Source organism: Paraburkholderia sp. Ac-20342 (assembly GCF_017104985.1).
In the GTDB taxonomy this organism is placed as follows: domain Bacteria; phylum Pseudomonadota; class Gammaproteobacteria; order Burkholderiales; family Burkholderiaceae; genus Paraburkholderia.
This window is the reverse complement of record NZ_JAAGPQ010000033.1, coordinates 1-57,671: the sequence shown is the minus strand read 5'-3', so window position 1 is coordinate 57,671 and position 57,671 is coordinate 1. Positions and strand designations below refer to the sequence as shown.

Sequence of the window (57,671 nt, the reverse complement as noted above, 5' to 3'; positions counted from 1 at the left end):
CGCGTCCGGCAGGCCGGTCGGGCTGCGTCAGCACGAGCGGCACCGGAAACCCGGCGCGATGGATCGCGGCCAGCGCGGCCGCGGCGAATTCCGGCGTACCGGCAAAGATGACGCGCAACGAATGGCTCATGAATGGACGTGGGCGAAGTGAAAGCGCGTTACATCGCGTGGGCGAGCTTCTTCATCTTGCTCTTGATGCGCGTCTGCTTCAGCGACGACAGGTATTCGACGAACACGCGGCCCATCAGGTGATCCATTTCGTGCTGGATGCAGACGGCCAGCAGCCCCTCGCAATCGAGCTCGAAGGTCTCGCCCTTCTCGTTCAGCGCGCGCACGCGCACTTTCTCGGCGCGCTCGACGTTGTCGTAAATGCCGGGCACGGACAGGCAGCCCTCTTCCGAGAGCTTCCGCTCGTCGCTCGACCAGACGATTTCCGGGTTGATGAACGCGAGCAGTTCGTCGTGCGTTTCCGAGACGTCGATCACGATCACGCGTTCGTGCACGTCCACCTGGGTGGCGGCGAGCCCGACGCCGGGTGCGGCATACATGGTTTCGGCCATGTCCGCGACGAGACGGCGAATGCGCTCGTTGACTTCCGCGACCGGCTTCGCAACCTTGTGCAGCCGTTTGTCCGGGTAATTGAGGATGTTCAGTAAAGCCATGATTTCGAGTGTGATTTCAGACGCCGCCAACCATTGGGACGCCCGCATTGGCCATTCGGCCAGGTTGTGAGCCCGTCGCAATACGCAGAGGATGATGGTGTCGAACCGGCTCGATTCAACACGCCCCGTGCGCCGGACGACGAACCCGCGCGGGTGGGCGCGGCGCCGCGATTATTCGCGGTTTATTTCGGATGATGAAAATTTTAGCATGGCGCCTGCCTACCCGCAGGCCCAGCGAAAGGAACGCCCCTGCATGCACACTTTGTCCGCCAGCCGTATGGAACTTGCCGCGTGGCTGCGGCTATCGCTCGCGCCGGGGTTGAAGCCCGACGCTTTGCGCCTCATGCTGGGCGCTTTCGGGCTGCCTGAAGCGATTTTCGCCCAGTCGCCGGAAGCGCTCGCCGAAGTCGCCGGTGAAGCCGCGGCGCGTGCCGTGCTGGCGCCGCCGGCACCGGCCTTCGAGGCGCAACTCGACGCACTGCTCGCATGGCGTGAGTCGCCCGGCAATCAGATCGTGACACTCGACGACCCCGCCTATCCGCCCGCGCTGCTGACGATGCCCGATCCGCCGCCGCTGCTATATATAAAGGGCCGGCTCGATCTGCTGCATACGAGAGCGGTGGCGCTGGTGGGTAGCCGCAGCGCGACGCCGCAGGGTGTCGAGGATGCGCAGCGGTTCGCGCGCGAACTCTCGGCGGCGGGCGTGACCGTCGTGTCGGGACTCGCGCTCGGCATCGATGGCGCCGCGCATCGGGGCGGCCTCGAAGGCATCGGCGGAACGGTCGCGGTGATCGGCACCGGAGCGGACCTCGTGTATCCGGCCGCACACCATGCGCTCGCGCGCCAGATTGCGGTGCAGGGCGTGATCGTTTCGGAATGGCCGCTCGGCACGCCGGCGCGCGCCGCTAACTTTCCGCAACGCAATCGCCTGATCGCGGGGCTCGTCAGCGGGGTCGTGATCGTCGAGGCGGCGATGCGCTCCGGTTCGTTGATCACCGCGCGGCTCGCCAATGAAATGGGACGCGACATCTTCGCGTTGCCCGGATCGATTCACGCGCCGCTGTCGCGCGGCTGTCACCGGATCATCAAGCAGGGCGCGAGGCTGGTCGAAACGCCGGACGAAGTGCTGGAGGAACTGGGGTTTGTCCGGCGCCCGGAAGTGCGGGCTGGCCGGCCAGCGAGGCAAACCGTTTCGCTCGACCGCGATGCCGGTTCGTGCGTTTCATCAGCGCCGGAGTCTGCTTACGCAGGCGAACGCGATAGTCGGCGCGCGCTCGCAACGACGCAAGGCCATGCGGCGGCGACGATATCCGCTGAGACAGCCTCTGCCGTCAAACTCCCGCTGGAATCCGTAACGGCCAAACCGGCGGGCACGACCGCATCCGCCACGGTCGCCTTTGCGAACCCGCCTGCGCCCGCTCCCTCGCCGAAGCCGCTCGCCCCCGAAGCCCAACGCCTGCTCGCCGCGCTCGGCCATGCGCCGACCACGCTTGAAATTCTTGCCGCCCGCACCGAGATGGGAGACGCCGCCTTGCAAACCACCCTGTTGCAACTCGAACTCGCCGGCGAGGTAACGCTGCTGCCCGGCGGCCGCTTCATGCGTGCCCATCGTGGCTGACCCGCAACAGGCCTTGCGCCGAGCGGCGCGGCCCACCCTTTGGGAGCGGCCATGCTACATTCGCGCCAAAGCACCCGATCTAACGCCAAGGAAACCACCTCATGCCCGCGCTGAACCTCGACACCGACCAGGACCGGATTGCCGAGCGCGTCAACGAACCCGACACGCTGTTCGTTGCCTGCCTCTGCGCGGAGTGGTGCGGAACGTGTCGCGAGTACCGGGACGCTTTCAACCAGTTGGCCGAGCGGCACCCGGAAGTCTGTTTCGCCTGGATCGACATCGAAACCCATGCGGATCGCTTCGACGATCTGGACGTCGAAAATTTTCCGACCATTCTGATCGAAGACTCGGTTACGACGCGCTTCTTCGGTACGGTTTTGCCACAGGTATCGATCGTCGAGCGGATGCTGTCGGACCTGACGGCGCTGCCCGGCGTGACCGGCGCCCCCAAGCTGCGGCCCGCGCTGGCAGTCGCCTGAGCAGTTTTGCGCCGCGCGACAGGGCGGCGCAAAGGCCGCCAAACCGATGGCGCGGGCGTTGCGCCGCGCCGCCGACGCGCCGCAGCCACAGTGAACACCCGGCGTTCGCCGCGGCTTGCCCAATCGCAAGGCGCGCAATTATGATGGCGCGCTTTCATGGCACTTGACACGCCGGGTTCGCGCCTTGTGCTATAAAGCGGTCGTTAATGGGTCGCAAAAGGGCACAGACGAGCGTCGCGCGCTAATTTGGCGCGCTCAAGGCCACCAACCCGGATCTACCAACCTCACATCGAGTCATGTCCAAAGCACTGATCATCGCCGAAAAACCTTCTGTCGCGAACGACATCGCGCGCGCTTTGGGCGGCTTTACCAAGCATGACGAGTACTACGAAAGCGACGACTACGTCCTTTCCTCGGCAGTGGGCCACCTGCTGGAAATCGCCGCGCCCGACGAATACGAGGTCAAGCGCGGCAAGTGGAGTTTCGCCAATCTGCCCGTCATTCCCCCGCATTTCGATCTGAATCCGATCGCAAAAAGCGAATCGCGCCTGAAGGTGCTGACCAAGCTGATGAAGCGCAAGGACGTCGACCGTCTGATCAACGCATGCGACGCGGGGCGCGAGGGCGAGCTGATTTTCCGCCTGATCGCGCAACACGCGAAAGCCAGGCAGCCGGTGCAACGGCTGTGGCTGCAATCGATGACGGCCGGCTCGATTCGCGACGGCTTCGCGCGTCTGCGCAGCGACGAAGAGATGCAGCCGCTCGCCGACGCCGCGCGTTGCCGCTCGGAGGCGGACTGGCTCGTCGGCATCAACGGCACGCGCGCGATGACCGCGTTCAACAGCAAGGGCGGCGGCTTCTTCCTGACCACGGTCGGGCGCGTGCAGACGCCGACGCTGTCGATCGTGGTCGAGCGCGAAGAGAAGATTCGCCGCTTCGTGCCACGCGATTACTGGGAAGTGAAGGCGGAGTTCGTCTGCGCGGCCGGCTTCTACGAAGGCCGCTGGTTCGATCCGAAATTCAAGCGCGACGAATTCGACCCCGAAAAGCGCGATTCGCGCCTCTGGGCGCTACCCGCGGCCGAGACGATCGTCGCAGCCTGCCGCGGCCAGCTCGGCACGGTGACCGAGGAGTCGAAGCCGTCCACCCAGCTCTCGCCCGCCCTCTTCGACCTGACCAGCCTGCAGCGCGAAGCCAACGGCCGCTTCGGCTTTTCGGCGAAGAACACGCTGGGTCTCGCTCAGGCGCTGTACGAAAAGCACAAGGTGCTGACCTATCCGCGAACCGACGCGCGCGCGCTGCCGGAAGACTATCTGGATACGGTCAAGCAGACGCTCGGCATGCTCAAGGAGAGCAACAACTACCTGCCGTTCGCAAAACAGGTGCTCGACAAGGGCTGGGTGAAGCCGAACAAGCGCATCTTCGACAACTCGAAGATCAGCGATCACTTCGCCATCATCCCGACGCTGCAGGCACCGAAGAACCTGTCCGAACCGGAGCAGAAGCTCTACGACCTCGTCGTGAAGCGCTTCCTCTCCGTGTTCTTCCCGGCCGCCGAGTATCGGGTCACGACGCGTATCACCGAAGTGGTCGGTCATCATTTCAAGACCGAAGGCAAGGTGCTCGTCGAGCCGGGCTGGCTGCAAATCTACGGCCGTGAAACCAGCGGCGACGACGCGAACCTCGTGCCGGTGCAAAAGGACGAGAAGGTCAAGACCGACAAGATCGCCGCGCAGCAACTGGTCACGAAGCCGCCCGCACGCTACAACGAAGCGACGCTGCTCTCGGCGATGGAAGGCGCGGGCAAGCTCGTCGAAGACGACGAACTGCGCGAAGCGATGGCGGCCAAGGGTCTCGGCACGCCGGCGACGCGCGCGGCGATCATCGAAGGTCTGCTGACCGAGAAATACCTGATCCGCGAAGGCCGCGATCTGATTCCGGCCGCCAAGGCCTTCCAGCTGATGACGCTGCTGCGTGGCCTCGGTGTGAAGGAACTGACCGCGCCGGAACTGACCGGCGAATGGGAATACAAGCTCTCGCAAATGGAGCGCGGCAACCTGCCGCGCGACGCGTTCATGCAGGAAATCGCGCGCATGACGCAAACTATCGTCAAGCGGGCGAAGGAATACGATTCCGACACGATCCCGGGTGATTACGCGACGTTGCAGACACCTTGCCCGAATTGCGGCGGCCTGGTGAAGGAAAACTACCGGCGTTTCGCGTGCTCGAAGTGCGAGTTCTCGATCTCGAAGATTCCGGGTGGGCGCCAGTTCGAAATCGCGGAAGTCGAGGAGTTGCTGCAGAACAAGACGATCGGGCCGCTGTCGGGTTTCCGCAGCAAGATGGGCCGGCCGTTCTCGGCAATCCTGAAACTGACGCTCGACGACGAGATCAAGAACTACAAGCTCGAGTTCGACTTCGGCCAAGATGCGGCCGGCGAAGACGGCGAACCGCCTGACTTCTCCGATCAGCAGCCGGTCGGCGCGTGTCCGAAGTGCAGCGGGCGCGTGTTCGAACACGGTATGAGCTACGTCTGCGAGAACTCGGTCGCCAATCCGAAAACGTGCGATTTCCGCTCCGGCAAGGTCATCCTGCAACAGGAAATTGCCCGCGAGCAGATGGCCAAGCTCCTCGAAGAAGGTCGCACGGACCTGCTGACGAACTTCAAGTCGTCGCGTACGGGCCGTAACTTCAAGGCGTTCCTCGTCAAGCAGAGCGACGGCAAGATCGGCTTCGAATTCGAGAAGAAGGAACCGGCTGCAGGGAAAACCGCGGCGGCCAAGACCACGGCGGCCAGGTCGGCGGCGAAAGCGGCACCGGAAGCGGACGAAGGCGATACGGCCGTGGTCGTGAAGGCAGAGCCGGCGGCGAAGAAGGTGGCGGCCAGAAAGACTCCGGCCACCAGGACCGCGGCGGCAAAGAAAGCGCCGGCAAAGAAGGCCGCAGCGCGGAAAACCGGCTCGTAAGGCAGGCCCAGCCTGGCTGGCAGGTGTCATTCGCAGCAGGATGGCGCATCGCTTGCCAGCATCGGCTTCATCCGCCGCCGTCGATAAAAAAAGGCGCAGTCACGTAAAGTGACTGCGCCTTTTTAATGCGCGGCCCGCGTTGCCGCTAACTTCTGCTTACAGCGGCGACAATGCCGTCGGCCGGGCTCGGCTGGTCGTCTTCGTCAGCGTTTTTGCCACCGGCGACAACTCGCTATCGAGCAGCCGCGAAAGCGGCTCGGCACCATCAAATGCTTCCGGTGCGCGAGGCTCGGTGGAATCGAACATTGCCGATGTCGCAGGCTGCTCCTGGCCATCCTTGATCCACTGCTCGCCGAGCACGCTATTCGGCGTCTGGCTGAAATGCTCGACCAGATGGTCGATGAACGTACGCACCTTGGCCGGCAAATGGCGGCGGCTCGGATACGCAATGTTGATTTCGACCTGCGGCAGGCGGTAGTCGCCGAGCAGACGCACGAGCCTGCCGCGCGTCATGTCGCGGCCGATCAGATAGCTCGGCAGAATCGCGATGCCCATGCCGAGCAGCGCAAACTGCCGCAGCATTTCCGTGTTGTTCGCGACGATCACGTTGGACGGGCGCACGCGGACCTCACCGTCCGGTCCGGTAAACACGCGTTCGTCGCCCCAATATTCGGACGGCAGGCTCAGGCACGGATGCTCGAGCAGATGCTCGGGCCGCGTCGGCATGCCGTGCTTCTCCAGATAGGCCGGCGTCGCGCAGACGGTCATGCAGCCCGTGGTGAGGCGCCGCGTGACGATGCTCGCGCTGCGCATCTGCCGCGCGATCACGACGCCGACGTCAAAGCCTTCTTCGACGAGATCGACCTGACGGTCGACCAGCGTGACATCGGGGATCACCTTCGGGTAGCGCTCCGCGTACGTTTGCAGCACGGGCGCGAGGTTATGCAGCCCGAACACGACCGGTGCGACGATGCGTAGCGTGCCGACGGGTTCGTGATTGCGCGCCACCACCATCTGTTCGACGTCTTCCAGTTCGTCGAGGATCTGACGGGCGCGCTCGAGATAGACCTGACCGGATTCGGTCAGCGACAAGCTGCGGGTTGTGCGATTGAGCAGCCGTGTACCGAGCCGGCCTTCGAGGTCGGCAACGTGACGGGTGGCGACCGCGTTGGAAATATCCATTGCGCTCGCAGCGCGGGCAAAACTGCCGAGATCCGCCACCTTGACGAAAACTCGCATCGACTGCAAATGGTCCATAAGACAACTCCTACCGTGTTACTGCTTCCTGACAATTAGTGAAAACCAGTGAAGCGAACTTGGAATTCTCCTACGACTCGCAAATTCGTGCAGAAGTTGCTGTCGGAACTCGAAATATTGTCAATTTTGGTACGACCATACCCTCTAAAGCAGGGCTCGGTCGCAAACTATTCTGAAAATTGAAACAATCTGCTGCGCCGCAGCTTGCACTGTCTTTTTTGTTCGAACAGACGCAAAGGTCATCCCGGCATTGCTGAATCCGAAAATATGGAGATAAGGGCACCCCAAAAAAGAAAAGCCGCCCGAAGGCGGCCTTCCATGCGAAGTGAACACTCACATGATCAGGTGGTGAGCTTTTCTTCGAGTGCGCGCTTGGCTTCCGCCAGAGCCGGCGGCAGACCTTGCTGCAGCGTGTCAAAGAGCTCGGCGTGCAGTGCGAGTTCGTCGCGCCAGGCTGCGTCGTCGACGGAAATCACCTGTTCGAACTGTTCGCGGCTGAAGTTCAGACCGCTCCAGTCGATGTCCTCGTAGTGCGGCGACACGCCGAACGCGTGCTCCTCACCCTGCGCCGTGCCTTCGATGCGGCCGACCATCCAGCTCAGCACGCGCATGTTCTCGCCGAAGCCCGGCCAGACGAACTTGCCGTCCGCACCTTTGCGGAACCAGTTCACGCAGAAGATTTTCGGCAGCTTCGCGCTCAACTGCTGCAAACGCTCGCCGGTCTTCAGCCAGTGACCGAAATAGTCGCTCATGTTGTAGCCGCAGAACGGCAGCATCGCGAACGGATCGCGCCGCACCACGCCCTGCTGGCCGGCCGCGGCGGCGGTCGTTTCGGAGCCCATCGTCGCCGCCATGTAGACGCCCTCGACCCAGTTGCGCGCTTCGGTGACGAGCGGCACGGTGGTCGAACGGCGGCCGCCGAAGATGAACGCGTCGATCGCGACGCCGGCCGGGTTTTCCCAATCGGCATCGATCGACGGACACTGCGACGCCGGCGCCGTGAAGCGCGCGTTCGGATGCGCGGCCTTGCGGCCGGTTTCCTTCGCCTCGGCCGGCGTCCAGTCCTTGCCCTGCCAGTCGATCAGATGCGCGGGCGGCTCGTCGGTCATGCCTTCCCACCAGACGTCGCCGTCGTCGGTCAGTGCGACGTTCGTGAAGATCACGTTTTCCTTCAGCGTGGCGAGCGCGTTGTAGTTGGTCTTCTCGCTCGTGCCCGGCGCCACGCCGAAGTAGCCGGCTTCCGGGTTGATCGCGTAGAGACGGCCGTCCTTACCCGGCTTGATCCAGGCAATATCGTCGCCGATCGTGGAGATTTTCCAGCCGTTCAGGCCAGCCGGCGGAATCAGCATCGCAAAGTTGGTCTTGCCGCACGCCGACGGGAACGCCGCCGCGACGTGATGCTTGCGCCCTTCCGGCGACGTCACGCCGAGAATCAGCATGTGTTCCGCGAGCCAGCCCTCGTCGCGGCCCATCGTCGACGCGATGCGCAGCGCGAAGCACTTCTTGCCGAGCAGCGCGTTGCCGCCGTAGCCCGAACCGAAACTCCAGATTTCGCGCGATTCGGGGAAATGCACGATGTACTTGGTCTTGTTGCACGGCCACGGCACGTCCTGCCCGCTCGTCGCGAGCGGCGCGCCGACCGAATGCACGCACGGCACGAACTCGCCGTCCTCGCCGAGCACGTCGTACACCTTGCGGCCCATGCGCGTCATGATGCGCATGTTGGTCACGACATATGGGCTGTCGCTCAGTTCGACGCCGATGTGCGCGATCGGCGAGCCGAGCGGGCCCATCGAGAACGGCACCACGTACATCGTACGGCCGCGCATCGAGCCGTCGAACAGGCCGTCGAGCGTCGAGCGCATCTCGGCCGGGGCAATCCAGTTGTTGGTGGGGCCGGCGTCTTCGGCGCGCTGCGAGCAGATGAAGGTGCGATCCTCGACGCGCGCGACGTCGGACGGATCGGAACACGCCAGATAGGAATTGGGACGTTTGGCGGGATTGAGCTTCCTGAGGGTGCCGGCTTCGACCATCTGCGCGCACAGCCGGTCATATTCTTCCTGCGAGCCGTCGCACCAGACGATCTTCTCGGGTTTGGTCAGCGCGGCGATCCGCTGAACCCAGTCGATCAGCTTGCGGTGCTTGACCCATGTGGGTGCCTCGATAGTGGGCAGCCCTTCGAACGAGGGATGATTCATCGACCTGTCTCCGTTTTGAAAGCAATAGAAAAACGGTACAAGCCCGGCGACGCTGCATGCGAGAGGCATTTAACTCATCGCGCCGGTGTGTATCGATTGCACTCCCGGCGCAAGATTGCGCAGATCGTCCTGGGCCACACAGCTTGCCAGGCGGAGACACCTTGCCGACAAGGCTTCTGCAACCTTGTGTAAAGCGGCTTGCCTCAACACGCAACAAACTGTAAAAACGTTCTCAATTCGCCTTCGCGTAGCGTAGCCGTTCTTTTCGCGGCGATTTCTACGGTAAGGCATCCAGCCAGACCGGCATGTGACCTAACTCACACGCCGGGGCAGTCAGCATAACACTCCATTCGCACCAACGAGGTGCGCAGCAAATTACATACCATGAAGATTGCCATCCTCGACGATTATCAGGACGCCGTCCGCAAGCTCGACTGCTTTCAATTGTTGGCCGATCACGAAGTCAAAGTTTTCAACAACACGGTACGCGGTCTCGGTCAGCTGGCGAGCCGGCTAACCGAAGTCGACGCGCTCGTCCTGATTCGCGAACGCACCCGCATCACCTCGCAACTGCTCGACAAATTGCCGCGTTTGCGCATGATCAGCCAAACCGGCAAGGTAGCGGGCCACATCGACCTCGCGGCCTGTACCGAGCGCGGCATCGCCGTGCTCGAGGGCAGCGGCTCGCCGTACGCGCCGGCCGAACTGACGTGGGCACTCATCATGGCCGCCCAGCGCCGTATTCCGCAATACGTAGCAAACCTTAAGCAGGGCGCCTGGCAGCAGTCGGGGCTGAAGACGTCCGCGCTGCCGCCGAACTTCGGTCTCGGCCAGGTGCTGCGCGGGCAGACACTCGGCATCTGGGGCTACGGCAAGATCGGCCGGCTGGTCGCCGGCTACGGCAAGGCATTCGGCATGAACGTGCTGGTCTGGGGCCGCGAGCACTCGCGCGAAGCCGCGCGCGCCGACGGCTATGGCGTCGCCGAAAGCCGCGAGGCGCTGTTCGAGAATAGCGACGTGCTGTCGCTGCATCTGCGCCTGCACGACGACACGCGCGGCATCGTCAAGCAGGACGACCTGATGCGCATGAAGCCGACCGCGCTGCTCGTCAACACGAGCCGGGCCGAACTGCTCGAGGAAAACGCGCTCCTGAGCGCGCTGTCGCACAACCGTCCGGGCATGGTCGCGATCGACGTGTACGAAAGCGAGCCGATCCTGCAGGGCTACAGCCTGCTGCGCATGGAGAACGTGATCTGCACGCCGCACATCGGGTATGTGGAGCGCGAGAGCTACGAGCTGTATTTCGGCGCCGCGTTCAAGAACATTCTCGCGTTCGATTCCGGCGATACCGCGAACGTGGCGAATCCTGAAGCGCTGCAGGGCGGGCGTCGACGGTAAGCGAGGCAGGTAGCCGTATAAGTGCGGATGCCGGGCCACGGCTCGGCGTCCGGCTCATGCGCCGCGCGCGGCCGGAAGCGCGCGACTTGCGGGCGCGGCGCCCGCCTCGCTCAGCGCACTTCGTGCGCCCCCGCTTCCATCAAGGCAGGCATGCGTTCGAGGAAGACCTCGCCATCGGCGCGCCCGAGGTTGTACGCGTGGACCATCTGCGAAGGACTCGTGTAATCCCAGCTCGAAATCGGCACCTTGCGCGACGGCTGCACATAGAGCCGCTGCTGCACGCCATGCGGCACGACGAACATCTGCGGCCGCGGATAAAGACGCGTGACCATCACGAGCACGTTGCCCGGCACATCGGCGTCGAGCGCGCCGACCGGCACGTTGTCGACCATGCCGCCGTCCAGCACCGGCCGGCCGTTGCGGCGCAGAACCGGCGTGAACGGCGGCGTACTCGATGATTGCAGGATCAGATCCGCGAGATCCTCGACGCTCGCGCAATCCTGCGCGCGCACGAATTCCGGATGAAAGCCGAGCGTCTGTCCCAACGTGGGATGCAAGGTCTTGCGCACGTATTTCTCGATGTTGTACGCGATCAGCCCCGCGGCGACCGCGCTCCTCGCGCCGAGCCAGCGCGGCAGATGCGACACGCCGATGCGAATCTCCGGCGCATGCGCGAGCTTCGAAAATTTTTCGCCGCAGATATCGAGCAGCGCCTGACGGTAGATGCGGTAATGCGGAAACACCGACTCGCCGCGCAGCAGATTGCCCCAGTGCGCATTGCGCGTGTTGTGGCGCAGCGCGTCTTCGTAATAGCGCATGACCCACTCGGAATCGTCGCGCGTGTAAAGCATGCAGGCGGTGGCGGCGCCGGCCGAAATGCCGGCGATCACGCGCGGACGAATGTCGAACTGCGGCTGCACGACATCCCAGAAACCCGCCTGCCACCAGCAGCGGTTGCCGCCGCCGGCGAATACGACCTGATCGAACATCCTGCTTTTCCTTGCTGTTTCTGCTATTTCTGCTGCCCGTTTATGTATGGCGAGGAGTGACGCGCTTCGTCCGGGCTTTCAGTCGAGCAACGCGTAAGTCGTGGTCGCGTGGACGGCCATATTGCCGCTTTCGTCGAACAGCTCGACTTCGCCGAACACGAGATTGCGGCCCATGCGGAGCACGCGCGCCTCGATCAGCACGTCGCCTTTGCGAACCGCGCGCATGAAGCTGATGTTCAGCGACACCGTGGTCATCGGCCTGAAGCCGCCGAGCGCGGCGGTAATCGCGACGATCATCGCGGTATCGGCGGCTGCCATGAACACCTGGCCGCTGATAATGCCGCCCGAGTGACGCCATTCACCGGAAAACGGCAGACGCAGCGTCGCACTTTCCTCGTCGGCCTTGACTGGCGTCAGCGTCAGCGCGCGGACCCAAGGCGCGAGGACCCGGTCGAGCAGCTCGGCAATCTCTTTCTCATTCATGGCAATCCCCGGTCGAAAGCCGCACGACGCATCGCGCGGCGAGGTGTCCGCGACATGATACCGGGACGCCCCGACGCCACGATGTTTTCAAGGCAGCGGCTTTGTCGAGGGAAGACTCCAGCCCACGCGATGTGATTTCTTAATAAATTTGCGAAAAGGGCTTGGCAATCTCAAAAAGTTACTGCATAATCTCGCTTCTGTTTGGGGCGTTAGCTCAGTTGGTAGAGCAGCGGACTCTTAATCCGTAGGTCGAGTGTTCGAGTCACTCACGCCCCACCAAGAATTACGAAGCCCGGTCAGCGAAAGCTGACCGGGCTTTTTCATTTCTTCATGGGTATTTACCGCGAGATATTGAGGATTGTTGCAGACAGAATTTCGCCATCCGTCAGGCGTCCATCGCCCGCTCTCGCGCCACCCTCTCCTCTATCTCCCCACCACCGCCCGCGCATGAACGCGACCTGCCAGGTCACGCGAAACGCGCCTTCACCGAATCGACCGGCTCACGCGATGCGCCCGTCGGACGAACAGGCATCTCAGACTCAAACACTATCGAGATACAACACCCAGGGCCGCCCTCGCGAACGCTGACGTGCGCGTTATGCAGCCGCGCAATCGCCGCAACGAGGCTCAGTCCGATCCCACTGCCGGCGGTTGTCGTACCGGTCTGGTGCTCAGCGCGATAGAACGGCTGGAACACCAGGTCTCGTTCGGCAACCGGAATGCCGGGGCCCGTATCCCTGACTTCGATGGTTACCTTGCCATCTCGCTGATGCAGCGCCACGGTGATGGCTCCGCCCGGCGGCGTGAATTTCAGCGCGTTCTCGACCAGGTTGCCGAATGCGCTAAACAGCAGGTCTGCCTCTCCGTTGACGATCACCGGCACGCACGGCAACAGCTCAAGCGTAATTGAAAGGTCCTCGGCGGGAGCTTCGTAGAAGTCGATGACATCATTCAGGACATCTTGCAAGTTCAGCGGGCCCTTCCTGGCGAGGCCCGCGGCTTCGCCTATCTGCGCCATTCGCAGGAGAGCGGAGAAGCGCGTCATGACAATGTCGGACTGCTGGAGTGCGGTGTCGATCACCTGCTCGTATTCGGTGACGCTCATGATGCGCCGGCGCGTGCTTTCGAGAGTGCCTCGCATGCGCGTCATCGGCGTGCGCACTTCGTGTGCGATACCGGCGCAGATGCCTTGTATGTCTCTAATCAGACGTTCGACTTCGTCGAGCATCGAATTCACCACGGCCGTAATCTTGTCGATGTCGTCCCCACTGCCCGACAGCGGCAGGCGATGATCGAGCCGGCCCGACGCGATCCGCTGGGTCGCCCGGCGTACATCGCGCAAGCGGCGGGCTGCCACGGCGTTCAGAAGCGTACCGCTGACCATGCCGATGACGAGTGTAAAGACAAGACTGCCCCCCGCGATCAGCAGCAACACCTTGTCGAAGTGCCTCTCTCCATCAGTCGATCGTGCGGTGACAAAAATGCCGCCGGACGGCAAACGCACCACGACGCCGCGATAGTGGCGTTGCACCGCGCCGGCATGGTGCCCGAGGGTCGCAATGTAATCGAACGGCTTGCCGTCGACCTCGCCCGGCAACGTCTCGAAGGCGCCGACGAGATGCTCGCCGTGTGGGCCGAAATAGCCGAATGGCCGTCTGTTCTCCGGGTCTTCCGACGTGTACATCGCAATACGCGCCGGGATCTCGTTCGTCGGCAAATGCTGGATTTGCTCCACTTTCAGAAAGAGATGCTCATCGATCTCGCCAATCGAATGCCGAATGGTGACCCAGCACAGGAGCGAAAAGAGGCCGATCGCAATCACGACCTGCAGGCAGAACAACAGCCAGGGCGAAGGCTGGCGAAACAGCAAACGCAGCTTATACATGCAGAACCCACCCGGCGCCGTGCACGTTGTGAATCAGCTGCGGCAACTTTCCGTCGAGGCTGATCTTGCGACGCAAGCGCGTCAGATGGATGGCGATCACGTCGCTCTGTACATCCGCGTGATAATTCCAGCCCGCCTCGAACAGCATGTTGCGCGTGACGACGTTTCCTGCATTCCGGATCAGAAAGGCGAGCAGCTTGCTTTCACGCGGCTTGAGGTTGATGACGGTGCCGCGCCGCGTTGCGTGGCCCGTCAACGTGTCGAGCGTCAGGTCGCCGAACGTCAGGGTCGAGTCGTCGCGCCCGCCCGCCTGGCCGCGTAGCAGCACGTTGAGACGCGCCGTCAGTTCGTCGAAATAAAATGGCTTCACGAGATAATCGTCCGCGCCGGCATGCAGACCCTTCACGCGTGTGTCGACCGCGTCGAGTGCGCTCAACAGCAGGATCGGGACACGTTGGCCGAGGTTGCGCAAGGTCGACAACACGGAAAAACCATCGACTTCCGGCAGCATGATGTCGAGCACGATGGCATCGAAGCGCCGCGCGAGCGCCCGCGACAGACCTTGCCAGCCGGTCAGTGCCTGTTCGACCGAGAAGCCGTAGTCTTCGAGCGCGCGCGTAATCTGGTCGGAAGTCGGCTTGTCGTCTTCGATAACAAGTATGTGCGACGCGTGCACATGGGGGCCAGATAGGTTATTGGCAGCAGGATTCATGAAAGGCGTACCGTCGCGGATGCCCGCTTTCGTCACAATCGTGGGCAAATGTCCGGGTGATTCTAACGACCGAACAAGTCAATTTCACTGCGCGTCGTCCAGAGCGAACGTCACCCACAGTTGCTTCGACAGTGTCTTGCCGGCGAGCTCAGGTGCGGGTTTGGGGTACGCGGCGTCGTGTACCGCCGCGAGCGCGGCGCGGTCGAGCTGGCCGACGCCGCTCGATACGACGACCCGCACATCCGACACCGCTCCATCGCGATAGGTAAAAGCCACGCGCGTGCGTCCGCTCACGCCGGCCATGCGAGCAGACTCCGGGTAGCGCAACGCGGATTGGACCGCAGCCCGCAACGCGGCATCGAAGCTCGGATTCACCGCGCCCGCGGACGGTGCGGGCGGTGGCGGCGGCGGCGCTGGAGGTGCCGGATCGGTAGCCGGTTCGCTGGGCTGAGCAGTCGGCGGCGGGGCCGGCGGGGTAGCCGGAGTCGCCGGCTGCAACGGGGCAGCGTGATGCACGGGCACGGGCGAGTGCCGTGGAGGCGCAATCGGCTTCGCGACAGGCACGGGCTCGGGCGGCTTGGGTGCCGGCGCGGGCGGCGCCACCGGTGCCGCTACCGGCGCGAGCGCCAGCAACGTGACGGCGGGCGGCGGCGGCGGTGGTGGAGCCTTTTTCGCAAGCAGTCCGAATGCGCCTGCCAGCACTAACGCCTCGACGAGGAGCGCGAGGGGGACGGCGCGATGGAGGTCGAGGTGCGCACGAGGCGCCTTGCTCGACGTTACGCTCAGTTCGGGTACGGTCGCCATATCACTTCGACGCGGGTTGCGTGGCCATGGAAATCTGCGAGATGCCGGCCGCGCGGCAGGCATCCATCAACGAAACGAGCTGCTGAATCCGGGCACCCTTCGCACCGACGATCGTCACGGCCGTGTGCGCTGCATCGGGGCGTGCCTGCAGCATGGCGGTCAGTTCGCCCAGCGCCATCGTGCGGCCATCGACCGATAGCGTGCCGTCTTCGGCCAACGTCACCGTCACTTTCGCCGGCGGCAGTTCCTGCGTGCTCGAACTTGCGGGTAACTGCGTGCGCAGCCCTGCGTTCGGAATCATGTGCAGCGTAATCATGATGAAGAACACCAGTAGAAAGAACATGATGTCGATCATCGGGATGATCTCGATGCGCGCCTTGCGGGCTTCGAAGTACTTCATCATCACGTCCTTTGGGGTGCGAGTTTAACGACACCGGCATCCGGCACTTCGCGCACTTCCTTCTGCACCTCGCGCGGCACGCCTGTAAGCCGGTTAACCAGCGCGGCCTTCAGCGTTTCGAGTTGATGCATCAGCGTGCGCACGCGTTTCTCCAGACCATTGAAGAACACCAGGCCGATCATCGCCACGAACAGGCCCGAAGCCGTCGCCACCAACGCCTCGGCGACGCCGCCCGTGACCTGGGTCGGCGCATTGCCCGGGTTCGACAGCACCTGGAACGCGTTGAACATGCCGACGATGGTGCCGAACAGGCCGAGCAGCGGCGCCAGCGTGACGACGGTGTCGAGCACCCACAGGAAGCGGTCGACGCGCGGTGCTTCGCGCATGATCGTCTCTTCGAGTGACGCGTCGAGGTCTTCGCGCGACGCACGGTTCGCGAGGTGGGCCGCAGTGGTCAGCACGCGTTCGACCGGCAGACCGGAGAATTGCGCCGCGCAAGTCGTGAGCTTCGACGTATCGAGCGCGCCCAGGGTGTCGATGCGCTCGAGCGCCGCCCGGGTGCTGCCCATCGCGCGGTGCAGGAACGACAGCCGCTCGATGATGACGGTCAGTGCAACGAACAACATGAAGACGATGACGTAAAGTACGCCGCCCGAATCGTTCGCGAAGTGAGTGAATTGAGTGATGTTCATGGATATGTTCGCCTGAAATTAGAAATCGACCTGAACCGTGCCGAACACCGAGCGTCCGGCCTGCGTCCAGTAGAGCGGGGTCTTGGCAGCGTCTGCGCCGAAACCGAAGAACCCGTTGATACCCGTGCGGTTAAAGAGGTTGTCGAGTTGCAGGCCGACGCGCACGTCGTGGACCATCGATGTGGCGGGCTTGAACGTGTAGCCCACGGAGAGATCGGTCTGCGCAAAGCCGCCGATCGGGATCTGGTTGCCCGTGGTGCCGTACTGCCGGCCGATGAACTTCGTGATCAACGAGCCGGTCAGCGGTCCGCGTTCATAGAGCAGGCCTGCTGCCGCTGTCTTGTTCGGCGTGAACGGCATCCAGGAGTTGTCGCTGTGCTGCTTCGCCGAGTTGAACGTCAGGTTTCCGTACAGGCTGAAGCCGAGCCCCGCGTAGTACGTCGCTTCCGTTTCGATGCCCTTGTAGGTCGCCGCGCCGGCATTCGAGTAGAACGTGTTGCCGCCGATGTTCACGCTCGTGATTTCATTGGCGAACTTGATGTAGTACAGGTCGACGGAAGCCGTCAGGCGGTCGGTCTTATAGGTGGTGCCGATCTGATAGTTGTCCGTTCGCTGGGGGTCAGGCTGGCTGTTGGCCGTCAGGTTAGGAATGTTGAACGTATTCAGATTGGGCGCGAGAAAGCCTTGTGCATACTGGGCGTAGGCGCTCCAGTTCGAATTGATCTTCTCGTGGATCTGCAGCGAGGGCAGCACCTTCGTCCAGGTCTGGCCGTAGTCGGCCGGCAGGCCCGAGCCCTGGTTCATGGCCGAATAGAGGTCGCGGCGGAACAGCGCGTATTTCACGCCGGGGGTGACCGTGAAGCCGTACGGCAGCTTCCAGGCGTACTGGATGTACGGCTGGAAAGTGGTCAGCGTGTTGGTCATCGAAAACATCGGCGCCACGAACGCGAAGTTCTGGGTGGCGTTGGCTTCGACCCGGTCGCGGAAGTTGGTCTGGTAAGCGAACCAGGCGCCGAACTCGAGCGAACCGGGGCCGATGTCTCTTTGCGCGCGCACCACGTCGCCCCAGGCCCGGTAGTCGCTTTCCTGCTCCTGGCCGGCAACGTTGCCGGCGGGGAGGTACGGGCCCTTCGTCGAAAATGCGTTGTACGGCAAGCTGCTGTTCGGCGACACACCCTGGAAGCCGGTGTGGTAGTACCCGTAGGTATAAAGCTTGTTGTCGATCGCCCACTGCGCGACCTTCGTCTGGACGCCGATGTACTCGAAGTCCGTATTGACCAGGTCGTAGTTATAGCCCGAATACGCCTGGCTCAGCGGGTTGCTGGAGAGGCCATAGTTAGGGCCGAACTCCGCAATCTGGGCCTCGGAGGAGCCATATGGCGTGTTCTGATGAATCTTGTTATAGGTGCCGAACAGGGTGAGCACCGTCGAGTCGCCAAGCGGCTTCTCGAATTTGAAGTAGGCGTTCTCGCGACGCTGGGAGGCGCCGGTCAGATAACCGTCGCTGCTGCTTTGCGTGTAGCCGAACGTCGCGCGCGCGTCGCCCAGCTGCTGCAGATCGCCCGTGTTGAGCTCGGCGCCGGCGAGCCAGGTGTTGTAGCTGCCATACGTGCCGAGCAGAGCGGCCGACGGGGTCATCGACGGGATCAACGACTCCATCGCGATCGTGCCGCCGAACGTGGCGAAGCCGATTTGCGAAGCGTCGCCCGGGCCACGATCGACGGTGAGGCGGTTAATCGCCTGCGACGAGAAAAACGACGTCGAGTGATGCGTGAAGTTGTTCGCATCGCCAAACGGTATCCCGTCGAACGTCACGTTGTACTGCCCGTCCTGAAAACCGCGGATAGACATGGTGGGCGACTCCATCAAGCCGGGACCGTTCGGCGAGATGCTCGAGACGCTCGGCGCGATGTTCATGATGTCGCTGTAGTTCTCGGTCGGCGCGGTGCTGTTCTGGATGTAGTGATGGCTGATCGTCGACTGCGGCTCGGTGGCCGTGAGCGAGCCTTGCGTCGGCGCTTGCGCGGGCGCGGTCTGCACGTTTTTCGAGCCGGTCGGCGCATTGGCCGGCGACGACGATGTGGCGGTGCTCTGCACGGAGCCGAGATCGCCCGCCTCCTGCGCATGAGCGAACTGGATACCGGACATGCACAGTGCGGCCAGAACGCACTGCGTCAACGGTTTCATGCGGAACGGCGAAAGTAGCTGTTGCATCTTGTTATGCCCTTGCTTTCCAGTACTGAATCGGGGTCCGAAATTGATTGAGGGTGCCATGTTAAAAACCACGCATTATTCGCAGGTGACAGGTATTCGTATGAATTTAGCTATCCTGATCGGCGGGAGGAACTTCCCCCCGCCTTCTGCCTCTTTGATGCACTGAGGCGTTACGGGAGATCAACCCTTGACTTTGTATATCTCGAGACCGGCCTCGGGAGCCGAGGTCCGGGTATGCGGAACATAAAGCTGATCCAGGCTCGGGACGAGAACCGAGGTCTTGCCTCCGTGCGTATCGATCCGCGCAATTTCGTGGTAGTGGTCGGCGTCGTCCTGCTGATAGGCCGTCAGGCCTTGGGCCGCGCTCACATAGATGCGCTTCGTCCGTGCGTCGTACGTCATGTCGTCGCCCCCTTCCGCGCAGCCGTAGGTCGCGATCGTCGCGCCGGTGTCGGAGTTGAGAACGAACAGCTTGCCCGGCTTCTTGTCGGCCACGAACAACCGGTGGTTTTTGGCGTCGAATGCCATCGGCGTGTTCAGCGTGAGGCCCGGTACCGACCAGGTTTGCACGAGGGCATTCCTGTTCATATCGATGATGCCGATCGTGGACTTGTCGCGGATATTCACGAACATGCGGCGGGTGGCCTGGTCGATCGTCAGCGAATGAAGACTGCCCGACTCGATGGGGATCTCACCCTTGGTCTTGAGGTCTTCGGTCGAGATAATGTGAATCGTCGAATGAGTAGGGTGCTCGCCCGGCTCGCTGGCAACGAGATAGAAATCCCGGGTCTTCGGGTCATAGCCGGCGGAATCCGGTGTGCCGTCGATATCGATCCGCTTGATCAGGTGCAGATCCGACCCGTCGAGAACCTTGACCGCCTTGTCACCGCCGTCGGCCACGAACAGCTCGTTTTTCTCGACGTTAAGAGCGAGCGAATGAGGCGTGGTGACCGGGCCGCCGCTCATCAGATGCTCACCGGTCTTGAGGTTGAACACGTCGATCGAATGGTGGTTTTCCACCGAGACGTAGAGGCGGTTGCGCTTGAGGTCGACGGCAAAATGGTCGAAATCGCCGTCGTTGATGTCGGGCAGCGGAATAGTCTTGATCAGCTTGACCGGCTCGTCGGGCGTCGCGGCATGGACTGCCGGTCCCAACAAGAAGGTAAGCGCGACTGCTGTGCCACTGAGAGCCTGATTGAGTTTCAATTTACTAATCTCGCAACGTATCTGTCTGCCGCACAACGGGCGACAGAATCGTCGACTGCCGCGGCGCAATGTTTTACGGATCCCGACGTGGCATGCCCTGTCGCGGTATCCGCATCCCGATTGAAAATGTGCCCGTCGTAAAGTGCTCTGGATCGGCCTCAAGTACCGATGAGGCGTTCGGCAGCGCAACGCAATCGCCAGGAGCCGACTTCCGTCCGTTCACATAACCGTGGCAGATCATGAGCTTTGCATGTGAATCTGTCGGGACTCGAAAATTACAAGTTCGACGGAACTCTTTTGCAAAGACCGGGGCAAGGGTGCCGTGCCCCGACGCCGGATGACGGCGGCCGCCGGTCATCGCGCCACACTTCAGGCGCGGTGGCTCGCATGGGGATCCGGAACCAAAAAGAGGAAATTTCAGGCTAACTAATTAATCAGAAGCCCTATGTGGTTAAGATCAGACACATCGCTTTCTTCAGCGCTTTCTTCAGCGCTTTCCTCAGTGCTTTCTTCATACTAACCAGATCGTTCACTGCTCCCCTGTTCCAGAAGAACGGCTCTGTCAATCTTGTAATTTTCGAGTCCCGACAGATTCACATCCCAGGCTCACTATCTGTTGCCGCTCACATGAGCGAACGAAAGCTCGCCCCTGCCATTCGAGTTGAGCCTTGATCGCAGCGTAGTCAATCCACTGCGTGCTCATATTCGCCATCACATCGCTGGCGCCGCGGCTATTTTTATCATTGCGCAAAAGACCAGCCAGAACCGGCTCACTCCGCGCGCGACATTCAGTTAGCAGAAGACGCATCGATATGTCCGAGCAACACCCCGTTGTGCCCATTGGTGGTACCCATCGCCGCTCCCTTCCGGGATGGATTCGTGCGTCTTCCGCCTATGCCTTGGCGCCGCTGTTGCTGGGTTTGCTGACGGCTTGCACGCTCGTGCCGACCTATCGGCGTCCCGACACGCCGATGGCGCAAAGCTGGGACGGCGCGGCCCGGTCATCGCTTGCCGATGCGGTCACGGTCAGGAGCGCATGGTGGCGAAACTATCAGGACCCGCAACTCAACGAGTTGGTCGAACGCAGCCTGCAGAACAATTTTTCGCTCGCCTCGGCCGTGGCGAGCGTGAACCTGGCCCGCGCCAACGCCGAGAGGGCCGGTGCGCCGCTCTACCCGACCCTCTCGGCAGGCGGCACGTTCGCTCGTACTCACCAGCGCACCAACGCCTCCGGCCCCACCAGTCCGAATTCGTCGAACAATGGCCAGAGCCTGTTTGCCGAAGCCAGCTACGAGATCGACTTCTGGGGACTCAATTCGGCCAATGCCGACGCCGCACGGCTGCTCGCGCGGGCCTCCGAATTTGATCGCGACACCGTGGCATTGACGTTGACCGCGTCGGTTACCGATACCTATTTCCAGATCCAGAGCTTGCGGCAGCGGCTGAGCCTGGCGCATGCCATCGAGAGTAATGCCAGGCATATTCTCGACTTGCTGCTGGCCCAACAGCAGGCCGGCGTCGCAACGCAACTTCAGGTCGAGCAGCAGCGCAATGCGCTGGCGACGTTCCAGGCCGCGATACCCGCGCTGCTGCAGCAACTCGAGCAAAGCATGCATCTGCTTGCCACGCTGGAAGGCGTGGCACCCGAGCAGTTCATGCTCGGCGCGGCACAGATCGACGATATTCCGATTCCGCAGCCGCTCCCGAATTTGCCGGCGACCTTGCTCGAAACGCGCCCGGATATCCGCTCGAAGGAAGCCCAGTTGCAGTCGCAAAACTACAGCGTGGGCGCGGCGCGCGCGGCCTTCCTGCCGAATCTGGTGCTGACCGCGGACGGTGGCCTGAGCAGCAATACGCTCACGCGTTTTCTCTCGAGCCCGTTCAGCAGTCTCGCGGCAACGCTCGCTGCACCGCTTCTGGATGGCGGCGCATTGCGCGGGCAGTTGCACGCGAATCAGGCCGGGTTCGCGAAAGCGACCGCCGACTATCGTCAGACCGTCGTCTCCGCCTTGCAGGATGTCGAGGATTCTCTGACGGCGCAGCAGCAAGGCGCCTTGGCGGAAACGGCGGAACGCGCCGCTGCCGACGCGGCGACCCAAGCGGCGGCACTCGCCGAGGCGCAATTCCGGGGCGGCACGATCGACTTCCTGAGCGTGCTCGATGCACAACGGACCCGTTATCAAGCCCAGGACGCGCTCGCGCAGGCACTCCTGCAACGTTTGCAGGCATCGGTGAGCGTATTTCGGGCCTTCGGCGGCGGTGCCGGAATGACCACCGATACACCCACGCCTGTGGCTGCAATTTCATCCTCCATCTCTCATTGAATTTCGAACCCCTAATGAACCTCCGGGAAGATTTCTTGGCGTCGCCGCAGCGGCGCACGCGCCGCCCTTTGTTCGCCTGGACCGGTGGCGTCGCGCTGGCGCTGGTACTGGCCTGGTGGGTGTGGCCGAAACACGCGGCCAGTGCCGCGGCTGCGGCGGTGCCCGTCGATGCCGGCCATGCGGTGCTGATGGATTTCCCGATCAGGGTCGCATCGGTCGGTACGGTCGAGGCGCTCAACACGGTCGATGTCAAGGTCCGTGTCGACGGGCAGGTGCAGCGCATTGCCTTTAACGAAGGCCAGGACGTCCGCGCCGGCCAGCTTCTCGCACAACTCGACCAAGGGCCGCTGACGGCGCAACTCCACCAGGCCGAAGCGGCGCAGCGCAAAGACCAGGCGAGCCTGAACAATGCGCGGCTCGACCTCGAACGCTACAGCAAGCTTGTCGGCATGGGTGCGGCGACCTCGCAAGGCGTCGATACCGCGCGTGCCCAGGTCGAATCGCTCGCCGCGACGGTCGCGGCCGACGCGGCGCTGGTGCAAAGCGACCAGCTGCAGCTCGGTTTCACGACGCTGCGCGCACCGTTCGCGGGGCGTGTCGGTGTGCGCGAAGCCGACATCGGCCAGGTGGTCCATCCGACCGATGCCAACGGCATTGCGACGGTCACCCAGATGGAACCGATCACGGTGGTGTTCTCGGTCCCGCAGGACGTGCTTCCCGAGCTGCTCGCGAAACAGGCCGGCAGCGCGTTGCCGGTCAACGTCACGCCGCGTACCGGCGACGCCGTTCTGGCGCAAGGCTCGCTGGTCTTCATCGACAGCCACGTCGATCCGACGACGGGCCAGATCAGGCTGAAGGCATCGTTCACCAACCAGGACCGCAAGCTGTGGCCCGGCGAACTGGTGAATGCACAGATCCTGTTGCACACCGACCGCCAGCGTGTTGCGGTACCGGACCGCGCGATCGTCAACAGTCAGTCCGGCACGCAGCTTTATGTCCTCGATAAGAACGGCCGGGCGCAACTGAGACCGGTGAAAACCGGCAACAGCGTCGACGGCATGACCGAGATCGACGCCGGTATCGACACCGCCGATCTGATCGTGTTCGACGGACAAAGCCGGCTCGATCCCGGCACGCAGGCGGCTGCCAACATCGTCGCGACGACTGCGCAGCCCGCAGCCGTCCCCTCTGTCACCTCCATTCAATAAGACAGCGCCTCATGAGCCTGCTCGAATTTTTCATCCAACGGCGCATCGCCACCGGCTTCCTGGCGCTCGGCGTGCTGCTGGCGGGCGTCGTCGCCTATTGGCTGCTGCCTGTCGCGTCACTGCCCCAGATCGATTTTCCGACGATCCAGATTTCCGCCCAACTGCCCGGCGCGAGCGCGGAGACCATGGCGAGTTCGGTCGCCTCGCCGCTCGAATGGCAATTGTCGAATATTGCGGGCATCACCGAAATGACCTCGTCCAGTTCGCTCGGGACGACGTCGATCACGGTCCAGTTCGACCTGTCGCGCAATATCGACGGTGCCGCGCAGGACGTGCAAACCGCCATCAATGCAGCGGGCGGCGTACTGCCCAAGAACCTGCCCAACCCGCCGACTTACGAGAAGGTCAATCCCGCCAATTTCACGCTGCTCTCGCTGGCGGTGACCTCGCCGTCGCTCCCGCTCACCGAACTCGACCGCTACGCGGAAGACTTTCTTGCCCAGCAAATCTCGCAGATGCCGGGTGTCGGTCTCGTCGATTTCAACGGACAACAACGCCCCGCGGTGCGCATCCGTGTCGATCCCGACAAGCTCGCCGCACGCGGCCTGACGCTCGAGGACGTGCGCTCGATTGTCGGCGTGCAAACCGTCAACGCGCCCAAAGGCAGCCTGAACGGCCCGGACCGCTCGGTCGTGTTCAACGCCACCGATCAGCTCACGACGGCGGCCGAGTATCGCGGCCTCGTCGTCGCCTACAAGAACGGCGCGCCCGTGCGCCTCGAGGACCTCGGCACCGTGATCGACGCCTCCGAGGACACGCACCAGGCCGCGTGGTTGCAGCACGAGCGCGCCATCATCATCGATATCCATAAGCAGCCCGGCTACAACGTCGTCGACACCATCCGCAACATCGAGTCTCATTTGCCGGCGCTGGAAGCCTCGCTCCCCACGGCGGCCCATGTCCATGTCGTCGGGGACCGCACGCAGACGATCACGACCTCGCTGCACGACGTGCAATTCACGCTGATGTTGACGGTCGCCCTGGTCGTCATGGTGATTTTCGCGTTCGTGCGCAATCTGTGGGCGACCGTGATTCCGAGCCTGACGATTCCGCTGTCGCTGGTTGCCACCTTTGCCTTGATGTATCTGCTGGGCTTTAGCCTGAACAACCTGTCGCTGATGGGGCTCACGATTGCCGTGGGCTTTGTGGTCGACGATGCGATCGTGGTGATCGAGAACGTAATGCGGCATATCGAAGCCGGCGTGCCGCGCATGCGTGCCGCGCTGCTCGGGGTGCGCGAGGTGCGCTTTACCGTCATCTCGATGACCATTTCGCTGATTGCGGTATTCATCCCGATTCTGCTGATGGGCGGCATCGTCGGGCGTCTGTTCCGCGAATTCGCGATTACGGTCAGTGCCGCGGTCGTCATGTCGTGCTTCGTATCGCTCACCGTCACCCCCATGTTGTGCGGCTGGCTGATTCGCAAGCCCAACGGCGATCGGCTTCGCGAGAGCCGGCTCGTGCGGGGGCTGGAAATCGCCTTCGTCGCGATGGAGCGGCGCTATGAGCGCGGACTCGACTGGGTCTTGCGGCACCAGAAAACGATGCTCGGCGTGACGATTGCGACCGTGATCGCGACCGGGGCGTTGTTCGTGCTGATCCCGAAGGGGTTCTTTCCCGAGGAAGATTCGGGCCTGATCCAGGCGACACCGGAAGCCGCGACGGACATCTCGCCGCAGGCGATGGCCGTCAAGATCCAGCAACTCGGCCATATCATCGAAGCCGACCCGGCGGTCGATAACGTCTACTACTGGATCTCGGCGGATCCTACGGTGAGCGAAGGCCACATGATGATCAACCTGAAACCCGTCAATCAGCGCACGGTCACCGCCGCTCAGGTGCTACGCCGGCTCAAGCCCAAACTCGCGACGGTAATCGGTGTTTCGGTCACGATGCGGGTTCGGCAAGACATTCAGGTTGGCGCCCGCGCAAGCGCGGCACAATATCAGTACACCTTGCAATGTCCCGACGTCAATGAATTGAACCACTGGTCGCAGGTGCTGACCCAGCGCCTCTCCACCCTGCCGGAACTGGCCGACGTCACGTCCGATCAACAGGCTTCGGCCACCAGTGCCACGCTGGTCATCGATCGTGACACGGCCTCGCGCTTCGGCATTACCGCGCAGGCCATCGACGATACGCTGTACGACGCGTTTGGCCAGCGCCAGATTGCGACGCTCTATATGCAATCGGACCAGTATCACGTCATCGAGGAAGTCGACCCGAAATTCCAGTTGACGACGGAAGCGCTGGCCCACCTTTACGTGCGCTCGCCCCTGACCAGCCAACTGGTGCCGTTGAACACACTGGTGACGCTCGCCAACGGCGTATCGCCTGTTTCCGTAAACCATCAAGGCTTGTCCCCGGCAGTGACCATTTCGTTCAATCTGGCGCCCGGGCAGGCTCTGGGTGCCGCCATCACGGCCATCCGCCGCGCCGAGGTTGCCGTGCACAAGCCCGATGCCGTTATCGGAACCTTCCAGGGGACGGCCCAGGCTTTCCAGGCATCGCTGCATAGCGAGCCGTATCTGATCCTGGGGGCGCTGGTTGTCGTCTATCTGGTGCTGGGCATACTTTACGAAAGCGCGATCCACCCCTTGACCATCATCTCGACGCTACCGTCCGCCGGCGTGGGGGCGCTGTGTACGCTGATGTTGTGCGGCCAGGATCTCTCGATCATGGCGATGGTGGGCATCGTTTTGCTGATCGGCATCGTCAAGAAGAACGCGATCATGATGATCGACTTTGCACTGGTGGCCGAGCGGGAACAAGGCCTGCCGCCCACGGCCGCGATCCGCCAGGCCTGCGTGCAGCGCTTTCGCCCCATCATGATGACGACGCTGGCGGCCCTGTTCGGCGCCTTGCCGCTGGCGCTGGGACAGGGTGCGGGTGCCGAATTGCGCGTCCCCCTGGGGATTGCGATCGTCGGCGGCCTGGTATTCTCGCAAATGCTGACGCTCTTCACCACGCCGGTCGTCCACCTCTGGTTCGACAGGCTGGCAAACTGGATCGACAGGAAACCGGGGGGCGCGAAATCAAAGGTGGTTGCGGAAAATCAGACGGTTGGGTAGGCGGATCGGTCGGGTGCGGAAAACGACGGCGGTTCGCACCCTTGACCGCCATCTCCGGCCTGCCATATCGTAGAGCCGAACGCGCCCTCCACCTAGAATCGATGAATAATCGCCACACGCGCAGCTAATTGCCGGTTCGTAGTCGACATATTGCCGACCACGCCCTGATAAAGGTCCGCGCCCTTCGCATCGCCGCTCGCCAGCTGCAATGCGACGACCCCGTACACTTCCGTGCGCTTCGACAAACTGTAGTCCGCACCGACAATGACGCGATGGTACTTCGGTACTGCGCCCGAATAATCCACGTGCCCGATCGTGTAGAGATACCCCGCGCCCAGCTTCAACGCGGGCCTGACGAAGTACGTATACGACACGTTGTAAAACTCGAAGCTCACATCGCTTTTGGTGCCGTTTGCCTGGCTAAACAGGATGCGCGTATAGAGCGCCCCGATGACACCATTACCCACCTGGTAGGTCGCACCGGCCCCATACGTTTGCACGTCTTTCGGATGTCCCACGTAGCTCCATGGGCCGGTAGCACCGATGGCCGAACCCGTCGTGTTGGCAACGTAATGCCCATCGGCGAACTGGTCCGCCGGATCTTTTGCATGGAAGTAGGCCACGCCGAGTTTGAGCGGACCATAAATGTAGTTCACGCCCGCGCTCAAAACGCCTGTCGTGCCGACCTGGTCATATGCGGTGGGCGAACTGAATCCGTACACGCCGCCGAACCTGAATCCATAAACGTCACCGCTCGCGTATTTGATGCTGTTATTCGTTCGTACCGTGTTGCCGATATTGTCCATGTCGCCGCTACCGTGCGTCGCCATTCCGCCCCACTGGTTTCCGTCGCCGGCGAACTGCAGGTAATCGACGATCGAATCATACTGTCGCCCGAGCGTGACGGTGCCAAAGCGATTGCTGGTGATCCCGACATAGGCGGTTCGGCCAAAAGCAAGGCCGCCCTGCCCCAAGGTTCCGTTGGTAACGTTGAATCCGCTTTCCAGCTTGAAGATCGTCTTCAGGCCACCGCCCAGATCCTCGCTGCCGATCAGCCCCCACCGGCTTCCGGAAATCCCCGTCGACACGCCGTCGCGCATGGCGACGAGAGATTTGCCACCACTGTTGTTCACATAATCGATGCCGGTTTCGATAAGGCCATACAGCGTGACGGTACTTTGTGCGTAAGCATGCTGCGAGAGCAGGCATGCGAGCGCGGTTCCGAACATGATTTTCTTCATCTTCCCCTCATCGTTGTAGTTCGACCGGATTTCATCCAGCCAAATCATTTAGTAATACGATTTAATGAGCGCAAATAAATAGATGCATGAATGCAATGCCGAGCCGAATCAGGTACTGCGACCGTTCCCGGCGATGCAGGCCGATTCCACGAAAAGCCCGCGGCTGACGAAGTGCCGGTAAGGCGACGGCGTGGCGGCATCGCCGGGCTTCAACTCAAGCCAGGCCCGATAGGCCGACTCCGTTTCCCAGCCCGTCACCGTCGTGATCGCCGACGCATCTTTCGGGTCCGATGTCCGGTAGCGGAACAGGAATCCATCGACCTGCGCCATCAACTTGCCGTTGCGCTCGATGCGCTCGACGGCATCGGCCTCGCGGCCCGGATGACAGAAATGATCGACAATGACAAGAAAGGCCATGCTCATCCCCAAGGTTCATGTGCGTACGGCCATCGCCCTTTACAGAGCGATGCGGAAAAGGCGGAAATCCATCGGTCTCCTAGGCAAGCCATACTTCTTCGCACAGTCGCAACCCGGCGGCTTCCGAAAAAGGATGGGGAACGACGCCTTGCACGTTCGCGGCGCGTCCGTCGAGAAAATCCACGAATACCGGAATGGTTCTGCCGTCCGCGTCCCACAGAATCTTCTGCACCTGCGCATACAGTTCGGCCCGTTTGGGTCCATCCGGCGTGCGCCGTGCCTCCAGCGCCAGGGCATCCAGTTTCGGATTCCGGTAGCCGGTCTCCGGCTGCGGCGAATTCGACAGGCTGACACTGCGTAGTTCCAGATCCAGCGTCGCGCGCGGAAACCAGTTGGTCACGTTAAACGCCTTCTTTCCGCTGACCTGTGCGTAATAGCCTTCCGCCGGCAAGCGCGTGAGGTTGATCGGTATCCCGACCCGGCCCGCGGTTTCCTGCAGTTCCAGCGCAAAATCCGTCGCGGGCGCGCCGTAATTGACGTCCGACGTGAACAGGTTGAGTTGCCCGCTAAATCCCGACTTTTTGTAGTAGAACCGGGCCTTGTCCAGATCGAACTCGCGTTGCGGCAGATCATGGTCGTAATATCGGTCCCTGGGTCCGATCGGAAGATCATTGGCAACCTGCCCGTATCCGTTCAGTACGCGCTTGACCATCTCCGCGCGATCGACCGCATACTTGATCGCGGTGCGCAGATTGATATCGTCGAACGGCGCGCCATTGGCCATCGTGTTGATGCAGAGCTTTCGCGATGCCTTGGAATCGACCAGCTTTGCGCGAGGGTTCCGGTCGAGCAACGTGGCGGTACGTGCGTCAACCCGGTTGATGTAATGCGCGTCCCCCGAAATCAGCGCGTCCATGCGGGCGCCGGTATCCGAAATGCCGAACGTTTCGACCTCGTCCACATAGACGGTATCGGCCTTGTAGTGATTGGCAAACCGGCGCGCCACCATGCCGATACCGGGTCTGAACTCGACGAGTTCGAACGGGCCGGTGCCGACCGGACGATCCCAGTTGGCAAATCCCTCGGGAACGATGACCGTATGCGGATCACCGAGCAGCACGGGAAAGTCGGCGTTAGGCGCCTTCAGCGTCACGACGACCCGATCCACTCCGTCCTTGCGGATATCGGTGACGTCCGAGAAATACGAGCGCACCATCGACACGGAACCCGGCTGCCGATGAAGATTGAGCGAATAGACCACGTCCTCCGGAACCAGCGGCTTGCCGTTCTGGAACACCACGCCTTGTCTCAACCGGAACGACCAGACCGACATGTCGGCATTCGGGTTCCACTCGACGGCAAGATCGGGCGATGCCTGGAACTGCCTGTCCCACTTCACGAGCGGACTCATCAGCGAATAGACGCGCAGAAAGTCGAGGTTCTGGTTCATCCTCAAGGGATTGAGGGTGTCGTTGATGCTCTGCTGCGACCACGCGATGCGCAGACGGCCGCCACGCCGCGGCACGGAAGCCGCTGCCGCATCGGCATAGGTCAGCCCACCGCCGAGCGCCACGGCAACACCGGCCGCCGCCCCCAGGAAACCGCGCCGCGACATTTTTCCATCGTGAGCCCATTCGCCGTTCATGCGTCTTCTGTTCTCCGTTCGAGATAGTGGCCGGGACGGCTCGCGTTCGTCCGTCATGCCGCCAGACCCGGCATGCGCTCTTTCAGCCAGTCGGTCCTGAGTTCCGGTATCGCGTTAAATAGCGCCTGCGTGTACGGATGCCGCGGATGCGCAACCACCTCCGGCGACTGACCGGACTCCACCACCTGTCCCTGATGCATCACGTAGATCTGGTCGGCGAGTTTCGAGGCTTTCGAAACATCGTGAGTAATGAAAATGCAGGCCGTGCCGAGTTGCCTCCGCAGAGTCGACAACAACGCCAGGATGCGCGAACTGACGATCGAATCGAGCGCAGCCGTCACCTCGTCACAAACCAGCAGATCAGGCTCGGCCGCCAGCGCGCGCGCCAGGTTGGCGCGCTGTTTCTGCCCGCCGGACAATTGCGAAGGCAAGCGCTGCGCCACCTCCTCGGGCAGTTCGACGAGCCGCAGCAATTCGGCAACCCGCTTCTCGCGAGCCGCGCCCTTCAACCCGAAATACCGTTCCAGCGGCCGCCCGATTGCAGCCCCAACGGTAATGCGCGGATTCAATGCAAGGTCCGGATGCTGCAGCACCAGTTGCACGCCTCGCAGTTCCTCCATGCCGCGCCGCCGAAGCGACGGGGCAAGCGGCTTGCCATTCAGCAGCAACTCGCCGCTCGCGATAGGCAGCAACCCGGTCGCCACTCTCGCGAGCGTACTTTTGCCGGACCCCGATTCACCGACGATCGCAACGAATTCACCCCGGCGAACGGTCAGCGACACATCGTTCAGCGTCGGCTTGCCGCGGCCATACCTCGCGACTGCGTGGCGGATTTCGAGTACGGGCGCGCCGGGCGCGCCGGGCACACCGGGCACACCGGGCGCATCGGGCTCACTGGAAGCCACCGGCGCCTCGGCTGTCCTGTTCGACAGCCCCGCACTCGCCGCCGCAATCAGCTCGCGCGTATAGTCGCACTGCGGTGACGTCAGCAGTTGCCGCGCCTCGCCTTCCTCGACCTTCCCGCCATGACGCAACACGACGATCCGGTCTGCCATCTGGGCAACGACCGCCAGATCGTGGCTGATATACAGGCACGCCACCTTTTCCTGCCGGATGATGCGCTTGAGCGAAGCGAGCACGCCCAACTGCGTGGTCACGTCGATCGCCGTCGTCGGCTCGTCCAGAACCAGCAACTCCGGCCGGCACATCAGCGCCATGACGGTCATCAGGCGCTGCAACTGACCTCCGCTCAGTTCATGGGGAAACCGGCGCATCATCTCGTCCGCCGCGCCGAGCCCCATGCTTCTCGCGAGTTCCAACGCACGCCCGTATGCGACCCTGCGATTGCCCTTGCCGTGAACGGCGGTGGCCTCCATGATCTGGTCGACGATCCGGATAGCCGGATTGAAGGCGGTGGCCGCGCTCTGCGCGATATACGCCACCTTGGCGCCGCGCACGAGACGTGCCCCGCGTTGTCCTATCCGCGCAAGATCGCTGCCGCGGAACATGATCCGTCCGCCGGCAAGACGGCATCCCGCGCGGGCATAGCCTAGCGCCGCGAGACCAATAGTCGACTTCCCGGCGCCCGATTCGCCGATCAGCGCCACCACCTCGCCCTGTTGTACCGACAGGCTGAAGTCATTCACGAGCGTACCCGACGACACCGATACGTTCAGGTTTTCGAAACGCATCAATTCGCTCATGCCAGGAACTCCGTGGAAATATCGCGCTGCGAGCGCCGCAGAAACCAGTCCACCAGTTTGTTGGCCGAAAACGTGACCGAGAAAATCGCGAGTGCGGGAAACACCGCCGCAATCGACCCCAGGCGCAATCCGGCCAGGTTCTCGCGCACCATCATTCCCCAGTCCGCGGCTGGCGGCTGGACCCCCAATCCCAGGAAGCTGACGGCACTCAACAACATGACCGTCGCGGCGAAGCGCACGCCGAAGTCGGTCAGCAGCGGCGGGTAGGCATTCGGGAGTGCCTCGCGGAACAGAATCCAGAAGACGCTTTCTCCGCGCAAATGCGCGAGATCGACGTAGTCGCGTGCCAGGTTGTCCAACCCCACGGCCCGGGCCACGCGATACACGCGCACGGATTCGATCAGGCCGACGGTGCAGACCAGCACCATTTCAGACGACCCGAGCGCGGAGACGCAAACCAGCGCAAACATGATCGTCGGCAGTGCCATCAGCCCGTCCATCACACGCCCGATGGCCTCGTCGATCCAGCCCTTCGCATAGGCCGAAAAAAAGCCGATCGTGATACCGACGCCGGAAGCGATCAGGTTCGCGGCAACCGCGAGCACGATGGTCGTGCGCGAACCGAAGATGATCCGCGAAAGCATGTCGCGGCCGAAATAGTCCATCCCGAGGATCGCCCCATGCTGCGGCACACCGTAAGGATCCCCGATGATCTCGCGCTGCGACCACGGTGCGATCCATGGCGCGGCGAGGGCAACCAGTATCCAGAGCACGATCACGATCAGCGGCAGTTTCGGCACGCTCCCCGTCCGTCCGCCATGGAAAATGCGCGCGATATTCATGTCCTGCTCCGCAGTCTCGGACTGCCCGCCAGTGCCAGCAGATCCGTCGCCATGTTCAGGCCGACGTAGATCGTCCCGAACACCATCGCACAGCCCTGTACCAAAGGAAGATCCCGCACCGCCACGCTGTCGATCATCAGCTTGCCCATGCCCGCATAGGAGAAGATCACCTCCACCACCACGACCCCGCTGACGAGGTAGCCGAGACTGATGCCAATCACGTTGGCGATCGGCCCGATCGCGTTCGGCAACGCGTGGCGCACGAGAATCCTCGAACGGGGAACGCCCTTGAGCAGCGCCATCTCCACATACGGCGAGCCGAGCACGTTGAGGATGGAGCTGCGCGTCATGCGCGTCGTCGGCGCAAAGACCGAAATGACCAGCGTCATCACCGGCAGCGCGAGGCGCCGCAGATGCGAACCGAGCGTCACCTCGCCGAACATGTAGGAGGTCGCGGGCAACCAGCCCAACTGCACCGAGAACACGAGAATCAGAAACGCGGCGAACATGAACTCCGGTCCCGACGCGGTAATCAGGCTGGTGTTCGTAATCAGCCGGTCGGGCCAGGTTCCGGCTCGCGCCGCTGCGTAAAGACCCAGCGCCACCGCCAAAGGCAGGGCCACGAGAGCCGTCAGGCCACCGAGCAGCAGCGTGGCCGGCAAGCGCGACGCAATGAGCGCCGACACGCTGCGGCCGCTTGCATAGGACTTGCCGAGATTGCCGTGCAGCGCGCCCGACACCCACGTCAGATATTGCGTGTAGAGCGGCCTGTCGAGGCCCGCGTCATGGCGAAACGCCGTGAGCGTCTGCGGCGTGGCGTCCTGCCCGAGCACCACCTCCGCCACGTCTCCCGGCAACAGATGCGTACCCGCGAAGATGAGCAGCGAGACGAACACGAGCGTGCCGATCCCGAACGCGACCCGCCGCAGCAGGACACGCATTACGCGCCAGCCGACTGCTCCGAACCGCCATGAGCGCCGCCGAACGTCCGGCGCATGACCTGGATCTGGTCTCGCATCGACAATGTCGGCCAACTTTTGCATGCGCTTGCCCTGTCTATGTTAAGTGCGATGAAATTCGGTCCTTCGGCCTCGATCAGCGTGGCGATGCGCGCGCGCAGATCGTCGACGTCGTCGATGCGCGTGCTGTTCCTGAAGCCCGAGGCCTGCGCGAGCGCAACGAAATCGGCCGTGGCGGCACCGGGAATCGGCTGGTTGCCGGACGTTTCGTAAAGGCCGTTGTTCATCACGATCAGCGTGTAATTGCGCGCACGCGCTTCGCCGATCGTCACCAGCGTGGCCAGTTGCATCGTCACGCAACCGTCGCCGTCGACGGTCACGACACGTTTGTCCGGCGCACCGAGCGCCATGCCGAGACCCAGCGACGAGGCGCTGCCCATGCAGCCGAGCATGTCGATATGCAACGGTGCCTCGGGATCGAGCGCATGCCATACAGGCGTGGCCTGCATGGTGGCAACCGACAGATACTGGTTCTTGCGGCACACGTCCGCCAGAATCCGGATGACTTCCTCTCGCAACATATGCTCAGACTCCGGTAGGAATGGGGACAACGAGTGCCCAGGGGGACTGCTGCTGCAATGCCTGCTCGTACACGTCGGGAATCTTCCCGAGATCGGCGTCATGCCACAGCCGCAGCGACGGCACGCCCCACATGTCGAGCGTCGGTTCGAGCAGCCGCACCATGCGCTGCGGGTGCTGCTCCATCGGCGTCGCCGCCTTGTTGCCGTACTGGCCGATCAGCATGACGGTCGGCACGCCGGCGTCGAGCGAGATGCCGCGAATCGTGTTGAGGCACGCATAGAAGCCGTTGTTCTGAATCGTCAGCAGCGGCCTGTGGCCCATCGCATACAGCCCGGCATTGATGCCGATCGCTTCGTCCTCGCTGCATGCATAGACGGTCTGCAGGTCGGGCGCGGCTTCGATCGCCGCGATGAAGGTTTCCTGATACGTGTCGGGTACGATGACCACGTGCGAAATACGCGCCTGTCGCAGAACCTCGACAAGCCGTGCCGCGCTCAAGGGTGTGGGAATCTCGTGTTGATCTGTCATGTCAGCCTGCCTGCCTCGATAGTTCGCTTTCGGTGGTCATCTCGCAGTCCGCGTTACGTCTCGCGGTATCGCTGAGAATCTGGTGCGCGGCGTTGTGCCCCGGAATGCCCGAGACGAATCCGGCCGGCCAGGTGCCGGTGCCGCAGAAGTAGAGTCCGTCGACCGGCGCGCGGTAATCGGACATGCCGGCCATCGGCCGCAACGAGAACATCTGCCCGGCCAGGTTGTCGCCCTGGATCACGTTGCCTTCCAGCAGCCCGTACTCGTTCTCGAGATCGAGCGGGCTCATGTAGCGGTGATCGACGATGCTGTCCTTGATGCCCGGCATGTATTCGTCGAGCACCTTGATGCACCGGTCGCCGAACGCGTCGCGAGTGGCGGCATCCCATACGCCGTCCTTCAGTGCATAGGGCGCGTGCCAAACGTTGATACTGAGCAGATGGCGCCCCGGGGGCGCGAGGTCGGGATCGATCATCGACGGACAGAGCCCCCACATGAGCGGCCGCTCGGACGGCACGCCATGCTTCGCCTGGTCGAAGGCGCGGTCCATGTATTCGACGCTGGGCGCAATCCGGAACTGGCAACTGGCGATCTGGCGGGTTTCCTCGTCCGTCGCGCCATCGGCGACATGCGGCGGTCGATCGAGCGACAGCGCGATCTTGAACGCGGACCCTTTCATCGGAATCCGGCGCACGCGCTCCAGCGTGTTGGCGCGAATCGCACCGGCGGGCAGCAGATCGAGCAGCGTGGTCTTGGGATTGGCATTCGAGACGACGACGGGAGCCCGGAAGCACTCTCCACTCGCCGTTTCCACGCCAACGGCCGCGCCGTTCTCGACGAGAATCCGCCGCACCGCGACGTCGGTCCGGATCTCCCCGCCGGCCTCGACGACCGCGCGAGCCATCGCCGCGATGATCGCGCCCATGCCGCCCTTCGGAAAACCGGTCGAACCCCGCAGCGGCATCAGCCGTGGATCGTCGGGCGAGGTCGGCTTACGTGCCGCGAGCGAAAGCGGGCGGATCAGCATGGGGACCGCGGTGCCCGGCGTGCTTGGCCCCGCCTGAACGGCCACGCAGCCGCGGATCGCGATCAGTGCCCTCGCCTCTTCCGACTGCAGCCACTCTTCCGCGAGGTCCCGGATACTGCCGAAGAAAAACTTGCCGAACGCGTCCTCCAGTTCCGGCGAATCGATCTTTGCCAGCATGTCGCGCAACGAAGGCGGCGGCTCGAACGGCGAGACGCCGAGTGCCTGGGCGAACCGGTCGACGTACGCCAGCAGACCGAAGAAGCGCTCCTCGTCTCCTTTCGCAAAGCTGGCAAGCTGCTCCCGCACGCGGTTCTGATCGCGCCAGCCGACAAAGTAACGTCCCGTGTCGAACCGCGTGAACAACGTGGGGTCGGTGGAAATGAAGCGGAGCCCATGACGCTCCAGCTGCATGTCGGCGGCAATCGTCTGTTCGAGCGAGCCCGTCGAATTGGTAATCGAAGAACGATGCCCCGGAAAGTACTCGACCGTGCCGCACGGGCCGCCGAGCGCGCGACGACGCTCCAGAACCAGCACGCGCCGTCCCGCGCGCGCCAGATAGAAAGCACTGACGAGGCCGTTATGGCCGCCGCCGATCACGATGGCGTCATAGGTAGGATGTTTGGTTGATCTTGGGGACATTATCGACATGGATTGCAGGACCTGGATTGGTTGATTCCCTGTTGATTCCTACGACGAACAAAGCCCGCGCATCCGTCGGCTCGTTCCGTACACTTCCACTGCTCACTGCGAGATTGCGGGTGCCGCGACCGGACTCATCGGCTGCAGCGTGTTCTACAGGCACCGTTGCGGCACGCAATGCACCACGCTCCTGTGCGAGGGATATCCCTGGCCGGCTCCGGCCACGCGGCCCTCTCCATCCCCAGCGTTCCCATACAGAGAAATTGGGATGATCGTAAGGTGCGGAGTAGAATAAAAAAAGTTTAATTTTTTAATCTTTCGATTTACTTTACTTATATGGCCGAGCAACTTCCCGATGTCAAGATGACGCAGATCCGGCACTTCGTCTCGGTCGTGGAGCATGGCGGATTCAAGGCCGCCGCCGCCGCGGTATTTCGCAGCCAGCCGGCGCTCTCGCTTTCGATCCGCGAGCTCGAAACCACCTTGGGCGCCCGGCTGCTCGAACGCGGCAACCGGGTGATGCTCACCGCGTTCGGCACGCTGTTCTATCGGGAAGCGAAATCGCTCGTCGAACACTACGACCGGGCCATCCAGGCGGCGATCGACGTTGCCCAGGTTCGCCTCGGGCGGGTCAAGATCGCCGCCGTGCCGTCCATTGCGCACGAAATCCTGCCCCGCGCCATCAGCCGCTTCGTACGCTCGTATCCGACCGTCAATCTGCATGTCGAAGACGGCTCGACGATCTACGTGCATGAGCGGGTGAAATCGGGAACGGTCGACTTCGGCATCGCGAGCGAACCGGACAGCAGCTCCGGCCTCAGGTTTTCGCCGCTCCTCGCGGATGCACTCTGCGCGGTCGTCCCGGCGGGTCACCCGCTGTTCAAAAGAAAAAAGCTGAAGTGGCCACAACTGGCCGCCAGCCGGATCATCGGCAACGGCATCATGCAGGCGCTGTCGCCCGATGTCCGGGCGGCGATCGGCCAGCCGGAATCGCTGTTCATCCCCAATACCACGACGCTGCTTGCCGCGGTGGAGAACGGCGTCGGCGTCACGGTTCTGCCCTTCCTCTCGAACCAGCACAACGGCGAGTCGCTCAGGTTCATCCCGCTCGAATCTCCACGCGTGGAGCGACTGGTCGGCATCGTGGAACCCGAGGACAAGTCGCCCAGCCCGGCCGCGCTAGCGCTGCGCAACGGCATTGTCGAAGAAGTACAGGCGCTCGCTCCATGCCCCGAGGTCAGGCGTCTGCGCAGCGGCTCGGCCTGAAAAGCGTGAGCCGGGGCACTGCCTCGGTCCTTCCGTCCCGGCACTGCACTGCAAACGCCCGCGAGTAGTGCACGGCCTCTCCCTGCGAGAACCCATCCGGGTTCCCGCATTCCTTCCTCTTCGCCTGATGAGCGCTGCGCCACGGCAACCGCACGAAGCGTGTGGTCATCCATTTACCAGACTGACGAGTTCAATATATACTGCGCCCAAATCAACCACCGAGGCACGGCATGCCCTCATTTATCGCTCTGGTTCTGGAAAGTCCGATTACGCTGGTGTTCGGCCGGATACTGTTGACGACGCTCTTCTGGAGCGCGGGTATCTTCGGACTGTTTAACTTTTCCGTGATCGTCTCGGAGATGAAGGCGGTCAACCTGCCGGCGCCCGTGGGCTTCGCGGTGGCGACCATCGCCATTCAGCTGATGGGCTCCGTGCTGCTGATCGGGAATTTCAACGGCCTGGGATGGTTGGGCGCGGGCGCGCTCGGCCTGTTCACGCTACTCACGATTCCCTACGGGCACGCGTTCTGGACTTTCCCCGAACCGCGTCGAACGGAAGAACTTCACATTGCGCTGGAGCATATTTCGGTCGCGGGAGGTATGCTGATGGCCGCGATTTTGACCCTGAGATGATCGTATTTCACATGACCTCACTTCCACGTGGCCGGCCCAAGGACCTGGTGAAGCAGCAAGCGCTTCTCGATGCCGCACGCGACCTGCTTCTGGAGCACGGTGCGGACGTGACGACCAGCGCCATCGCCGCACGCGCGGGCGTGGCGAAAGCGACCCTGTTTGCGCATTTCAGCGACAAGGACGAATTGATCGATGCGGTGATACGCCGCGAGTCCGACCGCACGGCGACGGACGCCGAGCTCGCCGAAGGCCTGGCGATGGATATCGTGCCGGCGCTTCGCAAGTTCGGCATTCGCTTTACACGGTTCATCAACGAGCGCGAGTTGGCCGGATGGGATCGGCTCATCGCGACAGCGGCAAAAAGAAGCCCGGAGCTTCCGAAGCGGTTTTTCTCGAGTGGCCCCGGACGCGGGCAAGCGATTCTCGCCTCGTTGATTCAGGCGGCGATAGAAAAGGGAACGTTGAGGGATTGCGACGCGACCCAGGCGGCCGATGACCTCGCCGGACTCTGGATCGGCTTCTCCAATCTTGAAGTGAAACTGGGTGCCCGCACGCCGTTCAGCGAGGCTCAACTGCGCAAAAAAGTCGATCACGGAATCGACGTCTTTATGCGGTTCTACGGGACTGAGGATAAGCGTCGGCGGCCTGAATGACGGGACATGGCTGACGCCGCTCCGGCGATAAAGCCATCCAATCCTCAAGCTTCGCGACTCCATGCCGATACAACGGATATTGCCATCCGTTACTGGAGCAGAAGCATGGATCTCTCTATCGCGCCGACAACCGCGGCAACCGTACCCGTACAAGCTTCCGATTCGAATCTCAATTCCGTGGCATTGACCCAGCGTTCCGCGACCGCGGATGCCGCGGCTTCCGCGGTGACCTCGATAACGGCCGTCGATCCACAGGTCACCAGCGCCCGGGTCGCCAAATATCTGGACGCCATGAGCATCAATTTCAGAACGGGCAAAGATGCCGAGGGCGTAGCCAATGCCCTCGTTTCATCGATGCAGGCGTTGATCCTGCAACGTCCCGATCTCGCCAACGCCCAATTCGATTTCCAATCCGACGACGGTTCGATCAAGGTCACGTCCGACAGCCTGAGCGACAGCGACAAGAGCTGGCTCCAGAACCTGCTCAATAGCAACAGTGCGCTGGTGCAGGCCGTCAACACCTTTCACAGCGATGCAGTAGGCGGCTACGCGGCCTGGGCGGAAGCGGACGGCACGCCGCTGACCGATGCGCAATCTCAGGCCGTCAGCAAAAAAGCGGACGGCATGGTGAGCTTCATGCAGCTATTCCATCAGCTCGGCACCGCAGGCGCGAAAGGGATGTTCAATGATGGCGCCTACTACGCCCCGAACGGCGCAAAAATCGACCTGACGCAGAACACCGGCAACGCCGTCGGCTTCCTGAGCTTCATGCAAAGCGCACGGGCGATGTCGAACGGCACCGACGAATACGTCGGTCCGGCCGGCCACACGCTTTACGGCGCGGCAAAATTCGACGTGTTCAACGCGAGCATGATGCCGGATTTTTACCCTTCGCTCGTTACCTCGCTCGGCGTCCACGAGGTGGCGTGATTCCTGGTTCGCTAGCGGGAGCCGCAAAGGGAATCGCTCGATTGCGGCCCCGGAGCCGATACCGTCACTCGCCGTCCATCAACCGGACCCTCACCTTGCGCCCCTTCAGCTTGCCCGCGCTGAGCCGGCGCACCGCCTCGCGCGCGATGCTGCGCTCCACCGCGACATAGGTCGACATATCGGTCACGTTGATCTTGCCGATCTGCGAGCCTTCGAAACCGGCCTCGCCGGTCAGCGCGCCGAGCACGTCGCCGGGACGAATCTTTTCCTTGCGGCCGCCGAGAATCTGCAGCGTTTCCATCGGCGGCAGCAGCGGCCCGTCGCCAGCCGGCTTCAGGTCCGCCAGCTTGTGCCATTCGACGTCGCGCTTTTGCGCCTGCTCGATACCGCCGACGCGCCCCATCTCGTCCATGCTCGCGAGACTCAACGCCCAGCCGTCCTGATCGGCGCGGCCCGTGCGGCCGATGCGGTGCGTGTGCACTTCGGGGTCCGGCGTCACGTCGACGTTGATCACCGCTTCGAGCTGCGCGATGTCGAGCCCGCGCGCGGCGACGTCGGTTGCGACCAGCACCGAGCAGCTACGGTTCGCGAACTGGATCAGCACCTGATCGCGCTCGCGCTGATCGAGCTCGCCATGCAGCGCGAGCGCATGAAAGCCCTGTGCGCGCAGCACGTCGAGCAGATCGCGGCACTGCTGCTTGGTGTTGCAGAACGCGATCGTGCTGACCGGGCGATAGTGGTTCAGGAGCAGCCCGACCGAGTGCAGACGCTCGTCCTCGGTCACTTCATAGAAGCGCTGACGGATCTTGCTGTCGTCGTGCCGCTCGGCGAGCTTGACTTCCTTCGGATTGCGCAGGAATTGCTGGCTCAGCTTCGCGATGCCCTCGGGGTACGTCGCCGAAAACAGCAGCGTTTGACGCTCTTTCGGGCATTGCCTGGCGACCTTCGCGATGTCGTCGAAGAAGCCCATGTCGAGCATGCGGTCGGCCTCGTCGAGCACGAGCGTGTTGAGCGATTGCAACGCGAGGCTGCCGCGTTCGAGGTGATCCATGATGCGGCCCGGCGTGCCGACCACGATGTGCGCACCGTGTTCGAGGCTCGCCGTCTGCGGACGCATCGGCGTGCCGCCGCACAAGGTCAGCACCTTGATGTTTTCTTCCGCGCGCGCGAGGCGGCGGATTTCCTGCGTGACCTGATCGGCAAGTTCGCGGGTCGGGCAGAGCACCATCGCCTGCGTGTCGAACTGGCGCGCGTCGAGCCGCGCGAGCAGCGCGAGCGAAAACGCCGCGGTCTTGCCGCTGCCGGTTTTGGCCTGGGCGATCAGATCGTGGCCGGCGAGCGCGATCGGCAGGCTCGCGGCCTGGATCGGCGTCATCTCGACGTAGCCGAGTTGCGTGAGGTTCGCGAGCGTCGCGGGCGGCAGCGGCAATTCGCTGAATGCGGCGCCGGCGGGAGTGGGACGGTTCATAAGGTCCTGGATTGGGCTGAAGCTGGGGCTGACGCTAACGACAGGGCGAACGACGCGCGATTACTCGGCCATCGGCCCCGGATCGGGACGGCCCGGCAGTTGTTCATACAGCACTTTGCCGTCGTCGCCGTCGAAACGCTCGACGTAATTGCGCGCGCCGCACAGCGGGCAGCGGAACAGCAGCCCCTGCCCCTCGTTCTTGATGACGACGTCGGACTGCTCCCACTGCGCGCCGCAGGACTGGTTTCTACAGGTAAACACGTTGATTCTCCAACTGGATTCGATGTTTCGATGATCGGTCGGCCAGGCCGCGCGAACGGCCTGGCCTTGCATGGGATTGCTTGCCACGGCAATGCGCCGGCACGCGACGTGCCAGCCGGTGCACTTCAGTTCAGATTCAGCACGTCAGCCCAGATGCGTATGCCGCGTGCGCGGCACGCTCACGTCCATTTCGGTCAGGCCATGCACGATGCCGCAGTCCTCGACCGGATGCTCGCCATGGCACTGCTCGCGCAGCGTGGCCAATTGCGCCTTCAGCTGCTGGAGCTCTTCGATACGGGTGTCGACGTGCGCGACGTGCTCGTCGATCAGCGTATGCATGCTGCCGCAGCCGCCGGCCGGCGCGTCGGTCAGACGCAGCAAGGCGCGGATTTCGTCATGGGTCATGTCGAGCGCGCGGCAGTTGCGGATGAAACGCAGACGCTCGACGTGCTTCGCCGTGTAACTGCGGTAATTGGCTTCGGTGCGCTCCGCCTCGGGCAGCAGGCGCTCCTTTTCGTAGAAACGGATCGTTTCCGTCGTGCAATGGGCGATTTTCGCCAGTTCGCCGATTTTCATGGGCCCTCCTGCTACGCGGCCTTGACCTTGTAGTGGCTTCAAGGTGTTTACTAGACCACAAATCGCACGAGGAAGCCACTATGCCTGAAATCAGCCGTTTTGCCGCCGATCGTCCTGAAACGGACGAGGCCTGTGCGCATGGGCGCCACGGGCAGGCGGACACGCAGCAGTACGGCCACGCTCATGGTCATGAAAGCGGTCACGAAAGCGGCGCGGGCGGCGGCTGTGGGCATGATGCTCATGGACATGGCCACGCGCATGCGCACGCCCAGCACCCGCATGGAAACCGCGCTGAACGGCATGAGGGGCACATTCATCGCGACGGCCATGAGCATGGCCACGATCACGCGGACGGGCACGACCGCAAGCGCGGCCAGGCCTCGGCTCACTCCCACGATCACGCCGACGGCGCCTGCTGCGCCCCCGCCGCGCTCGCGCCGACGCCACTGCGCCTGCCGCGTTCCGAAGCTGTCGGCGACGACCTGCGCACCGCCATCCGCATCATGCAGATGGACTGCCCGACCGAGGAAGCGCTGATCCGCAAGAAACTCGGCCGTCTGCCGGCCGTTCGCAGCATGGACTTCAACCTGATCCAGCGCGTGCTGACGGTCGTCCACGCGCCGGATGCACTCGAACCGATCCTCGCCGCGCTGCGCTCGCTCGATTTCACCCCCGAACTCGCGGGCGACAACCCCAACGCAACCCCCACGGCCCCCGGCAGCGCTACGCCGAAGCCCTGGTGGCCGCTGGCACTCGCCGGAGTCGTCGCGGCCGGCTCAGAGGCTGCGGGCTGGCTCGGCGCGCCCGCCTGGATGGTGGCGGGCCTCGCGCTCGTCGCGATCGTCTCCTGCGGGCTCACGACGTATCGCAAGGGCTGGCTCGCGCTGCGCAACGGCAATCTGAACATCAACGCGCTGATGAGCATCGCCGTGACCGGCGCGGCACTGCTCGGTCAATGGCCCGAGGCCGCGATGGTGATGGTGCTGTTCACGATCGCCGAGCTGATCGAGGCACGCTCGCTCGACCGCGCGCGCAATGCGATCGAAGGACTCATGCGGCTCGCGCCCGAAGAAGCCAGCGTGCAGCAGCCCGACGGCGCGTGGCAGCCCATGCGCGTCGACGCGATCGCGCCCGGCGCGCTGGTGCGCGTGAAGCCGGGCGAACGGATCGCGCTCGACGGCGAGATCGTCGCGGGCCGCTCGAGCGTCGATCAGGCGCCGATCACCGGCGAGAGCCTGCCGGTCGACAAGACCACCGGCGACGCCGTATTCGCCGGCACGATCAACCAGGCGGGCTCGTTCGACTATCGCGTGACGGCGGCGGCCGGCAACACGACGCTCGCGCGCATCATCCATGCGGTCGAAGAAGCACAGGGCACGAAGGCGCCGACGCAGCGTTTCGTCGATCAATTCGCGCGCGTCTATACGCCGATCGTGTTCGCGATCGCGCTCGCCGTGGCGGTCGTGCCGCCGTTGCTGTTCGGCGGGGCCTGGCATGCGTGGACCTACAAGGCGCTGGTGCTGCTCGTGATCGCGTGTCCGTGCGCGCTCGTGATCTCGACGCCGGTGACGATCGTCAGCGGGCTCGCGGCCGCGGCGCGCAAGGGGATTCTCATCAAGGGCGGGGTGTATCTCGAACAGGGGCGCAAGCTGAGCCGGCTGGCGCTGGACAAGACCGGGACGCTGACCCATGGCAAGCCGGTGTTGACCGGGTTCGAGGTGGTGGGGGATGAAGTTGGTGTTGGCGCGGGTGTTGGCGATGTGGGCGCCGGTGACGCTCATGCCGATGCCCGCGCGACTCAATACCGCACGCTCGCGGCCAGCCTCGCGGGCCGCTCCGATCATCCCGTGTCGATGGCCATTGCCAGGGCCGCGCACGACGAAGGCATCGCCCACCTGCCCGTCGATGCCTTCGAAGCGCTCGCCGGACGCGGCGTGCGCGGCGAGATCGATGGTGCAACGTACTGGCTCGGCAATCATCGCCTGATCGAAGCGTTGGGCCGCTGCTCGCCGCCACTCGAAGCGCGCCTCGAAGCACTCGAAGCGCAAGGCCAAACCGTCGTGATGCTCGCCGACGCCCAACGCGTGCTCGCGCTGTTCGCGGTCGCGGACACGGTGAAGGACACGAGCCGCGCCGCCGTCGCCGAATTGCGGCGGCTCGGCGTCAGCACCGCGATGCTGACCGGCGACAACCGCCACACGGCCGCGGCGATCGCGCAACAGGTCGGCGTCGACGAAGCGCGCGGCGACCAGTTGCCCGAAGACAAGCTCGACGCGGTCGCGCAATGGTCGGCCGCGGGTGCGACGGTCGGCATGGTCGGCGACGGCATCAACGATGCGCCCGCGCTCGCGCGCGCCGACATCGGCTTCGCGATGGGCGCGATGGGCACCGACACCGCGATCGAAACCGCCGACGTCGCGCTGATGGACGACGACCTGCGCAAGATTCCGGCGTTTATCCGGCTGTCGAAGGCAACGCATGCGGTGCTGGTACAGAACATCGCGCTCGCGCTGGGCATCAAGAGCGTGTTTCTCGTGCTGACGCTGATGGGCCTCGGCACGATGTGGATGGCAGTGTTCGCCGATGTCGGCGCGAGCTTGCTGGTGGTGGGGAATGGGTTGAGGTTGTTGCGGAAGTAAACGCGCTCGGGGGACTGGCTGGGAGCGGCGTATACGGCGGGTATCGGGAGCAGTGTGGTGTCCGGTCGCCTGCGCGCTGATGTTTTGCCGCGTGTCGGCTATGCGATTCGCGTTGACCACGCGGTTCAGCTTGAGATTGAGGTTGACCCCGAACCCGAACCCGAATCGCGGCTCACGGCTCCGGGCGTTGCGGGCACGCTCGCCGGCAACGCCTCGCTCTCGTCTTTCAAACCGACGCCCGTCAGCCCGAGCTTCCTCGCCTGCGTGAGCAGATAGTGCAGCTTGTGCGCCGCTTGCGGATAGTCGAGCCCTTCGGGGCGCACGTTCGAAATGCAGTTGCGTTGCGCGTCGGTGCAGCCCGTTTGCGGCGCGTACGTGATGTAGATGCCGAGACTATCCGGCGAACTCAAACCGGGCCGCTCGCCGATCAACATCACGACAATCTTCGCGCCGAGCAATGCGCCGATCTCGTCGCCAAGCGCGACGCGCGCCTGACGCGCGATCACCACAGGGCCGATGTGCCAGTCCGCGAATTTGGGGCGCACGGCTTGCAGCAGCGGCACAGCCTGCTTCGACGCGGCAAATGCCGATAGACCATCGCCGATCACGAACAGCACATCGCTCGTTTGTGCCGGTCGTTGCGCAAGCGCCGCGCGGCTCTCGTCCGACAGACGCCGCCCGAGATCGGGACGCCGCAAATAATGCTCGCGATCCGGCGCGGCGCTATGCACGTCCAGCGTGTCGAATCCTAGCGCTTGTAGTGCTTCGTGCAGCGCGTTGACGTCGAGCGGATGATGCACGGCATCGCGCGCCTGCGCATGCGCGAGATTGAACGCGAGCAGCGGCGCGGTCGGCACGCCGTTGCCCGCGCGGCCTAACGCGATGCGTGCCTGCGTAAACTGGCGCAGTACGCTCCACGGGTCCCTGTCGAGTGCGTCGCTTTCGTTCCCGCTCCCGTTCTCGCTCATGTGATCCCCATCCAGTCGCGCGCGCCTTCGAGCAGCGGCTGCCGCGCCGATGCGCCGAGCAATGCGCCGTGTGCGTCGATAATCTGCATCGACTCCAGCCATGCCTCGAATTCAGGCGCGCGCCGCAAACCGAGCACGTCGCGCACGTACAGCGCATCGTGGAAAGATGTGCTCTGATAATTGAGCATCACGTCGTCCGCGCCCGGCACGCCCATGATGAAATTGACGCCCGCAACACCGAGCAGCGTCAGCAGATTGTCCATGTCGTCCTGATCCGCTTCGGCGTGATTCGTGTAGCAGATGTCGCAACCCATCGGCACACCGAGCAGCTTGCCGCAGAAGTGATCTTCGAGACCCGCGCGCGTGATCTGCTTGCCGTCGTACAGATACTCCGGGCCGATGAAGCCGACCACCGTGTTCACCAGAAACGGCTCGAACTTGCACGCCACCGCATACGCGCGCGCCTCGCAGGTCTGCTGATCGACGCCGAAATGCGCATCCGCCGACAACGCGCTGCCCTGCCCCGTTTCGAAGTACATCAAATTGCTACCGACCGTGCCGCGTTTGAGCGACAACCCCGCCTCGTACGCTTCCCGCAGCAGCGCAAGCGAAATGCCGAAGCTCGCGTTCGCTTTCTCGGTGCCCGCGATCGACTGGAACACGAGATCGACCGGCGCGCCTTGTTCGATCGCGGCAATCGTACTCGTTACGTGCGTGAGTACGCACGATTGCGTCGGCACCTGATAGCGCTGGCGGAAATCGTCGATCATCAGCAGCAGCGTCGTGATCGCCGCGAGGTTGTCGCTCGCGGGGTTGATGCCGATCAGCGCGTCTCCGCAGCCGTACATCAGGCCATCGAGCATCGAGGCGGCGATGCCTTTGACGTCGTCGGTCGGGTGGTTCGGTTGCAGGCGTACGGACAGATGGCCCGGTAAGCCGACGGTATTGCGAAAGCGCGTGACGACAGGGCGTTTACGAGCGACAGCGATGAGGTCCTGGTTGCGCATCAGCTTCGAGACTGCGGCGAGCATTTCCGGGGTGAGGCCTTCGGTGATGCGGGTCAGTGCGTCGGTATCGGTGGTGGTGCTGAGCAGCCAGTTGCGGAAGTCGCCGACTGTCAGATGAGAGATGTCGGTGAAGGCTTGAGGCGAGTGATCGTCGACGATCAGGCGCGTGACCTCGTCGGTTTCGTAGGGGATCAGCGGTTCGTTCAGGAACGTGCGCAGCGGCACCTGGGCCAGCGCCATTTTGGCGGCGACCCGCTCTTCCTCGCTCGCGGCCGCGATACCCGCGAGCTGGTCGCCCGAGCGCTGCGGACTTGCTTTGGCGAGCAGGGTCTTCAGGTCGGCGAAACGGTACGTGCGACTGCCGATCGACTCGGTGTAGCTCATGTTTGCGGCTCCATCGCTTCGCGCGAACGCGGGCGGGAATGGGAACGGCGGTGGCATGCTGCGTGCTACGGGTGGTGCTCTCGTTACACGATAGCGCCAAATGAAGGCAGCGTCACGTTTGCAGGTTTGGGTTTGGGGCTGCTGTGCTGTTCGTCGATGCGGTTTACGGGGGTTGATTGTTGGTGCTGCTTGTTGATGTGGCTTTCCGGCTTTCGTTTACGTAGGCTGTTTGGTTGAGGCTTTGACGTTTGTTTACGGGCTACGACTACCGCTGCCACGATTCGAAAACGTGGTGCAATCAGCAAGTGCTTAATCCGCGTTCCGCTTCGCGCGGCCCGCGTGAAATTCGCAAGGAGACGATCAAATGACGATGAAGCGTGAGGTCGTAATTCGTAGTGTGGAGCCGATGGAGATTCTGTCGGTCGATCATGTCGGGCCTTATATGCAGATCGGCAAGGCTTTTGATGCTTTGTTCGGCTGGCTTGGGAAACACAATCTGCTTGCGGGAGAGATGCGGATGGTCGGGCTTTTCTTCGATGACCCGGGCGTGGTCGAGGAACAGAAGCTGCGGTCGAAGGCGGGAGTGTTGTTGCCGGGGCCGGTGATGACCGAAGTTGCCGCGTCTGTTGCTATGAGTGATGGAGTTTCGGTGACGCGTATACGTGGTGGAGAGTATGCGGTGTTGCGGCATGTCGGGCCGTATAGCGATATGCGGGCGACTTATGAGTGGTTGTATGGGACGTGGCTCGTGCAATCTGGTAGGGCGGCGGCGGATGCGCCGGCGTTTGAGGAGTATTTGAATAGTCCAAAGGGGACTGCGCCCGCGGAGTTGGTGACGGAGATTTGTTTGCCGTTGGGTTAACCGGCTGCGTCGTGATTGCTTTTGAGTTTCGTCGTTGCTGTTGGTGCTGTGTGCGTATACGTTGCGCGGGTCGTTAACGCGGGTTCTGGTTTCTATATTCTTTGTATATGTATACGTAGTAATAGTTAACAAGCGGGGCTGTTCGCTGTGGATAACTTCGAAGTTCGTTTACGGATCAATGGGCTGCGGAATCGATAACTCTTGGGAGTGCAAGCGGACAGAGTCGCGGAGCCTGGGAGAATTTTTTTGCGGTCGGTTAACGTGCTGGGTTTATTAAGGTTTCGCTCACAATGTGTTGGTGGGGATTTACAGAAGTTGTCCAGAGGGGGATGTGGATAAGTTGGGGTTGGGTGAAGGGGGATTGGGGCTGCCGTTGGATGGTGAGTGCGGACGGTTGGGGTCGGTGGAGTTCTGCCTAAAAACCTTGGTTTAGACCCTTGTAAATAGGCCTTTTTGCGATACGCACCGTGGTACTGTATTGATTCACCACCCTGGTTTTCAACGTGCAACTTCGCGAGCAGCTTGGCTGCGTTGCGTAATGCATTCGGCTTCACCCAACCCGCGTTAGCCGATGCATGAACTTTGGATCAAGATGAACGCGAGCCACGACTAAACATAGCGATATTTGTTTCAGACTGTGTCGCGAATATCAGAGCAGCAGAGGATCGGAGTACGCGAAGTGCCTGACGGACTGGGTTTGAGGAAGCGAGTAGTTGATGCGATTGAGCGCGTTGCGGTTCAGGAAAAGCAGACGCGCAGACCGTTTGAGGAATGCAATAACAGGAGAATCCGGCCCGTAAACGAAGCGCGGGCGATGAGTGCGCGAACACTCACCGCCCGCTGACCACAACCAACTCAGCAAAGGAGTTGACCATGGCTACTGCCAATCTTAAACCGCGTCGCGTGCGCGGAAAACAACGAGCGGGTATTTCTGTTGAACTAAAGCAGGCTGGCGACACAGAAAGCCCAGAGGAACAACGTCGGCGGGTTGCATTTCCGTGGATGCCGGTTGTCGACGCACTGCTTGAACACGCGGGATTCCTTCCCGGCCAGCGCGTCTTCTTGAGCGTCGATTACCGGTCCGGCCAGATCATGATTGCACCGGATAGAAACTACACCATTGCTGGCCGGCAAGCGACCGATGAGGAAATCGGAAGGCGCGCGAGTTCTGAGATCGCCTAACCCAGTTCGTTTTTCGACATTCAAAGGGCCGCGTTTGCGGCCTTTTGCACGTTAGTACCGAGCATCAGCGTTTTTTATAGTGGCGAATATCACCCAACGCGAAATACAGATGCCTCGGCGAAGACAGCGACAGCAAATATGCATATCGGACATTCTGATAGCTACCGCTTCTACCCAGTCCTCCTAGCGTGTCACTGACGCACAGCAATCGATCCTTCCCTTCACTTAACAATAACCACATTGCCAGATTCGGATTGATCTCGACCGGCTCGTGTTTCCCGGTTAGCAATCGAGTCGCTGCGCTCGTTCGATAGAGAGTCCCGTCGTAGATCAGTGCATTTGACGCAGTGCTCTGCGCATATCCTATTTCCTTTCCCTCATATTGAAAGAACGTCGCTTTATAGCCAGGTTTGTAGTCATCCTCGTCGATGCTCTCATTCGTCGGTATGGGTGTCAGGTGAACTTCTCGCGACATTGGACTTGCGCCCATGCAGCTATAGATCAGTGCATCCGACGGCTTTGCAGCATACGCCGCGCTGGCTATGGACAGCCCTAATGGAAGGAACATCCCTTTCATGGATATTCCTTTGAATGGCTGAACTTGACGTAGTCGGGATTGAACTTCCAGAAAATGGTGCCGCCGTGAGCTGCAGTCGAGTTATAAACGTGATCGTAGCGATAGAGCTCGGTTTTTTCGATAGTGATTTTTCTGGCGACCTTCTTCTTCGTGAACTTGTACTTAATAACCAGCTTCGTCGATTCCTTGATGTCGTAAATGTTGTGCGAGGGATCGGTGAATTTGATTCCGACCGCGACCTTCGAATGTGTGGAGTAATGTGACTTGATGTCGGCCCCGTCCCAGAAATAAGCGCCGTTCGACTTGTCCTTACCGTAGGTCAATGCGTTTCGCGCCGCATCGATAGCGGTCTTCATCCCCTCGTCCTTGTTGATCTGAGCCTCTGTCGCCGTCATCAGCCTTGCGTATCGGAGATTTCCGTCGCTTACCACAAACGAAAAGGATCTCTCTGACAAAGCGAAGGTACCGATGTCCGAGTATCCTCTCGCATCGCGCTGCCTCACCAGAACGCTGGCAAGGCCGAACATCTCATCAGCATCGTTATCGGGTGATGCCTCGCCATACGCCATCGCCGCGAGTCGTCGTGTCTGTGCATCGAGCGTCGCTTTCTTGTCTGTCATATTTTCGCCGCCGAGTCGCGCGCGAGCCACATAACGGTTTGCAGACCTGCGTAGCCTTCGACGACAGAGGTTTGTCCGCTGTCAAAGCTCGCAGCCTTCGTATGTATCTCATCAATGCCATTTACGCGGGCAAGGAGATGTGCAAGGCCACGCATTTCAACAGCACTGAAACGAAAGTCAAGTTCGTGACGGCGCTGACCTCCGTGGCGTCGGGTGCCACCGGCCTTTCGGGTGCGGCCCTCGAAGCCGCGCACGGGGCCAACCTCAAACTTCCATCCGCCCTGAGTGCGGACATGGCAGAAAATCTCAGCAAGGCGAGCCGCTGGTTGGGCGCTCCGGCGGCCATTGTAGGGGTGGTCTATGACTTCTTGAACGGTAATGAACAATGGCATGCGGGGCACGTGGGGCTGGCCATCGCCTACTGGACTTCTTCCGCTGCAGGCGCCGTGCTTGGAATCTGCGTGACGTTTGGCGTATTGGCCTCGTGGATTCTCCCACTGACCATCCTGCTTATCGCCATCGGGCTGATCATCATGTATTTTAAGGAGCGCGAGTTGAAGGAGTTTCTGGGTCGCAGCTACTTCGGCACCAACAAGAAAGACGACAGATACCGTTCGCTGGCTGAAAAGCAAAAGGCGTACGCCGGATTGGGAGCATAAGCAATGGCATGGGAAGGTCGATTGTGGGTCAAGTTGCGTCGGCCGTTGACGGACGAGGAAAAATCCCGTCAGCTCACGGTCGATATTCCGGCCAGCGGGAAGGCGCACGATGACGATTCGATATTCGGAATGAACGACACATGGCTCGAAACCATGAATGCGGCCTATCAGCAGCGCGGCATGCTGACGTATGGCTGTATCTTCATCTTCGCGATGGGAGTGATGTTCGTCTGGGGAATGGCTTGGGCACTCAGTAATCCTCCGCCGAATACCAGTGGTGCAGAATTGACGGTAGCAATGGCTTTCGTCGTTGCCGTCATGCTCTTTGGATTCGGCGTCATTTTCGTGTCGCTATGGGGCTTTCACCAGGAGTTGTTCACCTGGACCCGCATTCCCATCCGGTTCAATCGCCAGACGCGCATGGTGCACGCCTATCGGGGGGCGGGCGCGAAAGGTGTCATTTCAGTCCCTTGGGACAAGGCGTTCTTTTTCATCGAGCAGCGCCCGAAGGACCCGATTTCCCGGAGTACGCCGTACGGGCTGCGCTGTCATGTGCTCGATGACCAGGGGCGCGTGAGCCAATCGTTTTCGTTCGGTCGCACGGTCTACACCATCGACGACGAGACGACAGAGAACGGTCGTCAGATCGTGCATAGCCTGAACGACCAGTTCGAATATATCCGCCGATACATGGACGGCGGACCGTCCGCGGTGCCGGCACCGGAACTCGTTCCGACCGAGGTCTCATTCCGTAACAGCTACCGGTTGTGGCAACGCACGAACAGAAAACTGCTCGCGGAGGGCAATGTGGCGGCGACCGCGCTCGCCCGGGGACTGTCGCCGTTCGCTACGCTGACCGCCGTCCTGCATTACATCGGTATGCGAACCAGTCGTGAGCCCGCCTGGCCGGCCGACCTGGATACAGGTCATGCCTCCCTCGCTGGCGCGTGAGCCCGGCATTTTTTCCAGACGCAGACGGGGTAGTGATGGGTAGCAACGTAGCATGCGTTGGTGATAAAACCACGCACGGCGGGACGATTGTGACTGGCAACCAATCCTACAAGGTGCAGGGGAAGGCGGCCGCGCAGTTGGGCGACCTGGTACCCTGCCCGAAGTGCGGCGGGTCATTTCCCATCGTTACGAGTCAGGCGCCACAGACGGTCGTCTATGGCCGACCACTCGCATATCACGGTGACAAGCTCTCGTGCGGCGCGGTCATTGAGGCAAGTACCCAACTGTTCTCCAGCAGTCCGACCACACAGTCGACCGGTGGTGGTTCCGGCTCCGCAGGTGTGGCCGTGGCGGATACACCGGCGCCCTCGTCCACACTTTGTCTCGAATGTCTGCAGGCGGCCGCCGCGAATGGCGCAAGCACCGTGTCACGCGGATAGACCATGTCCGCAGCGCTCGACGGCTGCACAAAGTTAGACATCAATATTCCCCGCCCTCAACGCATTCGACTCAATAAACGCCCTTCTCGGCTCGACATCATCCCCCATCAGCGTGGTAAAGATGCCGTCGGCCGCAATAGCATCCTCAATCTGCACTCGCAGCAAACGCCGCACTTCAGGGTCCATCGTCGTTTCCCAAAGCTGCTCGGGATTCATTTCGCCCAAGCCCTTATACCGCTGCTTGGACATATTCCGCTCAGCATCCGCGAGCAGCCACTTCATCGCACTCTTGAAGTCGGTGACAGCCATACTCCGCTCACCACGCTTGATCACAGCACCCGCCCCGATCAAGCCCTTGAACGTATTAGCCGTATTCACGAGTTGCTGATAATCCGCGGTCAACTGGAAATCTTCATCGAACACGGAGACCTTCTGATTCCCGTGATGCGTCCGCGCGATGCGCAGCGAGCGCAGTTCCCGCACCGGGTCATACATCGTGGTCACGGTCACTTCAGGCTTTAGCGCATCGTCCCGCAGCTTCGCTTCGAGCGCGCGAGCCGAAGCCTCGGCCGCCTGCTCATTGGAGAGATCGATCGCGACGCCATCCATCACGGCTTCGAGCGCACCGGCGTCATACAGGCGGCTCAACCGATCGACCACCGCTTGCGCCAACAGATAAGCCCGCGCTAACTCGCCCAGCGCATCGCCAGTAATCGGCGTCGCGCCTTCGGAAGCCAGCAGCTCCGACCCCTGCAACGCGAGCCGAAGAATATGAGCATTCACTTCCGACTCATCCTTCAGATACCGCTCGTCCTTCCCCGCCTTGATCTTGTAGAGCGGCGGCTGCGCAATGTAGATATACCCGCGCTCGATCATCTCCGGCATCTGTCGATAGAAGAACGTCAACAACAGCGTTCGGATGTGCGCACCGTCGACGTCAGCATCGGTCATGATGATGATGCGGTGATAACGCAGCTTTTCGAGGTTGTAGTCTTCCTTGCCGATCCCGCAGCCGAGCGCGGTAATCAGCGTGACGATCTGCTCCGAAGAAAGCAGCTTGTCGTAGCGCGCCTTCTCGACGTTGAGCACCTTGCCGCGCAGCGGCAAAATCGCCTGGAACTTGCGGTCACGCCCCTGCTTCGCCGACCCGCCCGCCGAGTCACCCTCGACGATATAAATCTCCGACTTCGCCGGGTCTTTCTCCTGGCAATCCGCGAGCTTGCCGGGCAAGCCCACGCCATCGAGCACGCCCTTGCGGCGCGTCATCTCGCGCGCCTTGCGCGCCGCATCGCGCGCACGCGCCGCGTCGACGATCTTGCCGCAGATAATTTTCGCGTCGCCCGGCGTTTCGAGCAGGAACTCCTCGAGCGCCTTCGCAACCACTTCTTCCACCGGCGCGCGCACTTCCGACGACACCAGCTTGTCCTTCGTCTGCGAGCTGAACTTCGGCTCCGGCACCTTCACCGACAGCACGCACGACAGCCCTTCACGCATGTCGTCGCCCGACGTTTCGACCTTCGCCTTCTTCGCGACTTCGTGATCGGCGATGTACTTGTTCAGCACGCGCGTCATCGCCGCGCGCAAACCGGTAAGGTGCGTGCCGCCGTCGCGCTGCGGAATATTGTTCGTGAAGCACAGCACGTTTTCGTTGTAGCTGTCGTTCCACTGCATCGCCACTTCGACGCCCACCCCATCCTTCTCGCCGAAGATGTGGAAAATATTCGGGTGCAGCACGGACTTGTTCTTGTTGATGTACTCGACAAAGCCCTTCACGCCGCCGACGAACGCGAAATCCTCTTCCTTGCCCGAACGCTGGTCGAGCAAACGAATCCGCACGCCGTTATTGAGGAACGACAGTTCGCGAATGCGCTTCGCGAGAATGTCGTAGTGATATTCGACGTTGCCGAAAATCGTCTCATCGGCCATGAAATGCACTTCGGTGCCGCGGTTTTCGGTGTCGCCGATCACCTGCATCGGCGACGTGGTCACGCCGTCGATTTCTTCGAGCACGCGGTTCTGCGGCACGCCACGGTGGAATTCCATGAAGTGCTTCTTGCCGTCGCGGCGCACGGTGAGGCGCAGCCACGCGGAAAGCGCGTTCACGCACGACACGCCCACGCCGTGCAGGCCGCCCGACACCTTGTAGCTGTTCTGGTCGAACTTGCCGCCGGCGTGCAGTTCGGTCATCACGATTTCGGCGGCGCTGCGCTTCGGATCGTGCTTGTCGTCCATCTTCAGGCCGGTCGGCACGCCGCGGCCGTTGTCGGTGATCGAGATCGAGTTGTCCGCGTGGATGATCACCTGAATGTCGTTGCAATGCCCGGCGAGCGCTTCGTCGATCGAGTTGTCGAGCACTTCGAACACGAGGTGGTGCAAACCGGTGCCATCCGATGTATCCCCGATGTACATCCCAGGCCGCTTGCGCACGGCTTCCAGACCTTCGAGGATCTGGATGGACGAGGCGCCGTAGCTGTTATCGGGCTGCGTATTGTTCGTTTCAGTCATGGATTTTTTCCGGTTCTGCGTTGCTGCTTGGTTGCTGCTCTGGACTTTTCAAAACGCCATAAAAACGCCAAAGGGGCGCTGCGCCCCTTGGTGTTCTTCTTGATGTTGGCCGCGTCAGATGCGCATCGGCATCACCACGTACTTGAATTCGTCGTTCTCGGGAATCGTGATCAACGCGCTGGAGCTGGCATCGCCCAGGCTCACCTGCAGCATGTCGACCTTCAGGTTCGCGAGCACGTCGAGCAGATACGTGACGTTGAAGCCGATGTCGACGCTGTCGCCGTCGTAGGCGATTTCCAGTTCTTCCTGCGCCTCTTCCTGATCGGCGTTGGTCGACATGATCTTCAACTGGCCCGGCTCGACGATGCAGCGCACGCCCTTAAATTTGTCCGAGGTCAGAATCGCCGCACGTTGCAGCGAGCGCTGCAGTTCTTCGCGGCCGATCTGGAATTTGTTCTTGTGCGACTTCGGAATCACGCGCTGGAAGTCGGGGAACTTGCCTTCCACGAGCTTCGACACGAGCTCGACCTGACCGAACGTGAACTTGACCTGCGTCTGCGCGATGTCGATCTTCAGCGTGTCGTCGATGTCTTCGAGCAGGCGTTGCAGTTCGAGAATCGTCTTGCGCGGAATGATGACTTCCTGGCGCGCGAACGAGCCTTCGATCTTCATCGACGAGAACGCGAGGCGGTGGCCGTCGGTCGCGACCGCCATCAGCTGGTCGCCGTCCACCACCAGCAGCATGCCGTTCAGGTAGTAGCGGATGTCCTGCTGGGCCATCGAGAAATGGACCATGCCGAGCAACTGGCGGAACGTCTTTTGCGGAACCACGAGGCTCGCGCCGTAGTCTTTAGCCTGAGCGACGGTCGGGAACTCGTCTGCGGCGAGCGTTTGCAACGCAAAGCGGCTCTTGCCGGATTGCACGGTCAGGCGCTTGTCGTTCAATGTGAGCGTGACCTGGCCGTCGGGCATCGCACGCAGAATGTCGAGGAGCTTGCGCGCCGCCACCGTGGTCGCGACCGAATCGCCGCCCACGCCGAAATCGGCGCGCGTGGTGATCTGCAACTCGAGGTCGGTCGACAGGAACGACACGTCCGGACCGTTCTTGGTGATCAGCAAATTGGCGAGGATCGGCAACGTATGGCGGCGTTCGACGATGCCGCTCACGGTTTGCAGCGGCCTGAGGAGGTTATCGCGTTCGGTCTTGACCAGTTGCATAGGGTTCCTTCGTTGATAAACGGCCTGCACGCCTTGCGGGACAAGCTTCTCCAGCGTGCAGCCGAGGCTCCCCGCCGGCGCCACGAAAAGCGCCCGACACGGCGTGAAATCCGCCCGCGGCCGCCGGGCGGTTAAACCTGTATTGTGCCTGAAAACGGCACCGCCTCACTAAATTGGGGGCGAGTTGGGGAATAAACAGGTCGATTTCACGGCGCGGTTTCCGGATTGCTCACTGGCAGGCTAGTTCACCTGTGCTTGGCGCCCTGCTCCGCCCGCAATCCGCTGTCCGTCCCTACTCGGCTCCTACTCCGCGCCACGATTTCCAGCGCTTACGCCGACCCAACCCAACCATTTCCAGCACTCCCCGCCAATTCAGGCCGCGCGCGGTTGAGCGCCGCGGTTTCCCGCCAGCGCGCCTAGCCCTTCAGCGTCTGTTCCAGCACGTGCAACTCGTGGTTCAACTGCGCGTCCTTGCTGCGCTCATCGGCGATCTTGCGCACCGCGTGCAGCACTGTCGTGTGGTCGCGACCGCCGAACAGTTCGCCGATTTCCGGCAGGCTCTTCTGCGTCAGTTCCTTGGCCAGATACATCGCGATCTGCCTCGGCCGCGCGATATTCGCCGGACGCTTCTTCGAATACATGTCCGCCACCTTGATGCTGTAGAAGTCGGCGACCGTTTTCTGGATGTTTTCCACCGAAATCTGCCGGTTTTGCACCGTCAGCAGGTCTTTCAGCGCTTCTTTCGTCAGCTCGATCGTGATTTCGCGGCCGTGGAACTTCGAATACGCGAGGATCTTGCGCAGCGCGCCTTCCAGTTCGCGCACGTTCGAGCGCAGATGCTTGGCAACGAAGAACGCGACGTCTTCGTTCAGGCTCACGAATTCCGATTGCGCCTTGCGCATCAGAATCGCGACGCGCATTTCGAGTTCGGGCGGCTCGATCGCGACCGTCAGGCCCGAGTCGAAGCGCGAGATCAGACGGTCGTCGATACCCGAAATCTCCTTCGGGTACGTATCGCTCGTGATAATGACCTGCGCCTTGTTCGCGACCAGCGCCTCGAACGCGTAGAAGAATTCTTCCTGCGTGCGCGACTTGCCCGAAAAGAACTGAATATCGTCGATCAGCAGCAGATCGAGCGAATGGTAGTAGCGCTTGAAGTCGTCGAATGCCTTGCGCTGGTAGGCCTTCACCACATCGGACACGTACTGTTCCGCATGGATGTAGCGAATCCGCGCGCCGGGCTTGTCCATCAGCAGCTGATTGCCAATCGCGTGAATCAGGTGGGTCTTGCCGAGGCCCACGCCGCCGTACAGGAACAGCGGGTTATACGAGACGCCGGGGTTGTCGGCGACCTGGATCGCCGCCGCGCGCGCGAGCTGGTTGGCCTTACCGGTCACGAAGTTGTCGAAGGTCAGAACCGGGTTCAGCTTCGAGCGCTCGTACATCGAGTCGTTGTCGCCGCCGGCAGCCGCGCCCGCGCCCTGCCCGGGGCGCCACGTACGGCGCGCGGCGGCGGCTTCGTTCGCGTCGAGGCTCGGCAGATCGAGGTCGGCGGCGTCTTCGGCCACGGCGCGCGCGTTCGCGTTTTGCGCGGCGACCGCTGCCGCCGCGGCTGCTGGATTGGCGCGCGCCGCATGCGCGGCCTGCACGGCGCCGACGGCCGC

49 protein-coding genes and 1 tRNA gene (1 of these 50 running past the window's edge) are annotated in these 57,671 nt (G+C 62.3%); 17 read left to right on the top strand and 33 right to left on the bottom strand.

Features of this window, described 5'->3' with window-relative positions; translation table 11 throughout:
* Both fmt and def read right to left on the bottom strand, forming a co-directional pair.
* Positions 1–130 carry the 5' portion of a methionyl-tRNA formyltransferase gene (gene fmt, locus G3N58_RS15750; RefSeq protein WP_205999593.1) on the bottom strand. 872 nt of this gene lie to the left of the window's left edge, so the window shows 130 of its 1,002 coding nt (coding positions 1–130); it begins with the start codon at positions 128–130; its stop codon lies beyond the left edge, outside the window.
* Between the two features lie 28 nt (positions 131–158).
* Positions 159–662 carry a peptide deformylase gene (gene def, locus G3N58_RS15745; RefSeq protein ID WP_167042106.1) on the bottom strand — a complete coding sequence of 168 codons (504 nt, stop codon included), beginning with the start codon at positions 660–662 and terminating at the stop codon, positions 159–161.
* Positions 663–915: 253 nt separating this feature from the next.
* Between def and dprA the strand changes: the two genes are divergently transcribed.
* The 3 genes from dprA to G3N58_RS15730 all read left to right on the top strand — a co-directional run bounded on the left by dprA (position 916) and on the right by G3N58_RS15730 (position 5,725).
* The gene (dprA, locus tag G3N58_RS15740; protein WP_205999591.1) at positions 916–2,280 is read left to right on the top strand and encodes a DNA-processing protein DprA; all 1,365 of its coding nucleotides are present in this window, start codon (positions 916–918) and stop codon (positions 2,278–2,280) included.
* 101 nt (positions 2,281–2,381) lie between these two features.
* Positions 2,382–2,759, top strand: coding sequence for a thioredoxin family protein (locus tag G3N58_RS15735; protein ID WP_167042102.1), 378 nt, complete (start codon positions 2,382–2,384; stop codon positions 2,757–2,759).
* Between the two features lie 296 nt (positions 2,760–3,055).
* Positions 3,056–5,725 (top strand): DNA topoisomerase III, encoded by a 2,670-nt coding sequence (locus G3N58_RS15730; RefSeq protein WP_205988810.1) that lies wholly within the window; start codon positions 3,056–3,058, stop codon positions 5,723–5,725.
* 156 nt (positions 5,726–5,881) lie between these two features.
* Here the strand turns inward: G3N58_RS15730 and G3N58_RS15725 are convergent, their stop codons facing one another.
* Complete coding sequence (locus tag G3N58_RS15725; RefSeq protein WP_167042098.1) at positions 5,882–6,982, bottom strand: LysR family transcriptional regulator; 1,101 nt, start codon at positions 6,980–6,982, stop codon at positions 5,882–5,884.
* A gap of 341 nt (positions 6,983–7,323) precedes the next feature.
* Positions 7,324–9,180, bottom strand: coding sequence for a phosphoenolpyruvate carboxykinase (GTP) (locus tag G3N58_RS15720; protein ID WP_205999589.1), 1,857 nt, complete (start codon positions 9,178–9,180; stop codon positions 7,324–7,326).
* A gap of 384 nt (positions 9,181–9,564) precedes the next feature.
* On the opposite strand from G3N58_RS15720, the gene G3N58_RS15715 reads away from it, so the two are divergent.
* Complete coding sequence (locus G3N58_RS15715; protein WP_167042094.1) at positions 9,565–10,578, top strand: D-2-hydroxyacid dehydrogenase family protein; 1,014 nt, start codon at positions 9,565–9,567, stop codon at positions 10,576–10,578.
* A 110-nt stretch (positions 10,579–10,688) separates the two neighbouring features.
* Here G3N58_RS15715 and G3N58_RS15710 read toward each other — a convergent pair whose 3' ends face one another.
* Together G3N58_RS15710 and G3N58_RS15705 are read right to left on the bottom strand one after the other, a co-directional pair.
* Positions 10,689–11,567, bottom strand: coding sequence for a patatin-like phospholipase family protein (locus tag G3N58_RS15710; RefSeq protein ID WP_167284501.1), 879 nt, complete (start codon positions 11,565–11,567; stop codon positions 10,689–10,691).
* Between the two features lie 78 nt (positions 11,568–11,645).
* The gene (locus tag G3N58_RS15705; RefSeq protein ID WP_167042090.1) at positions 11,646–12,050 is read right to left on the bottom strand and encodes a PaaI family thioesterase; all 405 of its coding nucleotides are present in this window, start codon (positions 12,048–12,050) and stop codon (positions 11,646–11,648) included.
* Positions 12,051–12,253: 203 nt separating this feature from the next.
* Here G3N58_RS15705 and G3N58_RS15700 point away from each other — a divergent pair.
* Positions 12,254–12,329, top strand: a tRNA-Lys gene (locus tag G3N58_RS15700).
* A gap of 187 nt (positions 12,330–12,516) precedes the next feature.
* Here G3N58_RS15700 and G3N58_RS15695 read toward each other — a convergent pair.
* The 7 genes from G3N58_RS15695 to G3N58_RS15665 all read right to left on the bottom strand — a co-directional run bounded on the left by G3N58_RS15695 (position 12,517) and on the right by G3N58_RS15665 (position 19,963).
* Positions 12,517–13,935: a HAMP domain-containing sensor histidine kinase gene (locus tag G3N58_RS15695; protein ID WP_205999588.1), complete on the bottom strand. Its 1,419-nt coding sequence runs from the start codon at positions 13,933–13,935 to the stop codon at positions 12,517–12,519.
* Complete coding sequence (locus G3N58_RS15690; protein ID WP_167042082.1) at positions 13,928–14,647, bottom strand: response regulator transcription factor; 720 nt, start codon at positions 14,645–14,647, stop codon at positions 13,928–13,930. Before G3N58_RS15690 ends, G3N58_RS15695 begins: the two co-directional genes overlap by 8 nt.
* 84 nt (positions 14,648–14,731) lie before the next feature.
* Positions 14,732–15,451, bottom strand: a complete 720-nt coding sequence (locus G3N58_RS15685; RefSeq protein ID WP_205999587.1) for a TonB family protein — start codon at positions 15,449–15,451, stop codon at positions 14,732–14,734.
* A gap of 1 nt (position 15,452) precedes the next feature.
* The gene (locus G3N58_RS15680) at positions 15,453–15,854 is read right to left on the bottom strand and encodes a biopolymer transporter ExbD (RefSeq protein ID WP_240158933.1); all 402 of its coding nucleotides are present in this window, start codon (positions 15,852–15,854) and stop codon (positions 15,453–15,455) included.
* Positions 15,854–16,543, bottom strand: coding sequence for a MotA/TolQ/ExbB proton channel family protein (locus G3N58_RS15675; RefSeq protein ID WP_167042079.1), 690 nt, complete (start codon positions 16,541–16,543; stop codon positions 15,854–15,856). The genes G3N58_RS15680 and G3N58_RS15675 overlap by 1 nt, the downstream gene beginning before the upstream one ends.
* 18 nt (positions 16,544–16,561) lie before the next feature.
* The gene (locus tag G3N58_RS15670; protein WP_205999586.1) at positions 16,562–18,757 is read right to left on the bottom strand and encodes a TonB-dependent receptor; all 2,196 of its coding nucleotides are present in this window, start codon (positions 18,755–18,757) and stop codon (positions 16,562–16,564) included.
* Between the two features lie 180 nt (positions 18,758–18,937).
* Positions 18,938–19,963, bottom strand: a complete 1,026-nt coding sequence (locus G3N58_RS15665; RefSeq protein WP_167042075.1) for a hypothetical protein — start codon at positions 19,961–19,963, stop codon at positions 18,938–18,940.
* Between the two features lie 812 nt (positions 19,964–20,775).
* Here G3N58_RS15665 and G3N58_RS15660 point away from each other — a divergent pair.
* The 3 genes from G3N58_RS15660 (at position 20,776) to G3N58_RS15650 (ending at position 26,626) form a co-directional block, all read left to right on the top strand.
* Positions 20,776–22,287 carry an efflux transporter outer membrane subunit gene (locus G3N58_RS15660; protein ID WP_205999585.1) on the top strand — a complete coding sequence of 504 codons (1,512 nt, stop codon included), beginning with the start codon at positions 20,776–20,778 and terminating at the stop codon, positions 22,285–22,287.
* Positions 22,288–22,355: 68 nt separating this feature from the next.
* A complete protein-coding gene (locus G3N58_RS15655; protein ID WP_205999584.1) occupies positions 22,356–23,495 on the top strand; it encodes an efflux RND transporter periplasmic adaptor subunit in 1,140 nt (379 codons plus the stop codon).
* Between the two features lie 11 nt (positions 23,496–23,506).
* Complete coding sequence (locus tag G3N58_RS15650; protein ID WP_205999583.1) at positions 23,507–26,626, top strand: efflux RND transporter permease subunit; 3,120 nt, start codon at positions 23,507–23,509, stop codon at positions 26,624–26,626.
* A gap of 92 nt (positions 26,627–26,718) precedes the next feature.
* Here G3N58_RS15650 and G3N58_RS15645 read toward each other — a convergent pair whose 3' ends face one another.
* From G3N58_RS15645 to G3N58_RS15605, 9 genes are all read right to left on the bottom strand, one after another.
* Positions 26,719–27,867 carry a porin gene (locus tag G3N58_RS15645; RefSeq protein WP_167042067.1) on the bottom strand — a complete coding sequence of 383 codons (1,149 nt, stop codon included), beginning with the start codon at positions 27,865–27,867 and terminating at the stop codon, positions 26,719–26,721.
* A gap of 108 nt (positions 27,868–27,975) precedes the next feature.
* Positions 27,976–28,284, bottom strand: coding sequence for an antibiotic biosynthesis monooxygenase (locus G3N58_RS15640; protein WP_167042065.1), 309 nt, complete (start codon positions 28,282–28,284; stop codon positions 27,976–27,978).
* Positions 28,285–28,363: 79 nt separating this feature from the next.
* Complete coding sequence (locus G3N58_RS15635; protein WP_205999582.1) at positions 28,364–29,929, bottom strand: ABC transporter substrate-binding protein; 1,566 nt, start codon at positions 29,927–29,929, stop codon at positions 28,364–28,366.
* 53 nt (positions 29,930–29,982) lie between these two features.
* Complete coding sequence (locus G3N58_RS15630; protein ID WP_205999581.1) at positions 29,983–31,632, bottom strand: ABC transporter ATP-binding protein; 1,650 nt, start codon at positions 31,630–31,632, stop codon at positions 29,983–29,985.
* The gene (locus G3N58_RS15625; protein ID WP_167042059.1) at positions 31,629–32,474 is read right to left on the bottom strand and encodes an ABC transporter permease; all 846 of its coding nucleotides are present in this window, start codon (positions 32,472–32,474) and stop codon (positions 31,629–31,631) included. Before G3N58_RS15625 ends, G3N58_RS15630 begins: the two co-directional genes overlap by 4 nt.
* Positions 32,471–33,415, bottom strand: coding sequence for an ABC transporter permease (locus tag G3N58_RS15620; RefSeq protein ID WP_167042057.1), 945 nt, complete (start codon positions 33,413–33,415; stop codon positions 32,471–32,473). Before G3N58_RS15620 ends, G3N58_RS15625 begins: the two co-directional genes overlap by 4 nt.
* On the bottom strand, positions 33,415–34,014 hold the full coding sequence (locus G3N58_RS15615; RefSeq protein WP_205999580.1) for a thiamine pyrophosphate-dependent enzyme: 600 nt from the start codon (positions 34,012–34,014) through the stop codon (positions 33,415–33,417). The genes G3N58_RS15620 and G3N58_RS15615 overlap by 1 nt, the downstream gene beginning before the upstream one ends.
* 4 nt (positions 34,015–34,018) lie before the next feature.
* Positions 34,019–34,543, bottom strand: a complete 525-nt coding sequence (locus G3N58_RS15610) for a thiamine pyrophosphate-binding protein (RefSeq protein WP_167042054.1) — start codon at positions 34,541–34,543, stop codon at positions 34,019–34,021.
* 1 nt (position 34,544) lies between these two features.
* A complete protein-coding gene (locus G3N58_RS15605) occupies positions 34,545–36,209 on the bottom strand; it encodes an NAD(P)/FAD-dependent oxidoreductase (protein ID WP_167284490.1) in 1,665 nt (554 codons plus the stop codon).
* 363 nt (positions 36,210–36,572) lie between these two features.
* Between G3N58_RS15605 and G3N58_RS15600 the strand changes: the two genes are divergently transcribed.
* From G3N58_RS15600 to G3N58_RS15585, 4 genes are all read left to right on the top strand, one after another.
* The gene (locus G3N58_RS15600; protein ID WP_205988838.1) at positions 36,573–37,475 is read left to right on the top strand and encodes a LysR substrate-binding domain-containing protein; all 903 of its coding nucleotides are present in this window, start codon (positions 36,573–36,575) and stop codon (positions 37,473–37,475) included.
* A 230-nt stretch (positions 37,476–37,705) separates the two neighbouring features.
* Positions 37,706–38,107, top strand: coding sequence for a DoxX family protein (locus tag G3N58_RS15595; RefSeq protein ID WP_167042050.1), 402 nt, complete (start codon positions 37,706–37,708; stop codon positions 38,105–38,107).
* Entirely contained in the window at positions 38,104–38,760 is a 657-nt protein-coding gene (locus G3N58_RS15590; protein ID WP_240158932.1) for a TetR/AcrR family transcriptional regulator, read from the top strand. Before G3N58_RS15595 ends, G3N58_RS15590 begins: the two co-directional genes overlap by 4 nt.
* Before the next feature lie 6 nt (positions 38,761–38,766).
* Complete coding sequence (locus G3N58_RS15585) at positions 38,767–39,690, top strand: hypothetical protein (RefSeq protein ID WP_205999579.1); 924 nt, start codon at positions 38,767–38,769, stop codon at positions 39,688–39,690.
* Positions 39,691–39,754: 64 nt separating this feature from the next.
* Here the strand turns inward: G3N58_RS15585 and dbpA are convergent, their stop codons facing one another.
* From dbpA to G3N58_RS34190, 4 genes are all read right to left on the bottom strand, one after another.
* Positions 39,755–41,158 carry an ATP-dependent RNA helicase DbpA gene (gene dbpA / locus G3N58_RS15580; RefSeq protein WP_167284488.1) on the bottom strand — a complete coding sequence of 468 codons (1,404 nt, stop codon included), beginning with the start codon at positions 41,156–41,158 and terminating at the stop codon, positions 39,755–39,757.
* A 60-nt stretch (positions 41,159–41,218) separates the two neighbouring features.
* Positions 41,219–41,419, bottom strand: coding sequence for a hypothetical protein (locus G3N58_RS15575; protein WP_167042044.1), 201 nt, complete (start codon positions 41,417–41,419; stop codon positions 41,219–41,221).
* A 144-nt stretch (positions 41,420–41,563) separates the two neighbouring features.
* Complete coding sequence (gene cadR / locus G3N58_RS15570) at positions 41,564–41,995, bottom strand: Cd(II)/Pb(II)-responsive transcriptional regulator (protein ID WP_167042042.1); 432 nt, start codon at positions 41,993–41,995, stop codon at positions 41,564–41,566.
* A 50-nt stretch (positions 41,996–42,045) separates the two neighbouring features.
* Positions 42,046–42,612 (bottom strand): hypothetical protein, encoded by a 567-nt coding sequence (locus G3N58_RS34190; protein WP_241016287.1) that lies wholly within the window; start codon positions 42,610–42,612, stop codon positions 42,046–42,048.
* On the opposite strand from G3N58_RS34190, the gene G3N58_RS15565 reads away from it, so the two are divergent.
* Positions 42,505–44,634, top strand: a complete 2,130-nt coding sequence (locus tag G3N58_RS15565) for a heavy metal translocating P-type ATPase (protein WP_241017127.1) — start codon at positions 42,505–42,507, stop codon at positions 44,632–44,634. The genes G3N58_RS34190 and G3N58_RS15565 overlap by 108 nt on opposite strands.
* Before the next feature lie 125 nt (positions 44,635–44,759).
* Here G3N58_RS15565 and eutC read toward each other — a convergent pair whose 3' ends face one another.
* Together eutC and G3N58_RS15555 are read right to left on the bottom strand one after the other, a co-directional pair.
* Positions 44,760–45,602, bottom strand: a complete 843-nt coding sequence (eutC, locus tag G3N58_RS15560) for an ethanolamine ammonia-lyase subunit EutC (protein WP_241017125.1) — start codon at positions 45,600–45,602, stop codon at positions 44,760–44,762.
* Positions 45,599–46,993 (bottom strand): ethanolamine ammonia-lyase subunit EutB, encoded by a 1,395-nt coding sequence (locus G3N58_RS15555; protein WP_205999576.1) that lies wholly within the window; start codon positions 46,991–46,993, stop codon positions 45,599–45,601. Before G3N58_RS15555 ends, eutC begins: the two co-directional genes overlap by 4 nt.
* Positions 46,994–47,357: 364 nt before the next feature.
* On the opposite strand from G3N58_RS15555, the gene G3N58_RS15550 reads away from it, so the two are divergent.
* A complete protein-coding gene (locus G3N58_RS15550) occupies positions 47,358–47,855 on the top strand; it encodes a GyrI-like domain-containing protein (RefSeq protein WP_205999575.1) in 498 nt (165 codons plus the stop codon).
* Between the two features lie 873 nt (positions 47,856–48,728).
* A complete protein-coding gene (locus G3N58_RS15545; RefSeq protein WP_205999574.1) occupies positions 48,729–49,037 on the top strand; it encodes a hypothetical protein in 309 nt (102 codons plus the stop codon).
* A 64-nt stretch (positions 49,038–49,101) separates the two neighbouring features.
* On the opposite strand, the gene G3N58_RS15540 is transcribed toward G3N58_RS15545, so the two are convergent.
* Complete coding sequence (locus G3N58_RS15540; RefSeq protein ID WP_205999573.1) at positions 49,102–49,614, bottom strand: hypothetical protein; 513 nt, start codon at positions 49,612–49,614, stop codon at positions 49,102–49,104.
* Entirely contained in the window at positions 49,611–50,234 is a 624-nt protein-coding gene (locus G3N58_RS15535) for a hypothetical protein (protein WP_205999572.1), read from the bottom strand. Before G3N58_RS15535 ends, G3N58_RS15540 begins: the two co-directional genes overlap by 4 nt.
* 101 nt (positions 50,235–50,335) lie before the next feature.
* On the opposite strand from G3N58_RS15535, the gene G3N58_RS15530 reads away from it, so the two are divergent.
* Together G3N58_RS15530 and G3N58_RS15525 are read left to right on the top strand one after the other, a co-directional pair.
* Positions 50,336–50,893 (top strand): hypothetical protein, encoded by a 558-nt coding sequence (locus G3N58_RS15530; protein WP_205999571.1) that lies wholly within the window; start codon positions 50,336–50,338, stop codon positions 50,891–50,893.
* A 3-nt stretch (positions 50,894–50,896) separates the two neighbouring features.
* Complete coding sequence (locus G3N58_RS15525) at positions 50,897–51,844, top strand: DUF6708 domain-containing protein (RefSeq protein WP_205999570.1); 948 nt, start codon at positions 50,897–50,899, stop codon at positions 51,842–51,844.
* Between the two features lie 473 nt (positions 51,845–52,317).
* Here G3N58_RS15525 and gyrB read toward each other — a convergent pair whose 3' ends face one another.
* The 3 genes from gyrB to dnaA form a co-directional block, all read right to left on the bottom strand.
* On the bottom strand, positions 52,318–54,789 hold the full coding sequence (gene gyrB / locus G3N58_RS15515) for a DNA topoisomerase (ATP-hydrolyzing) subunit B (protein ID WP_167042015.1): 2,472 nt from the start codon (positions 54,787–54,789) through the stop codon (positions 52,318–52,320).
* Between the two features lie 114 nt (positions 54,790–54,903).
* Positions 54,904–56,007: a DNA polymerase III subunit beta gene (gene dnaN, locus G3N58_RS15510; RefSeq protein ID WP_129956695.1), complete on the bottom strand. Its 1,104-nt coding sequence runs from the start codon at positions 56,005–56,007 to the stop codon at positions 54,904–54,906.
* 416 nt (positions 56,008–56,423) lie between these two features.
* Positions 56,424–57,671, bottom strand: a 1,248-nt coding sequence (gene dnaA, locus G3N58_RS15505; RefSeq protein ID WP_205999568.1) for a chromosomal replication initiator protein DnaA, incomplete at its 5' end; no start/stop codon positions are given.

Bases quoted from the DNA above. Each gene is read 5' to 3' on its own strand.
- def (WP_167042106.1), bottom strand. From the start codon at position 662: ATGGCTTTACTGAACATCCTCAATTACCCGGACAAACGGCTGCACAAG.
- dprA (WP_205999591.1), top strand. From the start codon at position 916: ATGCACACTTTGTCCGCCAGCCGTATGGAACTTGCCGCGTGGCTGCGG.
- G3N58_RS15735 (WP_167042102.1), top strand. From the start codon at position 2,382: ATGCCCGCGCTGAACCTCGACACCGACCAGGACCGGATTGCCGAGCGC.
- G3N58_RS15730 (WP_205988810.1), top strand. From the start codon at position 3,056: ATGTCCAAAGCACTGATCATCGCCGAAAAACCTTCTGTCGCGAACGAC.
- G3N58_RS15725 (WP_167042098.1), bottom strand. From the start codon at position 6,982: ATGGACCATTTGCAGTCGATGCGAGTTTTCGTCAAGGTGGCGGATCTC.
- G3N58_RS15720 (WP_205999589.1), bottom strand. From the start codon at position 9,180: ATGAATCATCCCTCGTTCGAAGGGCTGCCCACTATCGAGGCACCCACA.
- G3N58_RS15715 (WP_167042094.1), top strand. From the start codon at position 9,565: ATGAAGATTGCCATCCTCGACGATTATCAGGACGCCGTCCGCAAGCTC.
- G3N58_RS15710 (WP_167284501.1), bottom strand. From the start codon at position 11,567: ATGTTCGATCAGGTCGTATTCGCCGGCGGCGGCAACCGCTGCTGGTGG.
- G3N58_RS15705 (WP_167042090.1), bottom strand. From the start codon at position 12,050: ATGAATGAGAAAGAGATTGCCGAGCTGCTCGACCGGGTCCTCGCGCCT.
- G3N58_RS15695 (WP_205999588.1), bottom strand. From the start codon at position 13,935: ATGTATAAGCTGCGTTTGCTGTTTCGCCAGCCTTCGCCCTGGCTGTTG.
- G3N58_RS15690 (WP_167042082.1), bottom strand. From the start codon at position 14,647: ATGAATCCTGCTGCCAATAACCTATCTGGCCCCCATGTGCACGCGTCG.
- G3N58_RS15685 (WP_205999587.1), bottom strand. From the start codon at position 15,451: ATGGCGACCGTACCCGAACTGAGCGTAACGTCGAGCAAGGCGCCTCGT.
- G3N58_RS15680 (WP_240158933.1), bottom strand. From the start codon at position 15,854: ATGATGAAGTACTTCGAAGCCCGCAAGGCGCGCATCGAGATCATCCCG.
- G3N58_RS15675 (WP_167042079.1), bottom strand. From the start codon at position 16,543: ATGAACATCACTCAATTCACTCACTTCGCGAACGATTCGGGCGGCGTA.
- G3N58_RS15670 (WP_205999586.1), bottom strand. From the start codon at position 18,757: ATGCAACAGCTACTTTCGCCGTTCCGCATGAAACCGTTGACGCAGTGC.
- G3N58_RS15660 (WP_205999585.1), top strand. From the start codon at position 20,776: ATGTCCGAGCAACACCCCGTTGTGCCCATTGGTGGTACCCATCGCCGC.
- G3N58_RS15650 (WP_205999583.1), top strand. From the start codon at position 23,507: ATGAGCCTGCTCGAATTTTTCATCCAACGGCGCATCGCCACCGGCTTC.
- G3N58_RS15645 (WP_167042067.1), bottom strand. From the start codon at position 27,867: ATGAAGAAAATCATGTTCGGAACCGCGCTCGCATGCCTGCTCTCGCAG.
- G3N58_RS15640 (WP_167042065.1), bottom strand. From the start codon at position 28,284: ATGGCCTTTCTTGTCATTGTCGATCATTTCTGTCATCCGGGCCGCGAG.
- G3N58_RS15635 (WP_205999582.1), bottom strand. From the start codon at position 29,929: ATGAACGGCGAATGGGCTCACGATGGAAAAATGTCGCGGCGCGGTTTC.
- G3N58_RS15630 (WP_205999581.1), bottom strand. From the start codon at position 31,632: ATGAGCGAATTGATGCGTTTCGAAAACCTGAACGTATCGGTGTCGTCG.
- G3N58_RS15625 (WP_167042059.1), bottom strand. From the start codon at position 32,474: ATGAATATCGCGCGCATTTTCCATGGCGGACGGACGGGGAGCGTGCCG.
- G3N58_RS15620 (WP_167042057.1), bottom strand. From the start codon at position 33,415: ATGCGTGTCCTGCTGCGGCGGGTCGCGTTCGGGATCGGCACGCTCGTG.
- G3N58_RS15615 (WP_205999580.1), bottom strand. From the start codon at position 34,014: ATGTTGCGAGAGGAAGTCATCCGGATTCTGGCGGACGTGTGCCGCAAG.
- G3N58_RS15610 (WP_167042054.1), bottom strand. From the start codon at position 34,543: ATGACAGATCAACACGAGATTCCCACACCCTTGAGCGCGGCACGGCTT.
- G3N58_RS15605 (WP_167284490.1), bottom strand. From the start codon at position 36,209: ATGTCCCCAAGATCAACCAAACATCCTACCTATGACGCCATCGTGATC.
- G3N58_RS15600 (WP_205988838.1), top strand. From the start codon at position 36,573: ATGACGCAGATCCGGCACTTCGTCTCGGTCGTGGAGCATGGCGGATTC.
- G3N58_RS15595 (WP_167042050.1), top strand. From the start codon at position 37,706: ATGCCCTCATTTATCGCTCTGGTTCTGGAAAGTCCGATTACGCTGGTG.
- G3N58_RS15590 (WP_240158932.1), top strand. From the start codon at position 38,104: ATGATCGTATTTCACATGACCTCACTTCCACGTGGCCGGCCCAAGGAC.
- G3N58_RS15585 (WP_205999579.1), top strand. From the start codon at position 38,767: ATGGCTGACGCCGCTCCGGCGATAAAGCCATCCAATCCTCAAGCTTCG.
- dbpA (WP_167284488.1), bottom strand. From the start codon at position 41,158: ATGAACCGTCCCACTCCCGCCGGCGCCGCATTCAGCGAATTGCCGCTG.
- cadR (WP_167042042.1), bottom strand. From the start codon at position 41,995: ATGAAAATCGGCGAACTGGCGAAAATCGCCCATTGCACGACGGAAACG.
- G3N58_RS15565 (WP_241017127.1), top strand. From the start codon at position 42,505: ATGGACTGCCCGACCGAGGAAGCGCTGATCCGCAAGAAACTCGGCCGT.
- eutC (WP_241017125.1), bottom strand. From the start codon at position 45,602: ATGAGCGAGAACGGGAGCGGGAACGAAAGCGACGCACTCGACAGGGAC.
- G3N58_RS15555 (WP_205999576.1), bottom strand. From the start codon at position 46,993: ATGAGCTACACCGAGTCGATCGGCAGTCGCACGTACCGTTTCGCCGAC.
- G3N58_RS15550 (WP_205999575.1), top strand. From the start codon at position 47,358: ATGACGATGAAGCGTGAGGTCGTAATTCGTAGTGTGGAGCCGATGGAG.
- G3N58_RS15545 (WP_205999574.1), top strand. From the start codon at position 48,729: ATGGCTACTGCCAATCTTAAACCGCGTCGCGTGCGCGGAAAACAACGA.
- G3N58_RS15540 (WP_205999573.1), bottom strand. From the start codon at position 49,614: ATGAAAGGGATGTTCCTTCCATTAGGGCTGTCCATAGCCAGCGCGGCG.
- G3N58_RS15535 (WP_205999572.1), bottom strand. From the start codon at position 50,234: ATGACAGACAAGAAAGCGACGCTCGATGCACAGACACGACGACTCGCG.
- G3N58_RS15530 (WP_205999571.1), top strand. From the start codon at position 50,336: ATGTATCTCATCAATGCCATTTACGCGGGCAAGGAGATGTGCAAGGCC.
- G3N58_RS15525 (WP_205999570.1), top strand. From the start codon at position 50,897: ATGGCATGGGAAGGTCGATTGTGGGTCAAGTTGCGTCGGCCGTTGACG.
- gyrB (WP_167042015.1), bottom strand. From the start codon at position 54,789: ATGACTGAAACGAACAATACGCAGCCCGATAACAGCTACGGCGCCTCG.
- dnaN (WP_129956695.1), bottom strand. From the start codon at position 56,007: ATGCAACTGGTCAAGACCGAACGCGATAACCTCCTCAGGCCGCTGCAA.